We start from the raw sequence: 57253 nt of genomic DNA, 5'->3' as shown, positions 1-57253 counted from the left end.
CCATGAGAACGAAATCGCGCGCCAGCCTGTGGCGGCTCTCGAGGTGATCAACATCGGCAATATTGCCCGCCGAGAGAAAGGGCGGGTGTTGCGCCACGTCGACCGGGTCGCTCGGTGGCACAGATGCTGCGGGCAGCACCATCCGATCCGACACGCGCCTCGCAATGGTCGACTTGTCTCTCCGCTCCCGCGCCAGGCGCGAAAAAGGGCACGACAGAAGGTCGCGGACGATAACAAGCCTCTCGTGCAGGTCGGGTTTCGAAGCATCCAGAACAGACATGGTCGAGGCTCATCACAATACGAATCAGAGGTAAGATCACCTTTTCACATGCAAAACCGGCTAAATCCGTATCAAATCATGGCGAAATCGGGAATTAGCGGAAGCGCTCGCGATCATCCCTTGCCATGGCCCCCATAGCGCAGCTTGAGCACGACGATCGCCGATACCAGCACTAGCGTCACCGCATTGGCGGCGATCACCGGCACGCTGCCAATCAACAGGCCGTAGACGAGCCACAGCGCTATGCCTGCTGCAAAGGCTGCGTAGGCCGGCAGCGACACCCCCGCCGTCTCGCGCGTCCTGAGGATATGAACAGCCTGCGGCACCCAGCACAGCGTGGTGATACAGGCGGCCATCCCACCGATGAGTTCGGTTGAAAGGGTCATCCGCTCATCCTGACGAACATTGGCTAACAAAACCGTCAGGGCTCACACCGCCACCGTCACCTTGCGCTCGGCGCGGGTGAGGCCGGTATAGAGCCAGCGTTCGCGATATTCGGAGAAGGCGAAGCTCTCATCAAGCAGCACCACATCCTCCCATTGCGAGCCCTGCGCTTTATGGACGGTCAGCGCATAGCCGTAATCGAACGCCTCGCCTGAGCGCCCCGCAGCATAAGGTACCTCTCCTGCCTCGGGATCGAAACAATGGGGCGGCACGGTGACCGCGATGGCCTTCCCGTCAGGCTTTTCCTCCGGCGCCACCCTGAGCGCGAATTGCCCGCGCTTGGGCGCGCCGACTTCCTTCACCACCCACAAGCCACCATTGAGCAGGCCCTTCTTGCGGTTATTCCTGAGGCATACCAGCTTGTCGCCTGAGGCAGGCCGCCAGTCCCAGCGCCCGATCAATTGCCGCATGCGGATATTGTAGGCACGCCGCGACTTGTTGCGCCCGACCAGCACCTGATCGCTTGCCAATACGTCCTCGGCCTTGAGATCACGCCGGGAAATAACGCGGCTGTCGCCATATTGGCCGGGCGCCAGCACGCCGCCTTCACGCACGATCATCGACATCTCGATGATCGGATTGTCCCGCGCCTGACGGTGAACCTCGGTGAGCATCATGTCGGGTTCATGCTCGGTAAAAAAACCGCCGCCCTTGACCGGCGGCAACTGCGCCGGATCGCCCAGCACCAGCACCGGCACGCCGAAGCTCAGGAGATCGCGCCCCAGCTCCTCATCGACCATCGAGCACTCATCGATGATGATGAGTTTGGCGCCTGCGGCTGCGCTGTCGCGGTTGATGACGAAGGTGGGGGCTTCCTCTTCGCCTCCCCGTGGCCGGTAGATAAGCGAATGAATGGTGGTAGCGCTTGCTGCCCCGCGCCGGCGCAGCATCAGCGCCGCCTTGCCGGTGAAGGCGGCAAACGCCACCTCGCCATCGACATGTTCCGCCAGATGACGCGCGAGCAGCGTCTTGCCGGTGCCGGCATAGCCAAACAGACGGAACACCTGCTGATTGAGACGCCGCCTGCCGCCCCCCGCGCCGATATCCTTCAGCCAGGCGGCGCTCGCCTTTAACGCATCATCCTGCTGCGGCGACCAGATCGGCACGGAATATCCCTTGTCGTGCCCGCTTCACGCACGCGAGCCTGAGGCGAATGACGCGGATTCGATACAAATGCGAAGCATTTATTTCACCGAGTTTTAACATGTCTGACCATTATGTTAACGTCATCTGTGCCGTTGCGGGCATGACAGCGTTAGAGTTGCGTTAGGATTTGCGTGATGGTGATGATGCCTTGGCAGCGCACGCTGCGGGATATAATGGTGCTGTTCCTGTGTGGCCTGGCGATCGGCACCGTCCTCAGAATGGGCGGAATTCTGCCCGCTCTGCGCTGGCACTCCACCGCCAGCCCTGCCGCCCCGCGCGACCTGATCGCTCCGCGCCCGGCAGGCGACGTCACCAGCCTGTCACCCGCTCTTGCCCAGCCGGTGGACGTGCCCGTGAGCCTTGTTCCGCTGATTGGCGATGGCGACGCGGCCCGGGATTCGCTGCGCCGCTCGGTGATCGTCACCGCCCGGCAGGCCCTGTTTTCACCTTGCGATGCTGATACCCGCATCGCCTACCAGATCACATTGCGCGATTATGCCCGCGCCTTTGCTGCAGCCCCGGCGAGCTTTCGCACCACGCTCGACAGTGAAGTGAGCCGCGCCGTTGCGCTCTCCCAACATGCCGGGTTGATCGATCCGCTCCTGGTGGAACGTTGGCGCGGGGCGGAGCGCGCCGGTCTGGCCAGCCTGCTCGCCAGTCAGGGCCTTGCCCTGTCGACGGCTGCAACGCCGGTGTGTCGTCATGGCTGACGATTGCCAGTCAGCACGCGTTGCGCCACACTGGACGTGACAAAGAGGCGAGCATGGCGTCTTCAATCCGTCCGTTCCTGACATCTGTCGCGCTGGGCATCGCCAGCGCGCTTCCGTTCCATGCGCTGGCGCAGGATACCCCGCCCCATCTGATGCCGGTGAGCGTTGTGGCGCCGGCGCGGTTGCCCGTGGTGAGCCCCAGCGGCGCTGGCCAGTTTCCGCTCTTCCTGTCGGAGGACTGGAGCCGTCCGCGTCCGGATATCCGTCGCGCCGTGCTGGTTTTTCACGGCATTCTGCGCAATGCCGACGTTTATTTCCGCGATAGTCTGCAGGCGCTTGCCGAGGCTGGTGATGCCGGCGCCGGCACGCTGATGATCGCCCCGCAATTCCTCGCCGATTTCGACGTCATTGCCCACAAACTGCCCGCTGACACACTCGCCTGGGACCAGCAGGACTGGCCAGCCGGCAGCCCATCCCGGACGGTTGCCCAGGCAAGTTCCTACGACGCCATTGACGCCATTCTGGCAAAACTCGCCGATCGGACCCTGTTCCCCCGTCTCGCCGATGTCGTCATCGCCGGCCATTCCGGCGGCGGGCAGGTGGTGCAGCGCTATGCGGTCGTTGGCAAAGGCGACAGCAAATTGACTGATGTTGGCATTAAGGTGCGCTATGTCATCGCCAACCCGTCATCTTATGTCTATTTCGTACCAGAGCGCCCGAACAGTGACGGGGTGATGGTTCCCTTCGCTGGCGCCGGCTCTTGCCCGCAATTCAATCAATGGCGCTACGGATTCGCTGGCAATCTGCCGCCTTATGTCCAGCAGACCCCGACGCAGCTTGAACAAGCCTATCTCGCGCGCGATGTCGTGCATCTTCTGGGAGCCGAGGACACCGACCCCAATCACCGCGTGCTCGACAACAGCTGTTCGGGCAAGGCAGAGGGACCTCATCGCTATTTCCGTGGCCACGCCTATGTGTCCTCGATGCGGACGCGACACGGCGCGGCCTATCGCCATCGCATCTTTGATGTTCCAGGCGTAGGCCATCACGGTGGTCGCATGTTTGGTTCGCCCTGCGGTCTGTTTGCTCTTTTCGACAAATCCGGCTGCGGCGCCGGTTAGGCGGAACCGCACCCCTTCCCTAGACGGCTGACTCCCGCCATATTGCGCCCATGGCTCGCACCCCCCGCTCGAAAGCCTCCAAGGAGGCCATGGCTCCCATGGCGCCGGGCTTGGCTGATGTCCTCAATCCCGGCCTGCGCTCGGGCAATGCCTACGCCTCCGGCGCGGGCTTTGGCGAAGCACGCCAGGCCCCCTTTGAAGCAGGCGCCGCGCTGCAGACGCGCGAATCGCTGGAACGCCTGCTCGTCGAAGGGCGCCCGGAATTTGCCGACAAGCCATGGGCGCCCCATCGCCCGCCCCGGCCCGACAAGCTCGAAGGGGGTATTCCGCTCGTCATCAAATCGCCCTTTGAACCTGCCGGCGACCAGCCGCAGGCCATCCGCGAGTTGACCGCCGGCCTGCGCCGCGATGAGCGCGATCAGGTGCTGCTCGGCGTCACCGGCTCGGGCAAAACCTTCACCATGGCCAAGATCATCGAGGAAACGCAGCGCCCGGCACTGATCCTGGCGCCGAACAAGACATTGGCAGCCCAGCTCTACGGCGAGTTCAGGAGCTTTTTCCCCGACAATGCCGTGGAGTATTTCGTCTCCTATTACGATTACTACCAGCCCGAAGCCTATGTGCCGCGCACCGACACCTATATCGAGAAGGAATCCTCGATCAACGAGCAGATCGACCGCATGCGCCATTCGGCGACCCGCGCGCTCCTTGAGCGCGACGATGTGGTGATCGTCGCTTCCGTTTCCTGCATCTATGGCATCGGCTCGGTCGAAACCTATACCGCCATGACGTTTGCTCTGAAAATTGGCGAGAAGATCGACCAGCGGCAATTGCTCGCCGATCTTGTCGCCTTGCAATACAAGCGCCAGGATCTGAACTTCGTGCGCGGTTCGTTTCGTGTGCGCGGCGATACGGTGGAGATCTTCCCGGCGCATTACGAGGACCGGGCCTGGCGCATCTCGCTTTTTGGCGACGAGATTGAATCAATCAGTGAATTCGATCCGCTGACGGGGCATAAATCCAGCGACCTCTCCTTCGTCAAGATGTACGCCAACTCGCATTACGTGACGCCCAAGCCGACGCTTAATCAGGCGATCGCCTCGATCAGGGCGGAGCTGCGCCAGCGCCTTGATGAGCTGAACGGACAGGCCCGCCTGCTCGAAGCCCAGCGTCTTGAGCAGCGCACCATGTTCGATCTCGAAATGCTGCAGGCAACCGGCTCGTGCGCTGGCATCGAGAATTATTCGCGCTACCTCACCGGGCGCCGCCCGGGCGAACCGCCGCCGACACTGTTTGAGTACCTGCCTGACAACGCCATCGTTTTTGTTGATGAAAGCCACGTCACCGTGCCGCAGATCGGCGGCATGTTCCGTGGCGACTTCCGGCGCAAGGCGACCCTGGCTGAGTATGGCTTCCGCCTGCCCTCCTGCATGGATAATCGGCCGCTGCGCTTTGAGGAATGGGACGCCATGCGCCCGCAAACGGTGAGTGTTTCCGCCACCCCCAGCCATTGGGAAATGACCCAGACGGGCGGCGTGTTTGTGGAGCAGGTCATCCGCCCGACCGGTCTGATCGACCCGCCCGTCGAGATCCGGCCGGCCAGCACGCAGGTCGATGATCTTCTGGGCGAAATCAAGAAGGTGACCGCCCAGGGCTATCGCACGCTGGTCACCACACTCACCAAGCGCATGGCCGAGGACCTCACCGAATATCTCCACGAGCATGGCGTGAGGGTGCGCTACATGCATTCGGATATTGATACGATCGAGCGCATCGAGATCGTTCGCGACCTGCGGCTGGGTGCCTTTGACGTGCTGATTGGCATCAACCTGCTGCGCGAAGGGCTTGATATTCCTGAATGCGCGCTGGTCGCCATTCTGGACGCTGACAAGGAAGGTTTTCTGCGCTCGGAAACCTCGCTTGTGCAGACCATCGGCCGCGCCGCGCGCAATGTTGATGGCCGCGTCGTGCTTTATGCTGATCGCATGACCGGATCGATGGAGCGCGCCATCGCCGAGACCGGCAGGCGTCGCGAGAAGCAGATAGCGTGGAACACGGCGAACGGCATCACGCCCGAGAGCATCAAGAAATCAATCGGTGACATCCTGCAATCGGTCTATGAGCGCGACCATGTCCGCGCCGATACCGGCCTTGCCGAGGAAGGGGTCCTCGTTGGCCACAACCTCGAAACGGTGTTGGCCGACATGGAAAAGCGCATGCGCGATGCCGCCGCCAATCTCGAATTCGAGGACGCAGCAAGGTTGCGTGACGAAGTGAAGCGGCTGCGTGCCGCCGAACTGGCGGTTCTCGATGATCCGCTGACGCGCGGGGACGAAGACGGGGCGCGGCGACGGCGCAGCGGCCCGGAGCGCCCGCGCAAACCGACGCTCGACGAGATGGGGCCGCACAATCGCGAATTGCCGGTGACCCCCGATGGCTTTGCGGCGCCGGCAAGACCCGAGGCCATCGGGCGCTCGACGCAGGGGCGGGCGGGAGCACGTAAACCCTATCGAGGGCGCTGAATGAGCCGGATCGTGTCGACCATCGCCGAGCTGGAAGCCCTGTACGCCATCCCCAATCTGGCCTCGACCGCCAAGGTGGCAGGCCACATCACGCCCCAATACCGGCGCTATATCGAAGCCTCTCCCTTCGCAGTTCTGGCTACGACCGGGCCGGAGGGGCTCGACTGTTCGCCGCGCGGTGACCAGCCGGGCTTCCTGCGCATCATCGACGACAAGACACTCGCCCTGCCCGACCGACATGGCAATAACCGCATCGATTCACTGCGCAATGTGGTGCGCGACCCGCGCGTGGCGCTCCTCCTTATGATGCCGGGGTCGGGCACGACCATCCGCCTCAACGGCACGGCAATGGTCAATGTTGACCCTGAGCTGCTCGCCTCTTTTGCCGTCGACGGCAAGGCGCCGCGCAGTGTGCTCGTCATCACAGTTGGCGAGATCTATTTTCAGTGCGCGCGCGCCATCGTCCGCTCCCATCTCTGGGACCCTGCCCACCATGTTGACGCCAAATCACTTCCAACGCCGGGCGATATTCTGGCGGAAATGAGCGCCGGCGAGGTCGGTGGCGCCGACTATGATGCCGCCTGGCCAGCCCGCGCTAAGGCGAGCCTGTGGTAATCCTCACACGCTCCCGACCGTCTTGAGACGCGCCCGCGGGTGAATTTCCGCTTGGCTCAATACCACGGTTTGCGCCCGGAAGCGCTCGACAATCTGGCGCACGAAAACGCGGATGCCAGGTGAAACGAGCAGGATCGCCACTTCGCCCTCGCGCGCCGCCTGTTCGAAGGCTTCGCGCACCGCAGTGATGAATTCATGCAGCCGCGAGGGTGGCATGGCGAGATGGCGGTTATCACCCTCGCCAATGATGGATTCTGCAAAATTCTGTTCCCAGCGCGGCGTCAGCGCGACAATCGGCAACACACCATTGCCGTTCTGATTGGCCGCACAAAGCTGGCGGGCAAGCCGCGCCCGCACCATTTCAACAATCGCCTGCGGCTGCCGCGAGCTGCCGATGGCATCAGCAATGCCTTCGAGAATGGTGCTGAGGTCACGGATCGACACCCGCTCCGTGAGCAGCATCTGCAACACACGCTGGATGCCGGAGATGGAAATCTGGCTTGGCACCAGATCCTCCACCAGTTTCTGCTGATCGGTGGGAATATCCTTCAAGAGCTTGCTGACGTCAGCATAGGACAGGAGTTCCGACATATTGGCTTTCAGCACCTCGGTGAGGTGGGTGGACAGCACGGTTGCCGCATCGACCACTGTCAGCCCGCGGAACTGCGCCTCATCGCGCAGCGCGTCATCAATCCACGTGCACGGCAACCCGAACGTCGGCTCGATCGTATGCGTTCCGGGCAGATCAACCTGCCCGCCGGACGGGTTCATCACCATGAACTGATTGGGATAAAGACGCCCTGTTCCGGCGTTCACTTCCTTCACCTTGATGACATAGCTGTTGGCATCGAGCTGGACGTTGTCGACGATGCGCACCGCCGGCATCACGAAGCCCATATCGCCGGCAATCTGGCGGCGCAGCGCTTTGATTTGTTCGGTCAACCGGTCATCGCCGATGCTCGCATCAATCAGCGGTAACAAGCCGTATCCGATCTCGACCCTCAGCTCATCCATCTTGAGGGCGGTGGCAATCGGCTCCTCCGAAGGCGGCGCATTGGCTGCCGCTTCCTCCGTTTTCTCGGTCATCGCCTTGGTGTCGGCCTTGTTCCTGTTCGAACGCGCGACACGGAAGGCAAGCGTGCCTGACGCCGCCGCCAATCCGACGAAAGGAATAGCCGGAATGCCGGGCAGGAGCGCCATCAGCAGCATGACCGCCGCTGCCATGCCAAGCGCGCTTGGATAGTTGGTGAACTGGGTAACGAGCGCAGCGTCGGCCGACCCGGTGACACCGGCCTTCGACACCAGCAGGCCGGCGGCGATCGAGACGATGAGGGCTGGCACCTGCGACACCAGACCGTCACCAACGGTAAGCAGCGTGTAGGCCTGCGCAGCCGCCTGGAAACCGATACCCTGCTGTGCAACGCCGATGATCAGGCCACCGATCACGTTGATGAAGGTGATCAGCAGGGCAGCGATGGCATCGCCCTTGACGAATTTCGAGGCGCCGTCCATGGCGCCGAAGAAAGAGGCTTCATCCTCAAGGTGTTTGCGCCGCGCCTTGGCAGCCTTCTCATCGATCAATCCTGCTGACAATTCAGCATCGATCGCCAGCTGCTTGCCCGGCAAGGCGTCGAGGGTGAAGCGCGCCGCAACTTCCGCGATACGGCCCGAACCATTGGTGATGACGACGAAATTGACGATCACCAGAATGGCAAAGACGATGACGCCGATGACGAAATTGCCGCCGATGATGAATTTGCCGAAGGCTTCGATCACGGCGCCTGCCGAATTCGTGCCCTCATGTCCGTGACCGAGAATGAGACGGGTTGAGGCAAGGTTCAGCGCCAGCCGCAACAAGGTGGAGATTAGCAGCACCGTTGGAAAGGACGAAAATTCCAGCGGCTCGCGGATGAAGAGCGCCGTCATCAGGATCAGCACCGAGGTGATGATCGAGAAGGCAAGCAGCAGGTCGAGCAGCCAGGCCGGCATCGGGAAGACGAGCACGACGATGATCATCATCACGCCGACACCAAGCGCGATATCGCCGCGTTTCAGCGTGTCGACGACATCCGCCCAGCTGAACGGCAGGCGTGATCCCGATGATCGTCCGCTGCTGGTGACACTGACATCGGTCATGCGACATGCCTCGCTCGCCGCAGCATGATGCCACGGTCAGGTTACCCGGCAATTTTTGCCGGGTGCATGGTTAAGGAAGCGTTAGGATTGCGCGGTTGCGGATCGTTGGGTCAGGTTTATTCTCGTTATGATCTGACAAACGTCCGGCCCTGCCAGGAGTAACATCGCAATGAACCTTCATGCCCTGCTCGCCCGTCGTCATGGCGCTGGCAACCCCGTGCGCGTCGGCCTCATCGGCGCCGGTAAATTCGGCTCCATGTTTCTGGCGCAGGTGCCGACGATGGCGGGCCTCGAGATTGTCGCCATCGCCGATCTCGACCCCGAGCGCGCCAGGACCGCTTGCCATACAGTGGGCTGGGACGAAACGCGCTTGCGTCAGACGAGGTTCTACGACAGCGGCAGCCGGTTGATCAGCGAGATGACGCCCGAGGTCGTCATCGAGGCAACCGGCCATCCAGCCGCCGGCATCACCCATGCTCTTGGCGCCATAGCTGCCGGTTGTCATGTGGTGATGGTGAATGTCGAGGCGGACGTGCTGGCTGGCGCTGCTTTGGCGCAAAAGGCGCGCGAGGCCGGGGTGGTTTATTCGATGGCGTATGGCGACCAGCCTGCCCTTGTCTGCGAGATGGTTGATTGGGCACGCGCTGCCGGTTTTACCGTCACGGCCGCCGGCAAGGGCACAAAATATCTGCCGGCGTTTCACGCGTCGACCCCTGAGACGGTGTGGCAACATTACGGGCTGACGCCGGACGAGGCGCAGGCTGCCGGCATGAACCCGCAAATGTTCAATTCGTTTCTCGATGGCACCAAATCGGCAATCGAGATGGCGGCGATCGCCAATGGCACCGGATTGACAGCGCCGGATGATGGCTTGCTCTTTCCGCCCTGCGGCGTTGATGATCTGCCCCATATCTTGCGCGCCAGCAACAATGGCGGCTGCCTGCCCGCCGACGGCATGGTCGAGGTCGTATCATCACTTGAGCGCGACGGGCGGTCAGTCTTTCGCGATTTGCGCTGGGGTGTCTATGTCGTCATCAAGGCGTCAAACCCCTATACCTCTGCCTGCTTTCGCCAGTACGGGCTGAAGACGGACGCGAGTGGCCTCTATGCGGCCATGTACAAGCCCTATCACCTGATCGGCCTTGAACTGGGCATTTCGGTCCTGTCAGCCGCGTTGCGCCATGAGCCGACCGGCGCGACACGTTTCTATGCCGGTGACTGCGTGGCCGTTGCCAAACGCCCGCTGGCTGTCGGCGAAGCGCTCGATGGCGAAGGCGGCTTCACCGTCTGGGGCAAATGCATCACCGCCCGGCGCTCGACCGCCTTGCAGGCATTGCCCATCGGACTTGCCCACGGCATCCACTTGAAACGACCGGTGCCCGCCGGTGCAATCATCAGCGAAACCGATGTTGAACTCGATGAATCCCGTCTTGATGTGCGCACAAGGCGTCTTCATACAGCGCTCATTGCCTGAGCGTTTCAGCCACCGGTTCGCGCCAGCAGCCACCACACGGGAAGAAGCATGCACACGCTTTATTCGATGCAGAATTCAGGGAATTGCTACAAGGTTCGCCTCGTCTGCGCCCATCTCGGCCTGCCCCTGACGCTGGTGGATATCGATACGCTGAAAGGCGAAACACGCACGGCTGATTTTCTGGCCATCAATCCTAACGGCAAAGTACCTGTGCTGGCGCTGCCCGACGGGCGCTATCTGGCTGAATCAAGCGCCATGCTCTTTTATCTTGCCGAAGGCACCAGGCTCCTGCCCGAGGATCGTTTCGAGCGGGCCCAGACACTGCAATGGATGTTCTTCGAACAATACAGCCATGAGCCCTACATCGCCGTGGCCCGCTTCTGGCTCCACCTCGTCAAGGGTGGTCGCGAACTGAAGAAAAACCAGATCGATGAATGGCTGGACCGCGGCTATCAGGCATTGGGCGTCATGGAGCGCCATCTGGCGAGCGAGCCCTTTTTCGGCGGGCAGCACATGACCATCGCCGACATCGCCCTCTACGGCTATACCCATGTCGCGGGCGACGGCGATTTCGATCTCTCGCACTATCCGCTGATCGGAAAATGGCTGGCGCGGGTTGCAGATGAACCCGGACATGTCGATATCACCTGGCGTCCGCCTGCATGACCGTAAGCTCACGCTCCAGCTTGTGAAGCCAGCGTTCGAGGCGGCGGCGATTGGCGCCGAAATCGATGAGGCCAAATTGCGAGCGCGAATAAAGCGCCAGCGTCGCGCGACCCTCGGGAAGCGCGTAAAAACGGACTGCAATCGTGTCGGGAAATCGCATCAGCTCTGAACGCTGCACGTAGCGCTCGGCTGGAACGAGATCATCAGTGTCAACGAGGTTGACATGACGTTCGCGCCCGATCACCCGCCCGAAGGCCGTACGCAATGCCAGTACCGGGACCGGGTAGATGGGCGCCACCTTGTCGCTATCGCTCGCGCAACGGTTAGCAGGACAGACGAGCGCATCGTTCCACCGCCAGCGCTGCTGCACAGTGTCGAAGGAGATCGGCCCGAGATCGGCTTCGCCACCAATCAGACGCAGCGTCTCTTCACGCCCGTAAACAAGCACGACGGCTGCCGCTGCGGCGAGTGCGACGCCAACGATCAGCACGCCGGCGACAAAAATATCAGCGATCCGCTTCACGATATCTCCCGGCGCTCATGCCAGGCGACATCCACACGCACAAAGCGGCAAAAATAGGCAGCGGCCCCGGTGATCAGCGGTTCGCAGCGCGCAAGCCGGCGATATGATCCATCTCCGCCTGATCGCGTGTTGCCTGGAGGGCACGATCCGCCTCGCGGTCACGCTCATCAAGCAGCTCGATCTTTTTCATCTCCTCGAACGCTTCCGCGAGTGCGGCGCGCGCAGCGCCAAGCTGGTCCTTGAGGTCATTGGCGGAATTCAGCAGATTTTCGCGCCGCGTCAGTGCCGCCTTGGCAAATGTCGGGTAGGCGAAATGGGTGATATCATGAATGCCCGCACGGTTCTGCTCCGCCTGGACCTGAACATCGAGTTCAGCAGCCATGCGCTCGAATTCGGAAATCATGGTTTCGAGCTGCGTCACCTGGCGACGCTTTTCATCGACCTGGAAACGTTTCAGCCGCAGCAGTGTCTCGCGCGATTTCATCACTCTTTACTCCCTCGAAATTATTTCGAGACCTGGCCATCAAGTATCGCCGCGAGTTGGGCATAGCCCTCATCGCGATGGGTGACCTCGTCCTTCCCTTGCTGCAGGAAAGCTTCGAGGGTGGGCTGAAAGTGAACCGCCTCGTCGACTTGCGGGTTGGATCCAGCCCGGTAGGCGCCAAGACGTATCAACTCTTCCATATCCGCGTAGGTTGCCAGCAGCCGCCTTGCCCTTTGCACATAGGACAGGTAGTCGGGATCCACGCTTCTTGGCATTGTGCGCGAAACTGATTTCAAAATGTTTATCGCCGGATAGCGACCGCGTTCCGCAATGGCACGCTCCATGACGATATGACCGTCAAGAATGCCGCGCACCGCATCTGCCACCGGTTCATTGTGATCATCGCCATCAACCAGAACCGTGAAGAGCCCGGTGATCGACCCCTGCCCCTCTTCGCCTGGGCCTGCCCGCTCCAGCAGGCGCGGCAATTCGGAGAAAACCGTCGGCGTATAGCCTTTGGTGGTCGGCGGCTCGCCGGTCGACAGCCCCACTTCACGCTGCGCCATGGCAAACCGCGTTACCGAATCCATCAGGCACAGCACATTCTTGCCCTGATCGCGAAAATACTCGGCAATCGTCAGCGTCATATAGGCTGCCTGCCGGCGCATCAGCGCCGGTTCGTCGGACGTGGCAACCACCACCACCGATTTGGCGATGCCCTCGGGGCCAAGATCATCTTCGAGGAATTCCTGCACCTCGCGGCCACGCTCGCCAACCAGGCCGATGACCGCCACATCACACGCCGTGTAGCGCGCCAACATCGACAGCAGCACCGATTTGCCGACGCCCGAACCGGCAAAGATGCCCATACGCTGCCCACCGCAGCAGGTAAGGAATGTGTTGAGCGCGCGCACCCCAAGATCGATTGGTTCCCCCACCCGCATGCGTCGATGCGCCGGCGGCGGCGAGGCCTTGAGGTGCATGGCGCGCAGGCCGGGCGCCAGCGCCCCCTTGCCATCGACCGCTTCCCCCATCGCGTTGACAACCCGGCCGAGCCAGTTGTCACCGGGGTACACCGTGCCATCCTCGGAGATGATAATGGCGCGGCAACCCATACGAACGCCTTCCAGCGCGCCATAAGGCATGCACAGCGCCCGCTCATCGCGAAAACCAACAACTTCGACGGGAATCTGGCGGCCCTGCGTGCCTTCAATCAGCAGTCTTGCACCAACCGACATGGCCGCCACCGGGCCAGCCACTTCAAGGAGGAGGCCCTGCACCGTCGCAACGCGTCCGAAAACCTCGCTGTCGCGAATGGTCCTGATTTCATCGCTGAGCGCCCTCATGCCGTGCCTGTCCTGCCGTGCCAGATGATTCGCTCCCAAACATAGCCGAATCCGGAAAGGCTGCTTGCGTTCTTAGCTGTCACTCGAAAAACCGCCAGACAACGAAAAATTGCAGTCGCCATATTCCACCATCAACGTTTGGTTGACCCTTCTCCTTAAGATGTTGAATTCAGACTCATTTAAGGTTTTTGTTCAACCCTATGAAATCATTGAATGACTCGATTTTATTTTTATCTTGTCAGAAACCGATTTTAACCCTTGCGGCAGCGAATCATCTTTTGTTAACCATTGCAGGGTAGCGTTGCACATCGAATTTTCGAAGCCGTTTCGGCGGCCCGATCCCGGGTCGGCACGGATGAAGCGGCACTGCTGAGGGAAACGGCATGCGAGTCCTTCTCATTGAGGATGATGGGGCGACGGCACAGAGCATCGAACTGATGCTTAAATCCGAAGGCTTTAACTTCTACACCACAGATACCGGTGAAGACGGCATCGATCTGGGGAAGCTTTACGATTACGACATCATTATCCTCGATCTCACTCTGCCCGACATGTCCGGCTATGAGGTCCTGCGCACGCTTCGTGTGGCAAAAATCAAAACCCCGATCCTCATCCTCTCCGGCATGGCCGGCATCGAGGACAAGGTCCGGGGACTTGGCTACGGCGCGGATGATTATATGACGAAGCCGTTCCATAAGGACGAACTCGTCGCCCGCATCCATTCAATCGTCAGGCGCTCAAAAGGCCACGCCCAATCAGTCATCAACACCGGCGATCTTACCGTCAATCTCGATAACAAGACGGTTGAAGTGGCAAGCCAGCGCGTCCATCTGACGACCAAGGAATACCAGATGCTTGAGCTTCTGGCGCTGCGCAAGGGCACGACCCTTACCAAGGAAATGTTCCTCAACCACCTGTATGGTGGCATGGACGAGCCTGAATTGAAGATCATTGACGTCTTTATCTGCAAGCTGCGCAAGAAGCTCGCTGCCTCGACCGGGGCGAACTACATCGAAACAGTGTGGGGGCGCGGTTATGTTCTGCGCGAGCCAAGTACCGCCTGAGCACACCAAGCACCGCCTGAGCACCCAACGTCATCAATAATGAAAAACCCCGCTTCGAGCGGGGTTTTTATATTGCTCGTCCTGCGGGCTAGAAGCATCCAGACCGCAAGATCAGGCGCGCCTGCCGGTATGATCAGCGCACCGCCGCCAGCGAAAGCGGCCTGACCGGCGCCGCACTGTTAGCGGCGGGCGCGTTGTGGATATAGAGCCCGCGCTTGTCCGGCATCGGCTTGAAGGCGTTCGACAGACCAACCACCGTCTCGGCCGCCCCGAGGACAAAGAACCCGTCAGGCGCTAATTGCTTGGCCATACGGTTCATGATGTCGATCTTTGCATCATTGTCGAAATAGATGAGCACATTGCGGCAGAAGATGATGTCGAACTGGCCCATCGACGAAAAGCTGTCGAGCAGATTGAACGTCTGATACTTCACCATGGAGCGGATATTCTGCGACAGGCGCCAGGTGTCGCCGTTCTGCTCGAAATATTTGAGCATCAGCTGGACCGGCAATCCACGCTGCACCTCGAACTGGGTGTAGACCCCGGCCTTCGCCTTTTCCAGCACTTCGCGCGACAGGTCGGTGCCGGTGATCTCGATCCGCCAGCCTGCATAGCGGGCAGCAAGCTCGTTCAGGATCATGGCAAGCGAGTACGGTTCCTGGCCTGTCGAGGCGGCAGCGCACCAGATGCGCAAACGCTTCTGTGACTGGCGTGCAGGCGTCAGAGCCGGCAGCATCACCTGCTGGAAATGATCGAACGGCACCTTGTCGCGGAAGAAGAACGATTCATTCGTGGTCATCGCTTCCGTGACTTCAACCGCCAGCGCATCATTGCCCGGTTTGCCCAGAAGCAAAACGATCTCCGAAAGGCCTTTCAAATTATGGCGGCGGGCCACCGGCATCAGCCGGCTTTCAATCAGATACTGCTTGTCAGGCGTCAACACCAGGCCTGAGCGGTCTTTGAGAAAGCGCCGCAGGAACTCGAACTCATGACTCATGGACTAGCGAGCTCCAGCACACAGTTGGGAAATCTTCGGCGCGATGTCGGCAAGCGCCAGCATGGCTGATGCCGCTCCCGCGCTGTAGGTCGCACCGGGCATACCCCAGACAACGCTTGACGCTTCGTCCTGGACAAGAACCGTACCACCGGCATCAGCAATCTTGACCCCGCCGCGCGCGCCATCAGCGCCCATGCCCGTCAATACCAGGGCCAGAGTCGAGGCTCCGTAGACTTTCGACACGCTGTCAAACAGCGGATCAACCGCCGGCTTGCAGAAATTGATCGGCGGCTCGTCATTGAGCGAAATCGTCACCTGCTCGCCATGGCGCTGAATAACCATGTGGCGCCCGCCGGGAGCAACATAGATGGTGCCTGGCATGACCTGTTCGTTGTGAACGGCCTCGCGCGCCGGCACGCCGCTGGCTTTTGCCAGATGCTCGGCAAGAATGGCCTTGAACGTCGGCGGCATGTGCTGGGTGATCAATACCGGCATGCGCATGCACACCGGCTTCAACTCACGCAGCACTTCCATCAGTGCTTGCGGCCCGCCGGTCGATGATCCGATCGTCAGCACCTTGGGCGCCATCCGCGAGAAGGGGCGGAATTTTCCAGGAGCCGCAGCCACGGCCCGTATCGGTGCGGGGGCGGGACGTGCTCCGGCTCCAGCCGGTGCACCGCTGCGCGCCATCCGGCGATCGCGCGCCCGCGCACCCAGAACCGTAACTTTCTCGACGATCTCCCGTTTGAAATCATCCGCGCCCGACAGGCCGGCATTTGATTCCGGCTTCGGCACATAATCCCGCGCGCCAAGCTGCAACGCCTTCAGTGAGATTTCAGCGTTACGCAATGTCAGCGTCGAGGCCATGATGACGACCAGGCCGAGCTTTGCCTTCAGCAACAAGGGTAATGCGGAAAGCCCATCCATTTCCGGCATTTCGACGTCGAGAATAACGACATCGGGATCGACCTTGGCGAGTTCATCGACTGCATGACGACCATTGCGCGCGGCAAACGCCACGTGAATACGGGCATCCTCGTCGAGCCACCTGGTCATCATGCCGCGAACAACCGCGGAATCGTCAACGACCATTACACGGATGCGATTATCAGCAGCGCCGGCGGAAGCACCAGTCGACGATGGTTTGGTGATGAGCGTCATGGAGTTTGTCCTGAAAGGATCACAGCAGTCCGACTTCGGTGAATTTTGACTCGACGATATCCCGGTCGAACGGCTTCATGATATATTCGTTGGCGCCCGCCCGCATGGCGCGGGCGATGTGGGCGACGTCATTTTCAGTGGTGCAGAAAACGACGATCGGCTGGTCGCCACCCGGCTCCCGGCGCAGGCGCGACAGGAATTCAAGCCCGTCCATCACCGGCATGTTCCAGTCCAGCAGAATGGCGCTTGGCATCGCTTTCTGGCATTGACGCAACGCTTCCTCGCCATCTGCCGCTTCGCTGATTGTGAAGGACAGATCTTCAAGAATACGGCGCGCTACCTTCCGGATGACGCTTGAATCATCGACCACCAAACATGTCTTCATGACGTTCCTCAAATTGATGAGGCACAGGCCGTGCCCCCGTGACCAGTTCAGGCTGCAGCCGCTTCCTCGCCAAAAGCGAGTACGCGGTCGATATCGAGAATGACGAGAAGTTGCCCATCAAGGCGATAGACGCCAGCCGATACGCTCGCCCAACGACGATCCAGGTTGACTGGATTTGGCTCGAGACGATCGACTGCCAGATTGAGCACTTCGCCAACCGAATCGATGATGAGGCCATAAGCCTCCCCGGCCTGCTCAACCCCAACCGCGTGGCGATGGGCTTTACCTTCAACCTGCGGCAGGCTGAGACGACGGCGCATATCAACGGCGGTAACGATACGCCCGCGCAGATTGAGGACGCCGGCGATCTCCTGCGATGCCAGAGGCACGCGCGTGATCGTATCGGGCATGAACACATCCTGCACGCGGCTGATCGGCAGGCCGAAGAGCTGCGGCCCGATCATGACGGTCACGTATTCCTGATGGCTGTCGCCATGATGGATCATATCGTCCGACATTATGCGGCCTCCAGATGCGACGCGGTTTCCTTGAGTGCGGCAATAAGCCCCTGACGGTCGAACTTGGCGACGTAGTCATGGAAGCCGGCGATACGTCCGCGTTCAATCGCTGCCGGCGAGGATCCCGAGGCGAGAGCGATGATCGGCACACGGCGCAATTGCTCTTCACCACGGCAGGCTTCAGCGAATTCGAAGCCGTTCATATCCGGCATCTCGACATCCGACACGATCACGTCAAAGCCGTGGTGGCCGGTCTTGACGACAGCGAGAGCCTCGCGGGCGCTCGAATAGGCCTCGACCTCGTAGCCCGCCGCCTTCAGCACCGGTGTCAGCATGTTGCGGAAGAACGGGCTGTCATCGACGAACAGGAGCCGCTTGGCCGCCGGCGTCGCCTGATCCTGGGAGAGGAACCAGTCATCGAAGACCAGCGGCAAATAATGACCGACATCAAGAATTTCGGTTGCCTTGCCCTTGATGACCGATGTGCCGACAATGCCCCGTGTCTGCGAGCTGATTTCAATCGCCATGCGATCTTCGACGATATCGACGATTTCATCGACCACCAGACCCATCGACCTTGTACCATCGGAGAAGACGAGGATTGGCTGGGCGCCACTGCTGCGACGCTCGACCTCATCGTTGACATAGACGAGCGGCATCAACGTTCCGCGATACTGCACGAGGCTCGAATTATTGGCATGCTCGATGGATGCGACATCGATATCCTCAAGGCGCGTGACCAGCGACAAGGGGACAGCTTTTGGATGGTTGCCGCCGGCATGGAACACCAGGAAGGCGACGCTGTCGTTCTCAACCGCGCGGGCGCGATCAGCCACATCCTCATCCTCATCCGATTCACCTGCTGCGCCGAAGGCACTGGCTATGCCATTGGGGTCAACAATCATGATGACCGAGCCGTCACCAAGAATGGTATTTCCGGAGAACATGCCGATATTGCGCAGCTTCTTGCTCATCGGCTTGACAACGATTTCTTCCGTGTGGAAGACGCCATCGACAACGATCCCGAAATTGCGATTGCCGACCTGGGTGACCACGACGAAGCCTTCGCCATCCGCCGTCGGTTTTTCGGCCTCGATTCCCAGTAGCGATTGCAGGCTGATGAGCGGCAGCAATTTGTTGCGCAACCGCAGCACCGGCGTATCCTTGATCCGCTCGATGCGGTGCTCGCCATTGGTGGAGGCGCGCACCAGCTCGATCACCGCCAATTGCGGAATGGCGAAACGATCTCCCGCCGACTCGACGATCAGGGCCGAGACGATCGCCAGCGTCAGCGGTATCTTGATGGTGAAGACCGCACCCTTGCCCGGCGTCGAGCGCAGGTCAATCGTGCCACCGATCTGATCGATATTGGTTTTCACCACGTCCATGCCAACGCCACGGCCCGACACATTGGTGATCTGCGCCGCCGTGGAGAAACCCGGCGCAAAGATGAAGCGATGAATCTGCGCCTCGGACAGCTTTTCTGCTTCCGATTCCGTGACCAGGCCGTTACTCACCGCCTTGCGCTTGATCGCAGCGACATTGAGGCCGCGTCCGTCATCGGCGATTTCAATCATGATATGTCCGCCTTGATGATAGGCGGAAAGCTTGATGGTGCCGACCTCGCTTTTGCCAGCGGCGCGGCGCTCCTGAACCGTCTCAAGCCCATGATCGGCGGAATTGCGCACCATATGGGTCAGCGGATCCTTGATCAGCTCCAGCACCTGACGGTCGAGTTCCGTGTCGGCACCGCTCATATCAAGCTCGATCTTCTTGTCGAGATCGCGCGACAGGTCGCGGATGATTCGCGGAAGCTTCTGCCATGCATTGCCGATGGGCTGCATGCGCGTCTTCATGACGCCTTCCTGCAACTCGCCCGTCACATTCGACAGGCGTTGCAAGGGCACCTTGAAGTCATTGTTTTCATTGCGTCTTGAAATTTCGAGCAACTGGTTGCGCGTCAGCACCAGCTCCGAGACCATGGTCATCAGATGCTCAAGCGTATCGACGTTGACGCGGATTGACTGGTTCTTGATGGAGACGTCTTCGGCGTCACCGCCCCCGACATCGCCGGCGGGCTTCGCCTTTGCGGCGGCAGGCGGCGCTGCGGCTGCCGGGGCAGGAGCCGGTTTTGCCTCCGCCTCGACCTTGGCGGCAGCTGCGGGTACCGGTTTTGCTTCCGGCGGTTGCGGCTTTGCAACGACAACACTCTCCACACTCGTCTCCCGGAAGGCGCGCTCCAGCTCATCAAGCGAGACTTCACCAGGGCGCAGCGTGCGCTCAGTCGATTGCTCAGGAGCAGCGCTCACCACCGCTTCGCTCGGCGTCTCGCGGAAGGCGCGCTCCAACTCGTCAAGCGAGACCTCGCCCGGCCGCAGCGGACGCTCGACCGCCTGTTCGGCAGGTTCCGCCACCGGTGCATTACGATCAACCTTGGGCAACGCATCGGCAATCGCCGACATGCGTTCAAGTTCAGCAATAATCCCGCGATCTTCGCCTTCCGGCTCATGCTCAAGCTGTTCGAGCTGGCCCAGGATTTCCTTGATGCGATCAATCGAGGTCAGCACGACCGAGACCGCTTCCGACGTCACGGGCTTGCCATCGCGGAATTTGCCCATGAGCGTTTCCGCCGCGTGCGCAATCGATTCCAGGCGCGGCAGGCCAAGAAAGCCGCACGTCCCCTTGATCGTATGGACCAGGCGGAAAATATTATCCAAAATCTTTGCGTTATTGGGATCCTGTTCGAATTTGACCAGCTCGATATCAATGACATCGAGGCTCTCAGCCGTTTCGGTCAGAAATTCTCGTAACAAATCATCCATGATAAAGCACCGCAAGCAGCCCACACGGTCGGCATGACCCGTGGTTAACTTGAGCGATTGTCAACGATAAGGGTAAAGAGAGGGAAAACGAGAAGGCCGTCCCGGCATTTAATTTTGCGGTGTGGGCACTTTTGTCTCAATAATAATCCGCTCGCCGTCCTGACGAACAAGGATATCAACGCCAATGGCTTTGGCGAGCAGGCCGGTAAAATAGGGCTGAACCGCACGCGCATCCATCACCGCGTCCTTTTCGATCAGCCCTCGCAGGAACGTCTCGCTGCCTTTGGGAATGCGCGCATTAAGACCCTCGGCCGACAGATGAACCTCAGGCCGCTCGGCCTGATCACCAATCGTCACGTGCACCGTACCCCCGCGTGGCACAGCCTCCAGACTGAGAAGGAGCAGATTAAGCATCAGTTTTATCTGATTTTTCGGCAAAATCAGCCGCGGTCCTGACCACGTGACGGTCACTTTTTCCAACGCGCCATAGGCAATCGCCAGCCGTTCCGCCTCGCCACTGTCAACACCAGCGCTGAGCGAGCCCGACGCGCCGAACGCGATGCGGGAGAACTGCAGTTTGGTGGACGTTTTGGCCGCCGATTTCTTGGCATGCCCGAACGCTTCAACGCCGGTTGGCTCGCCAAGCTCATCTTCGAGGATTTCCAGGGCGTTATAGACCGCACCCGCTGGCGAAATGATGTCGTGACAAATCCAGCTCGACAACAGCGCCGACAACTCAATGGCATCCAGAGAAATAGGGACGAGATCGCTCATGTTCCGCCACGGCCTGTGAAATGAATCTCGTCCGCATACACGGCCCTTCGAGTCGTGGCAAACACCTTATCGGTGTTTATGCCGCCACACTCTTGGTCGCGCTCGCGGCAGGGCGCAGGTCAATTTTTGGAACAAAAATGAAGAAGTCAGATCCGCTTCCGCTTTGGCTGTCGACATCAATCGTCCAACCATGCTTTTCAACGATGGCCTTGACCAGCGACAGGCCGATGCCGGTACCTTCCACCGCCTTGCCGTCGACCAGGCGCCTGAATGACTGAAACACCAGGGCCTTGTCGGCATTATCGAAGCCGACGCCAATATCACTGACGTGGATCACATAGCCATCACTCCGCTCTTCTCCGAACAGGCGAACGGCAATACCCCTCTCAGGGTCGTGATACTTGACCGCATTATCCAGCAGATTCTGGAAGGCCTGATAGACAAGGGAAGCGTTGCAATTGACCGTCAGGACGGGCAGCATGTTATCGAAGCGGGCATTCCTGGTCGCTTCCCCGCCGCGCATGTCGTCAATCAATGCGTCCAGCATGGTATCGAGGCGTACGCCATCGCGCTTCAAATCACCATCAGCGAGCTTGCTGAAGCGCAGCAGGTCGGCAACCATCGTCCGTCCACGCTCGGCAGCTGCACTGATCACATCAAGATAATGGCCGCTTTCGCGATGGTCATCCATCAGGATCGACTGGCGCAGCATTTCCGTGTGGCTGGCGATCTTGCGCAAGGGCCGCTGCAGATCGTGTGAGGCAAGATGGGCAAACCGCTCGAGGTCGGCTATCTGCGTGCGGATGGTGATTTCGTCTTTGCGCCGCCGGGTAATGTCGGTGAAGCTGCGCAGAAATCCGCCGCGCGGCAGCGGAACGGTATGGATTTCAAGTATGACACCGTTCGCCCGCGTGCGCTCAGAGATCGTTTCCGCCATAACCGCCTTCTGGTTGAATACAACGTCATAAAGGGCGCTGTCGACCAGTTCGGCCTTGTTGCCGAACTCCCCGCTATCAAGCTGATACGAGAAGATTTCGCTGTAACTTGGTGGATTTTTGAGGAATTCCTGCGGAAGTTCCAGTAAATCTATCGCCTGCTGGTTGATCAGACTGAGTTTTCCGTCGGCCTCAACGATCATGATCCCCTGATTCATGTGGCGCAACGTCGTGCGGAAGCGAATGCTCTTTTCGTTCAGCCGCACCTTGTACCCAAGCGCAAATCCGCTGAGGACAATAACTACCAGCGTGATGGACATCGCGACAATGCGGTCTTGCCTGCTCGCAGCGGTTTGCGAAGCGAAAATCTCGCTTTCGTCTTTCGACACCATGACGATGAGCGGCAGGCCGGGAACATGGCGATAAGCAACCAGCCGAGGGCCGGATTTGCTGTCGATCGTTCTGTAGAAACCAACACGCGCAGATGTCAAAACGCTGGAAAATTCGCTGGCAGGAACCGGCTTGCCGAGGAAATCGACAAGGCCCGGTGCCCGCGCCCGGACAATCATATCCTCGCCAACCAATGTGATCGCACCGCTCGTGCCCAGATCAAAGCTCTCATAGACGTTGGATAGCTTGAGCGGATCAAGTGAGGCAACCAGCGTTCCGCGGAACTGTCCCGCCCGATCAACGATGCGGCGCGACAGATGGACCGACCACATATTTGTTGATCGTCCAAGCAGCGGGGGGCCGATAAAAAGCGCGTCGCCGGTTGCGTCGCGCTGCGCCGTGAAATGCAACCGATCGCGCACGTCAAGCGGCTGCAATAAATTGCCATTCCAGGTCCGGCGCAGAAAGCCATCGCTGTCAACAAGGCCAATCAGGTTGACGAACTGGCTGGAAAGGCCGGGCTCTCGCGCCAACGCATGAAAATCGAATTCACCATCGAGCGCCGCAGTGAGACGCCAGCGCAGCGCCAGAACCGAATTATCGATCTCTTCGATAACGCGCTGCACATGATATTCAAACGCGCGCGCCAGGTTTTCGGTTTGCGCACGGGCGGCTTCAAGATCGCGCCGCCTCTCGGTCTGTCCATTTGATTCAACCGCCACCCAGAACAGGCCAAGGAGCGCGATCATAATATATAAAATAGGCTCGCGCACAGCAACGCGCGCTGCAGCCCAGCTAAATGCGCCTATTGTCTTCAGCCCGGTCCTGGTCATCGTGAAACGTTAGCGCTACTTGCTTAACAAGCAGCAAATCCCCACGCCGCGACGATGACAAAATCAGCCGCAATGCAGGTCGAGCGTCTTCACCCACAAGGCTTGATCGGCAACATCACGCAACGTCACCGTCATCTGCTCGCTCCTGCCGTCAACCTTGACGTGGCCGAAGAACTGCATGCCGGCCGCTGGCGACACGTTCTGCCCCTGCTCCTTGCTCGGCGGCGCAGGGGCGAGACTTTTGATCGACATCACGTTCTGCGCGTTAAAACAGGCCCATCAGAACCCGTCATGGTCTAGCGGCGGGACTGCTCGACGATACGTGGCCACAAATGGTCAGCGCGTGCGATGAGCCGCCGCGTATCGGCCCGGAAGGCAGCCAGATTTTCAGTTGATTGGAAGAGGTAGAGCCGGTTGTCGACAAGCAGAAAAAGCAAAGGATCACCGGCGGCGATAAAGCCCTTGGTCACCGCCACCGGATCATGGCCACCAAAGCGTGGAAAATATATATCGCGCTGGGTTTCGAAGATTTGCCGGTTACCGGCATTGACAAATCGCCAGACAGCGCCGGCGATTTTGGCTTCATAGCGTGGTGATCCTTCACGCGCCGCCTGTGACAGCTGGTAAGCAACCGGGTCAAAGCCACCAAGGGCAAGCCCGGTCAGGACATCAGTGACGATCGGGCTCCGATCATCGCTTGCCTGTGCAAGGCCCCCGCCAATCATGGCACCGAAAAGCCATGAAACGAGCACAAGCCAGAAAGAATGTCGCCAGGGGGAAACCATGATGACCTTGGAAGGCATGATGACCTTGGAAGGAGAGTGCATTTCCGTTCGCCGCACGATGAGAGAGAATATCAAGAGCCCGGGCGATACTGGCAAGCCTCGCTGCAGGACGTTTGGAGTTGTGCCATCTAACCGGTAGATTTGGAACATGTATGAGGATTCGAAATTGTTGACAGGGTACTGGTTCGCTGCGCCGCTTTCATTCGGGAGAATTCGATGAGGCTTCATCTCCACCTGACCGTTGCCTTTATTCTCGCCCTGACCCTCCTGCCGCTCCAGCCGGCGACAGCCCAGCAACGACCGGCGCAAGGCCCGGGCCCTGGCCAGTTCAGCGTCGAAGAGCTGGTATCGGCTGGCCACAGTTTTTTCGGCGGCGTCTCGGCGGCGATTGCCTCCGGCGTTGAATCGGCAGTCGGGCGCTGGGGTTATCCCAATGCCTATGTCTTGGGTCAGGAAGGATCAGGCTCCTTTGTTGCGGGGCTGCGTTATGGTGATGGTCGACTGCGGACGAAAGTCGGAGCTGATCTGCCGATCTTCTGGCAGGGCCCCTCGCTTGGATGGGATTTTGGCGGCGATGGGTCGCGCGTCATGATCCTTGTCTACAACGTGCGCCAGCCGCAGGATTTGCTGCGCCGCTTTGTCGGCCTCTCGGGTTCGGCCTATTTCGTGGGCGGCGTTGCTGTGACCGCGCTGACCGCCGAAGGCTTCGTCATCGTGCCGATCCGCTCCGGACTTGGGCTGCGTCTGGGGGCTAACATCGGCTATATGAAATTCACTGATCGCCCGGAATGGAACCCGTTCTAGCCTCGCCGGCCGGGGGGCCACGCCGGCGCAGCGGCGGAATTGGCGTGCGTCGCGTCGCGCGCTCGGTTAGAAAGCGCTTCTTGCCCCTGTGGTCAACGGTCGTTTTGGTATCGCAATGATTGAGCAAATCCTGTTTTTCGCGCTGGGGTTTTTCAGCGCCGGTCTTCTGACCCTGTTCATTTCGCACGCCGTATGGCGTCGCGCCGTACGCCTGACCACGAAGCGCGTCCAGGCAGCGCTGCCGGTGTCGCTTGCCGAAATCAAGGCTGACCGGGACCAGCTTCGTGCCGAATTCGCCATGGCCGCCCGCAAGCTCGAAGTCTCGGTCGAACAGTTGAAGACGCGCGGGCACCTCCAGCTCGTCGACATCACGCGCAAGAACGACCAGCTGCGTCTTGTCCTCGACGAGGTCAAGAAGCGCAGCGACACCATCCTCGCCATGGAAGAGCGCGAGCGTCGGTTGCGCGATGAATGCCTTGCTGCCGAGACCGCTTATGGTGAGACATCAAGGACACTGAAGAGCGCCGAGGAAAAGCTCGCCATTGCGCAGGGCAAGCTGAACGAGCGCGAGCGCGAAGCCAATGAAGCCCAGTCACTTGCCCACAGCCGGCAAGTGGAGATCGCCGCCCTTCAGGCCAATCTGGCCCATTTCGAGGCGGTGGTGAGCGATACACAGCGCTCGCTGTCCGACAGCACCGCAGCTTTCGTTTCCAAGCAGGAATTGCTCGACCGCGCGAAGGCCGATCTTGATGCCGCACTAGCCTACCGCGCTGATATGGAAGCAAAAATTGGCGCGTCAATCACCGAAGTTCAGGATCAGAGCGCTCGACTGGGTCTGGCCCAGCTCAATCTGAGCGAAGATTCAGATGGGCTGCGCACCCTCGTTGAAGAAGCAAAACGCCTGGCAGGCCGCGTCCATGAATTGATGAGCGAACGCGACACGCTTGATCGCGAATTATCGCAGCGGCTTGGCGAGGCGGAAACACGCTATGCCTCGCTTGCCCGAGATTTCGAGACGTTTCGTGGCGAAAAAGCAGCGCTCGAAGTCCGCCTTGGCGCGGTCCAGGCCGAACGCGAGGAACTGGCTGACCATCTGCGCCTGCTGGAAAGCGGTGCCCAGAGCAATTGGGAGCGCGAGCGGATGGAAAACGCCATGTTGCGCGAACGCATGAACGATCTGGCTGCTGAAATTGCGGCATTGAGCGTGACGCTTGAAGGCGACGCCTCGCCGATCCGCAAGATCATCGCTGCGGCTCACGCCGATCTTCAATCGGAAGCGATCAACCGTTCGCCAGAGGCTGGCGAGCCGGACGGCCATCCCTCAGCCTCCCTTGCCGAACGCATTCGTATTCTGCAGGCAAGGGCAGCGACCAGTCAGTAGAACATGTCCCCCTTCAGGCGTCGATTTCCGCGCGCCGGAGTTCAGCGGACAGCCACACATCTTCAGCCTTGGCCAGCTGCGCCTCGGTTTCAGCCAGAAGCGACGTCGTACGCTCAAAACTGGCGCGATCGCGGGCAAACAGCGTGGGGTCTTCAATGAGCGCTCGCAGCCGCGCCGCCGTCGCGTTGAGCTGATCAATCCGGGCCGGAAGCAAACGCAGCGCCTCGCGCTCCTGGTTGGTCAGCCTGTGACGCGGCATCGGCTGCCGGTTGCCATCATCGCCTGGCGCAACACTGGCCGATGGCCGTTTACTGCCGGCATCAGGGGTTGCTTTCACCGCCTGGATCGGCGCCCTTCGCTGGGCGATCATATCCGAATAGCCGCCGGCATATTCGACGAATTTTCCGTTGCCCTCGGCAACCAGCACGGATGTCGCGACACGGTCGATGAAGTCACGGTCATGGCTGACCAGCAGGACCGTTGCCGGGTGATCGGCGAGCCGCTCCTGCAGCAAGTCGAGCGTTTCAAGATCAAGATCATTGGTCGGCTCATCAAGGACAAGAAGGTTGACCGGCAGCGACAGGGCGCGTGCCAGCGCCAGTCGCGCCCGCTCTCCACCGGAGAGAACAGATACCGGCGTATTGGCGGCCTCGGGTGGAAACAGGAAATCCTTCATGTAGGAGACCACATGGCGCGCTTGGCCATTGACCATCACCTGGTCGCTGCCACCCCCCGTCAACGCCTCTGCCAGCCGCAATCCCGGCGCCAAGGCCTCGCGTTTCTGGTCCACGAGAACGGTTGTCAGATTGCTGCCAAGCCTGACCATGCCGCTGTCCGGCGCGAGTTCCCCAAGCAGCAGACGCAGCAACGTCGTCTTGCCCGCGCCATTGGCACCGACCACGGCAAGGCGGCTGCCACGGGCAAGACGCAATGAGAAATTCGCCACAACAGGCTGGTTGCCGAATGATTTGCTGATGTCGCGGGCTTCGAGCACCAGCGCCCCTGATGCCTTGCCTTCGCTGGCGCTGAACGTCACGCTGCCTGGCCGCTGTCGGCGCTCGCGCAATTCCTCGCGCAGTTGCGAGAGAAGACCGACGCGCCGCTCATTGCGCTTGCGGCGCGCTGTGACGCCATATCGCAGCCAATGCTCTTCATCGGCAATCTTGCGGGCAAGCTTATGGGCCGCCATCTCTTCTTCCGCCAGGACCGTATCACGCCATTCCTCGAATCCGCCGAACCCCTGCGACAGACGGCGGCACTTCCCGCGATCAAGCCAGATGGTTGCTTGCGACAGGCCTTCCAGAAAGCGCCGGTCATGGCTCACCAGAACCATGGCCGAGCGGATCGACCGCAGCCTCGTTTCAAGCCACTCGATCGTCGGCAGATCGAGATGGTTGGTCGGCTCATCCAGCAGCAGGATGTCCGGCTCGGGTGCAAGGGTGCGCGCGAGCGCCGCGCGGCGCTGCTCGCCGCCCGAGAGCAGGGAGGGCGCGGCGTTGCCATCAAGGCCGAGCGCCTCGATCAGCTGGCGGGCGCGGTGATGCCCCTCCTCCTGCTCGAGGCCGCCCTCGACATAGGCTTCAACCGTCTCATAGCCGGAAAAATCCGGCTCCTGCGGCAGGTAGCGTAAGGTTGTACCAGCGCGTGTGATGCGCTCGCCACCATCCGCCTCGACAAGGCCGGCCATGATCTTGAGGAAGGATGATTTGCCAGAACCATTGCGCCCGACAAGACAAAGACGCTCACCCTCGCTGATCGTCACCGTCGAACCGGCGAGAAGCGGTTTGCCGCCAAGCGTTAGCGTGATGTCATTCAAAGTTAACAGGGGCGCTGCCATAGGTCTCATCTGCTTGTGGCGATATCAGCATCGATCATCTATTTGATAAGGGATATTTGCACCAGCCTGCAGCACAACGACGCCATTTAAGGCACTTTAATGCGTCATACCTTAGGTCGAAATTAACTGTATGGCCCTAATTTGCCATTTAACCCTGTTGTACAATACAAATTTGGCCTGTTTCCAATGCTTCATTTGTTTCGCCGAGTAAAAGATATAACCCTCCACCGATCGCTCGCGGGAGAACTGGCGCTGGTGTTTGGCGCCATCGTCGCTCTTATGATCGGCGCTGGCCTGAGTGTCCAGCAAGGCGGTCGCGAACTCGTCGAAAGCGCCCGTAACGCTGTCTGGGAAGCGTCCATACCACCGGCTGAAGTCTTTGCCTTTTCCAACACGCAATGGTCGATTCGTGACCGCATCGTCGACCTTGTTCGTCACGACAACCAGGTCGAACCCGCAGCAACCGAGATTGAAGAGCTGAAAGCATCCGGCGACAAAAGCTGGAAAGGCATGCTCGACCTGAAGCCTTACCTGCCAGCCGACGTGCTCGCCGAGGTCGAAAAGACCGATGCCTTGCTGATTGCCTTTCAAGCGACCTTCACGTCCGCCATCGCCGCCGCGCGCAGCGGTGACATGACGGCTGCCCGCGCTATAAATGACGAACAGGTAGGGCCAGCCATTCGTCCGCTTGGCGTGCAGATCCTTACGCTGCTGGAAGTGATGCGCAACCGCATCCAGAGCGTCAACGAGACGATGGAAGCCACCTCAAACGGCATGCTGATGCGCGTCACCATCACCTCCGGCATCCTGTTTGCGGTGCTGGCCCTTGGCGGCCTCCTCATGCATTTTCGTGTGGTGCGCCCCATCAGCCTCATCAATCGCGCTCTGCAGCGCCTGTCTGAAAACCAGTTCGGGCAGGTCCTTCCGCGCAAGGGGGCGGTCAACGAAATCTGGCGCATGACAACCTCGTTCATCGTTCTCGAGGAACGCGCCAAGGCAACCCTGCAGCGCCATGAGGACGAAACCCGCAAGGCAGCCGGAGAGACGGCGGCCTTTTTGTCGGAAGTCGAGGCATTCGCGAAGCGTTTGGCGGAAGGTGACCTTTCCACCAAAATGCCGGATCATTTCGCACCCAATTTCCGCATTGTTGCCGATAACATGAATTCCGCCATCGAAAGCCTGGCCATGTCGCTTGGCATGATGCTCGAAGCCTCACGCCAGACGGCAAAGACAGCCGGCGAAATCGGCGACAGAGCCTCGGCAAATACCAAACGTGCCCATGTGCAGCTTGGGACATTGAAGGAATTGCGGGTCTCCTTCGATGAATTTTCCACTGGCATTCATCGCACAGCCGGTATTGCTGATGAACTGGCGCAATCGGCGATCAGCGCCTCGCAGCGTGCCGAGATGGGGGCAGAAATGGCCGGCGGCGCGCTCAATGCGATGAGCGGCATTTCGGCTGCCGCAAACAAGATCGCCGACGTGACCTTGCTCATCAACAAGATCGCGGCGCAAACCAATCTGCTCGCCCTTAATGCCGCTATCGAGGCGGCACGCGCCGGTGAACATGGCAAGGGCTTCGCGGTGGTGGCCAATGAGGTGCGGCGCCTGGCAAGTCAGGTAGCGCAGGCGTCTGCAACGGTGCGCCAGATCACCGATGAGACCATCACCCGGGTCGATCAGGGCAGTTCAACCGTCGACCAGACAGCAGCGGCGCTGCGCGAGATCAATCTGACGGTACGCTCGGTGGCTGCCGCGGTTACAGAAATCGCCAGTGCAGCCAACCAGCAGGCAAGCGCCATCACTGTCATCACCGAAGCATTCAACGACCTCGACGGCATCGCTCAGGCAAATGTCATCGGTGCCGGGACCAATGCCGAAGCCTCGGTCGGACTGAAGGATACGGCGCAGGCGATTGCCGAGACAGTCAGTTCGTTCCGCCTTGAGGCCTGACGGCGATTGTGAGCCGCTCTTCTGATCGTTTCGCAGGCGCTGACATGCCTAGAGCTTAGGCGTCGCAAAAAGCCAGCCGATTTGCCCAGCGCCCGGGTGATGCGCAAAGACGCGTTGGCCCCTGATTTTTCACAGCTACCGCGCAAAGGCGCTTCGTTTAATTGCCTATTTGACGATTTTCGTTCAATTCATTGATTGCCCGCTGCGCCGCGCGGCAGGCAAGCCCCGGCAGGGCTTGAATGCAGACGCTTGCAAAAGTCGCTGCCTGACGGCACACCACATGGTTTAAAATACGGGCGAATGAAGTCGCAGGCCTGTCACTGATCTTGGGTGTCAGGTCTTTGGCCTCGCTGTCAGCACGCCGTAAAACAGGGTAGATTACCATGATGAGCAGATTTCGTATCGACCGCCGCCGCGCTCTTGGCCTTGCTGGAAGTGCCGTTGCCTCGGCAATCGTGCCGCTCACTGGCCGCAGCGCCAATGCCCAGACGCTTGACAAGGTCAGCTATCAGACCAATTGGCGCGCCCAGGCTGAACATGGCGGCTTTTACTACGCGGTCGCCAACGGCATTTACAAGAAATACGGCATCGAGGCTGATATCCGCCCCGGCGGGCCGCAGCAGAACCCATCGCAATTGCTGCTTGCGGGCCGCGTTGACATGATCATGTCAAATTCCTTCGAAGCCATCCGCTATGTTCAGGAAAGTGCGCCGTTTCTGTGCATTTCGGCGATCTTCCAGAAGGACCCGCAGGTCCTTATCTGCCATCCCGGCGTAGGCAATGACACGCTGGCGGCGCTGAAAGGCAAACCGATCCTCGTGGGTGCGGCCGGGCGCTCCAGCTACTGGCCGTTTCTCAAAGCAAAGTTCGGCTATGGCGACGAACAGATCAGGCCTTACACCTTCAACATGGCGCCCTTCCTCGCCGACAAGAGCCTGTGCCAGCAGGGGTTTGTCTCATCCGAACCGTTCGCCATCGAACAGGCGGGCGTGAAGCCGATCGTCCACCTCATCGCCGATGCCGGTTTTGACAATTACAACACCACCATCAACATCTCGCGCAAGATGACGGAAGAAAAGCGCGATCTCGTGCAGCGTTTCGTCAACGCCTCCGCCGAAGGCTGGGCTGCTTACATGAAGGGTGGCGAGGGTAACAAGGCCGCCGACGCACTGATCCTCAAGGACAATCCGGATATGGATCAGGTGAAGATCAATTTCGCCCTGAATGTGATGCGTACCAACGGCATCGTCCAGTCCGGAGATGCGCTGAAGGGCGGCATAGGCGCCATGAGCGCGGCGCGCTGGCTGAAATTCTACACCGACATGTCGGATGCCGGCGTCTTCCCCAAGGGTATCGACGTGACGAAGGCCTACAGTCTCGACTTCATCAACAAGGGCGTCGGTTTGTGAGAGAGGCCTCGGCCCCATCTCTCGCACCAGTTGACCCGCTGATCAGGCTAAGCGGCGTTTCCAAGACGTTCTCCACCGGCACGCGCGCCGTGGAGGCGGTTGATCTTGACCTGATGCCCGGCGAGTTCCTGTCGATCCTGGGGCCGTCAGGCTGCGGAAAATCGACCTTGCTGCGCATGATCGCCGGCCTCGGCGCGCCGACCGGCGGCGAGATTCAATGGGCCAGCGGGCATGGCGGAGGAAGCCGCTACGGAACCCGTGACTTGGGCTTTGTCTTTCAGGACCCCACCCTGATGCCATGGGCAAACGCCCTCGACAACGTCGCCCTGCCGCTCATCCTGGAAGGGGCAGCAAAGCGCGAGGCGCAGGCGGCAGCCCGCGACAAGCTGGCGCTGGTCGGGCTTGCAGGCTTTGAAAGCGCCTATCCGCGGGAATTGTCCGGCGGCATGAAGATGCGGGTATCGATCGCCCGCGGCCTGGTCACCGAGCCAAGCCTGCTGCTGATGGATGAGCCCTTCGCCGCGCTTGACGAGATCACCCGCCACCGCCTCAACCATGATCTGCTCAATGTGTGGCGCGATGTCGGCTTCACCGCAGTCTTCGTCACGCATTCGGTGTTTGAAAGCGTCTTCCTGTCGCAGCGTATCGTCGTCATGGCAGCGCGGCCCGGGCGCATCGTCAGCACGCTTGATGTTGGCGCGCCCTACCCGCGCGACGAGATGTTCCGCACCTCCTCTTCCTATGCCAGCCTCTGCCGTCAGGCCTCCGACCAGTTAAAAACGGCGATGGGGGGCTGAACACGATGAGCAGTCCTCGAACGGCGAAAACCACCACAAGCGACCTTGGCCCGTTGCCGACCGCCTCAGCCAGGTCAAATGATCGCTGGCTGAAGCTTGCCGCGCCATTCCTGGTTGGCATCATTTTTCTTGGCGGCTGGGAGGCGGCGGTGCGGATCATGGCTATCCCGCCCTATATCCTGCCTACGCCAAGCCGTATCATCGAGACACTTGTCAGCGATTGGCCAACCCTCGCCGCATCGCTGCGCATCACGCTGGCGATTACGTTCTCCGCGCTTGCGGCAGCCGTCGTGGTTGGCGGGGCGCTTGCTATTCTCTTCACGCAGTTCAAATGGGTGGAACTGGCGCTCTTTCCCTATGCGGTCATTCTCCAGGTGACGCCCATCGTCGCCATTGCGCCGCTCATCATCATCTGGGTCAACGATACCAATCTGTCGCTGCTGATCTGCGCCTGGATCGTCGCCTTCTTTCCGATCCTGTCGAATACAATCCTTGGCCTCAATTCAGCCGACCATAATCTGCGCAACCTGTTCGAACTCTATGGCGCCACGCGCTGGCAGACCCTGCGCTATCTGCGCCTGCCAGCCGCCCTGCCCTATTTTCTGGCCGGGCTGAAGATATCAGGTGGTCTGGCACTGATCGGCGCCGTGGTCGCCGAGTTTGTCGCCGGCACCGGCGGCACCGCCTCCGGCCTCGCCTACCGCATACTGGAAGCACAATACCAGCTGAAGATCCCGCGTATGTTTGCTGCCCTGACACTCATCTCGCTCGCCGGCGTCGCCATCTTCCTGGCGACAAGCATCATCGCTCATCGCCTTCTCCATCGCTGGCACGAAAGTGCCATCAAGCGCGAGAATTAGGGTCAGGACCCGTTAATTTGGGCGAAACGGTGGGAGGGACTGGCGCGAGGTTGAGGAGCAAGCCTGCAGGAAGTCGTCTGACTTTCAAAGGCTTGCGACATAAAGATCGCGTCATTTCACCCCATCCGAAGGACAAGGCATGAATGGCAAACTGGTTCGTCGACGCCCTCAACCATACCAAAGGGTATGCTTTTCGGGCTTCTCCTGCCATTTTATCCATTCGTGCCATGCCGTTTTGCCTAAATTAATGGGTCCTGACCCCAGGGCATGACGATATTGAAAACCCGGTTTTACTGTTTCCCGGCCTGCTCTCAGGGCACGCACTCCTCACGCCGCGCGAACGCGTGTCAGAAACTCGTCGACTGCCAAGCGCAACGTGCCCGCCTCGCGAGACAATTCGTCGGACACGCTGCGCACTGAACGCGCCGCGCCTTCAGCGTCGCGAACGGTCGAGGCGACATCGTCAACATCCTCCGTCAATGCTGACGTTCCGTCGGCGGCACTTTGGGCATTGCGCGAAATCTCCGCCGTCGCCACGCCCTGCTCCTCGACCGATAGGCTGATCGACTGCGACACGTCGCGGATTTCACCCAACGTCGTCGTGATGCCTTCGATGGCGGTGACCACTTCGCTGGTCGATTCCTGGATACGCCCGATATGGCCCGAGATGTCTTCGGTCGCTTTGGCGGTTTGCGAAGCCAGCGTTTTCACCTCGGAGGCAACGACCGCGAAGCCCTTGCCCGCCTCGCCGGCGCGCGCCGCCTCAATCGTGGCGTTAAGCGCCAGAAGATTGGTCTGCGCGGCAATCGCCTGGATGAGTGTCACCACTTCACCGATCTTGCTCGCTGCCGTGGTCAGCTGCGCGATCTTGTCAGCTGTCATGGCAGCGGCAACACTGGCGCGCTCGACCACCTCACGTGATCGGCTGACGCGCTCGTTGATCTGATCAACCGACGCCGACAATTCTTCCGCGGCGGCAGCGACAGTTGCAACATTGGACGATGCCTCATTCATCGACGATGACATATGGCCTGACCGGGTTGTGGCGCGCTCGGACGAAACAGCAAGACTTTTCGATGTCTCAATCATCGTATCAACGACATGGGCCAGCGCGGCGAACCCGGCACTTGAAGCGTCACGAAAGCGTTCGATTTCCAGTTCGATGGCTTTCTGGCGCGCCTCACGGTCCTGGCGCGCTGTCTGTTCCCGAGAAGCAAAGCGGCTGCGCTCGGCCATTGTCGACCTGAAGATTTCGAGAGCCCGCGCGATGGCGCCGATTTCGTCCTTGCGCTCCACGTGCTCGATCGCCACGTCGACTTCACCCTTGGCCACATCGCCCATCGTCTGGGTGATGTAGCGCAGCGGCCGGACGACCTTGCGGCGCACCATCCACATGCCAAAGACAATGGTCAGAAACGACATCACGGTGACGCCGACACCAAGAATATTGAGCCAGCGAAAGGTCATCTCGGACATGTCGGCTGCTTCTTGTGTCAGCACATCGTACTTTTTGGCAAGCGTTTCCATTTCCTTGTTGAGCGCCTGGCGTGCACTGCGGTTCTGGTCATTGTCGCCAACGACACGCGCCGCCTCATTGCCCTGCTCCACACCGACGCGTGCCAGCTCGATACGAAAATCGATGAACACTTTGGTCGCAGCGACCACACGGTCAAAATCACGGCGAACGCTATCCGTGACGCTTCCGCGCCATTGATCGATCACCCCTTCGAGCTGCTTCAGCGTGGCGTTCTGCGCCTTGGCGAAATTCGTCAGCTTGGCACGATCTGCCGACATATAAACGCCGCGCGAATCCATCACGGTCTTGTAAACAAGCCCGTCAATCCTCTGCAGCGCCGAGCGTCCCCTCTCCGCGCTATCCTCCAGCGCCTTGTACGAGAGCACGGCGTTGATCGAGCCGGTGATGGCGATCGCCAACACCACGGTCACCACGCCCAGCAGGATAAAGATGAAATTGAGGCGCTGCCCAATCGACAGGCGAGACAGGATGGACATCAGTACTTCCCCAGGCGCGCGCATTCTGCACATGCTTCACGGGTTCAGCATTAATCCATTAAGTTTAATGAGCCGTTATTTTCAGATCGTTTCGCATGCGCCTTCCTGTGGAAGGACATAGTTGTCCCGCTCATGACGACCGTTTTGCTGGCCGCTTTATCATCGATTGGCTCAAACAGGACTGCCTCAGGCAGCGGCAACGCCATTGAGGAAGCCATCAATCGCCGATTTCAGCCGCTGCGCCTGTCCGGCAAGGGCTTCCGAGGCAACCCGCACCGAGCGCGCGGCACTTTCCGTCTCGCCCACAGTCGTCGTGACCTCATCAACATCGCTTGCCAGCGACACCGTGCCCGCAGCCGCGCTCTGCGCATTGCGTGAAATTTCCGACGTCGCTGCGCCCTGCTCCTCAACCGAAGCACCGATTTCGCGCGATACCTGATCAATCTCGCTCAGCGTCGCGACAATGCTGTCGATGGCGCTGACCACATCATTGGTCGACGATTGAATGCCCGAAATCTGCGCCGCGATTTCCTCCGTCGCCTTGGCGGTCTGCGAGGCAAGGCTCTTCACTTCCGAGGCCACAACCGCAAAGCCCTTGCCCGCTTCGCCCGCCCGCGCTGCTTCAATCGTGGCGTTAAGCGCCAGAAGATTGGTCTGCGCGGCAATCGCCTGAATGAGATTGACGACATTGCCGATCTTGTCGGCGGCGGCCGCCAGTTCACCGATCTTGCCGGTCGTGTCGCCTGCCACCACGCTCGCGCGCGATACAACCGAATTTGAATGTTTGACACGCTCGGAAATGGTCTGAACCGATACCGATAATTCCTCAGCCGCTGCCGCGACCGTCGACACATTCGACGACGTGTCACGTGTCGAACCAGCCATGGAACTCGCATGGCTGGAGGCGCGCAGTGACACCTGGTTGAGTTGCCCTGCCGTGGTCACCATGCCGTCGATGGCAAGCGACATCTGGCTGAAATCGCCCTCCACAGCCTCACGAAAACGGGCGATCTGCTCATCTATTGACGCCTGACGCGCCTCACGCTCCTGACGCTGGCGATTATCCTTGTCGGCAAAGGCCGCGCGCTCGGCCATGGCACTGCGGAACACATCCAGCGAGCGCGCCATGCGACCGACCTCATCGCCGCGATCAGTGTAGGCAACCTCAACGGCGGTCTCGCCATCGACCACCCGCCCCATGACCCCCGACAGCCGCTCGAGCGGGCGCACGACGGTGCGCGCCACAATCAGCATGCCAACCGCAATGGTTGCCAGGGTCGAGACGACACCGAAGACAATGAAAAACAACATCCGCGCATAGACGGCTTCGACCGCTTCTCCAAGATCGCCGCGCAGCTGGTCATAGCGCTTGGCAAGCGCGTCCATTTCCTTGTTCAGTGCCTGGCGAGCGATGCGCGTGGGCTCGGCATCGCCGACGACACGCGCCGCCTCATTGCCCTTCTCCCGCCCGATACGCGATAATTCATAGCGAAAATCATTGAAAACCTTCACGCCCTTGGCGACGCGCTCGAAATCCTCGCGCACATCATCCGTGACGGTTTTGCGCCAGCGTTCGACAACGCCGTCAATGTCCTTCAATGCCGCATCCTGGCCCTTGGCAAAACGCTCCAGCACGTCCGGCTTGGACGACATGTAGATACCGCGCGACTCCATCACCGTCCGGTAGATGAGCCCATCGATGGCTTTGAGGGCAAAGCGCCCGTTTTCGGCCGATTCAACCCGCAAGCTCAGCTGGCCGAGCGTGTAGATGCTCCATCCCGCGACCGCCGACAGCAGGATCGTCACTGCTCCCAGCACCACAAAGATGGAATTCAAACGTTGGCCAATCGACAGACGGGAAAAAAAGCGCATAGGAGATCACCGGTAACAGCGCAAATGGCGCGAGAAATGAACCCCGCTACCTTGACCACATCACGTTAACATGGAGTAAGTAGAAAAAATGATTCTATATATAAACGTCGCACATATAATGATTTTTCAGTACACGTTAGTTGGCGTTACATAGCAACTCGATGTAAAACGATTATTCAATCCTTGGCCCGCTCGACATAGGTGTTGTCCGCCGTCGACACGACAATGCGGGTGCCTGCCGAAATATGCGGCGGCACCATGACGCGCACACCATTCGACATGATCGCCGGCTTGTAGCTCGACGACGCCGTCTGCCCCTTCATCGTCGGTTCCGTTTCCGAAATTTCAAGTGTCACCCGGGCGGGAATTTCGATGGCAACCGCATTGCCCTCGAAGATCGACAGCTTGCACACCATGCCTTCCTGGAGATAAACCGCCTGATCGCCCAGCACGTCCGATGATACCGGCAATTGCTCATAGTTTTCAGGGTTCATGAAGACGTAATTGTCACCGTCCAGATAAAGATAGCTGTAGTCAAAATCCTCGACAAAAGCGCGCTCGACCTGTTCGGTCGTCTTGTAGCGCTCCGAGACCTTTACCCCGTCACTGATGCGGCGCATATCAATCTGCGTCGTAGGCGTGCCTTTGCCGGGAAAAAAGCTTTCAGCCGACATGACGACACAGAGCCGACCGTCGAGATCGAGAATATTGCCCTTGCGGACCGAGCTGGCGATGACTTTGACCACGTCTTTATTCCTTAGCCTTGCAATGTGGCGTTTCTACTGACAGGTTCGCGGCCCAAAGGGAAGTCCCCCATGCTTTCAGGCAGCCCATGGTGGCGCCGCGACATTCACGCCGACCGCCGCCCGCGCCTCCTCGCCCGACAGGCAATGGCGATGCGGTTGCGCGCCTATTTCAGCGCTCAGGATTTTATCGAGGTTGATACCAGCGCCCTGCAAATCTCGCCAGGAAACGAAACGCACCTTCATGCCTTCGCAACGCAGTGGGATGGCATCGCGGGTGCAAGGCAGCCACTGTTCCTTCATACCTCGCCGGAATTTGCCTGCAAGAAAATCCTGGCAGCCGGCGAGCGACGGATATTTTCCTTTGCCCATGTCATGCGCAATCGCGAACTGGGCGCCCTCCACCAGCCCGAATTCACCATGCTTGAATGGTACCGGGTGGAGGAGGATATCTCGGCGATCATCGCTGATTGCGCGGCGCTGTTGCGGGAATGCGCCGCCTGTACCGGGGTCCGGCTCGTCAATTACCGCGAGCACATCTGCGACCCGCGCGCCGAACCAGAACGCCTCACAGTGGCGGACGCCTTCTCGCGCTTTGCCGGCATCGATCTTCTGGCAACCCTCGGCCCGGATGGCGCCACCGACCGCGACAGGCTTGCGACCGCCACCGCCAGACTTGGCCTGCGCGTGGCGGATGACGATAGCTGGTCGGACCTCTTCAGCCGCATCCTCGCCGACCGTATCGAGCCGAAGCTTGGTATCGGCCGGCCAACATGTCTGACCGAATACCCTTTGCCCGAGGCAGCCCTTGCCCGCCCTCTGCCGCGCGATTCGCGCCTTGCCGAGCGCTTCGAGCTATATATGTGCGGCGTTGAACTCGCCAATGCCTTCGGCGAGCTGACCGATCCGGGTGAGCAGCGCCGACGTTTTGTTGCCGACATGACGGAGAAGCAGCGCATCTATGGCCACTCCTATCCGCTGGACGAGGATTTTCTGAACTCCCTTGCGCATATGCCTGCCGCCTGCGGAGCCGCACTGGGCTTTGACCGATTGGTGATGCTGATGACGGGTGCAAGCCGCCTTGACGAGGTGATGTGGACACCCTTCAGCGATCCGGGCAGGGATGAGCGATGAAGAACCCGCGCACCTTGCGAACGGTCACCGATCTGATCACGCACAACCTGGTCAAGCAGAGCCAGCAGGCGGGACTTGAAGAGGTGAGCGAGCGCTATCCGGTAGCCATCACCAGCCATCTCGCCAGTCTCCTCACCATCGCCAACAATCAGGCGCTGGCCCGCCAGTTCATTCCCGACAGGGCCGAACTGAAAAGCGATGTGCTTGAACGCGCCGACCCGATTGCTGACCACAGATTTTCGCCTCTGCCTGGCCTCGTCCATCGCTATCCGGACCGTGTGCTGATCAAGCTCGTTCATGTCTGCCCGGTCTATTGTCGCTTTTGTTTTCGCCGCGAGATGGTGGGGCCGGACGGCGACGGGACGCTGAGCGACAGCGCCTTCGCCGCCATTCTCACCTACGTCAAAGCGCATCCTGCCATCTGGGAGGTGATCCTCACCGGTGGTGATCCGCTGATGCTGTCCGCACGCCGCATCGGCGAGGTGACGAAGGCGCTGGCGGCACTTCCACACGTCAAGGTCCTGCGCTGGCACACCCGCATGCCAATCGCCGATCCCGAGCGCATCACACCTGCGATTGTTCGCGCCCTGAAATCACCCGGTATCGCCACCTGCATCGGCGTTCACGCCAACCACGCGAGTGAATTGACAGCCTCTGCGCGCGCTTCGCTCGCCCGTCTCGCCGAGGCCGGCATCGCGCTCGTGAGCCAGAGCGTGCTCCTCAAGGGCGTCAACGACAATGTCGAGACGCTTGAGGCGCTGATGCGTGCCTTCGTTGAATCAGGCGTCAAACCCTATTACCTGCATCACCCGGATCTGGCGCCGGGTACCAGCCATTTCCGCCTGTCGATTGCCCGCGGGCAGCGCTTGATGAGCGAGCTTCGCCGGCGCCTGTCGGGCCTTGCGATGCCGAGCTACGTCATTGATGTTCCAGACGGGGCGGGAAAAATACCCATCGGACCAAGTTACATCAAAGCCGCCGGCGGTTCATTTCACCTCACCACGCTTGGCGGCAAAAAGCGTGCCTACCCGCCGCGCCGCAACGCTTCAAGGACCTCAACATGAGCGACATCGACACCCGCTTCGCCCGCATGCTGCATGCCCGCTCCAAACCGGCGCAGGGTGAAGCCCTGCAACCGGCCATCGTGCCGGCCTCCGTCTATCATCAGGCGGGCGACCCTTCAGGGCCCTATCAGTATGGCCGCTGGTCAAACCCGACGTGGACGGCACTGGAGGAAGCACTTGGCCATCTTGAGGACGCCGAGACGATCATTTTTCCCGCCGGGCTCGCTGCCGTCGCTTCTGTTTTCTATCCCCTGCTGCAGCCGGGCGATAAGGTACTTCTGCACGCTGACGGCTACGGCGCGACGCGCGGTCTGGCCGAAACCTATCTGAAGCCGCTTGGCATCACGTTTGACCTGACCGCGACCGGCATGGTGGGCGATCATGACCTTGCCGGCTACCGCATGATTTTCATCGAAACACCTTCCAATCCCGGTCTCGACATCTGCGATATAGCGGCGATTGCCGCCAAGGCCAGAGGCGCCGGCGCCCTGCTGGTGGCCGACAATACGACGATGACACCCCTTGGCCAGCGCCCGCTCGATCTGGGCGCTGACATCACTCTGGCATCCGACACCAAGGCGCTCAACGGCCATTCCGACGTGCTGTTTGGCCACGTCGCAACACGGGACGCCGCGCTCGCCGCCCGCATGCGCGACTGGCGCAAGATGGTGGGGATCATTCCCTCGCCCTTCGACACGTTTCTTGTCCATCGTGGCCTTGAAACACTGGAACTGCGCTTCACCCGCATGTGTGACAATGCCGAAAAACTGGCGCCCCGTCTGGCTGCCCATCCACGGTTGAAGAACGTTGTCTATCCTGGTCTGCCAAGCCACCCGGCCCATAATCTGGCCGCCCGCCAGATGACGCGCTTTGGTTCGCTCATCGCCCTGACCTTTGCCGGTCGGGCCGAGGCTGAACGTTTCATGGAGGACTGCCCGCTCCTCCGTCAGGCAACCAGCTTTGGCGGCCTGCACACCTCGGCCGAGCGCCGCAGCCGCTGGGGCGACAAGGTCGCGGACGGTTTTGTCAGACTGTCGGTGGGGTGTGAACCGGTCGAGCCCCTGTGGCAGGCGATATCAGCCACCCTTGATACCATCTAGCGCTCACCCGGCCGACACGTTAGCCTTTGTTCCTGAACGGTTGGCACCTGCCGGCCTCCCTGTCCGCCCGCAAAAATCGAAGAGTTCCCATGCCCATCGTCAATCGTGTTTCCGCCTTCGCCGATGACATCGCCGCCTGGCGCCATGACTTTCATGAAAACCCGGAAATCCTCTACGAGGTTCATCGCACTGCTGCCATCGTCGCCGACAAACTGAAGGCTTTCGGTGTCGACGAGGTGGTGACGGGCATCGGCAAGACCGGCGTTGTAGGCGTCATCAAGGGCCGGCAGTCTGGGTCGGGAAAGGTCATCGGCCTGCGCGCGGACATGGATGCTCTGCCGATCCAGGAAATTGTCGAGCGCCCCTACAAATCAAAAACACCCGGCAAGATGCATGCCTGCGGCCATGACGGCCACACCGCGATGCTGCTGGGCGCGGCGCGCTATCTGTCGGAAACCCGCAATTTCGACGGGACTGCCATCGTCATCTTCCAGCCGGCCGAAGAAGGCGGCGGCGGCGGCAAGGCGATGATCGAGGACGGTTTGATGACGCGCTGGAAGATCGACGAGGTCTACGGCATGCATAACATGCCAGGCGTGCCGGTCGGCACCTTCGCCATGCGCACCGGCCCGACAATGGCGGCAGCGGACCGCTTTGTGATCGATATCGAGGGGCGTGGCGGCCATGCGGCGATGCCAAACCAGACCATCGACACCATCATCGTTGCCATGACCATCGGTCAGGCCTTGCAGTCGATCGTTGCACGTAATGTCGATCCCGTGGAAAGCGCCGTCCTGTCGATCACCACCTTCCATGCCGGCGATGCCTTCAACGTCATTCCGCAGACCGCCCGCATCACCGGCACCGTGCGCACGTTCAAGAAAGACGTGCAGGACCTGGTTGAAAAACGCATGGGCGAAATCATCACCGGCATCGCCAGTTCCATGGGCGCCACGGCATCGCTTGACTATGAGCGCGGCTATCCGCCAACCGTGAATCACGCCGACCAGACAACCTTCGCTGCCAAGGTCGCCATGGACGTTGTAGGCGCGGACAAGGTGACGACCGATCATCCGCCGCTGATGGGCGCGGAGGACTTCTCCTACATGCTGGAAGAGCGCCCCGGCGCCTATATCTTCGTGGGCAATGGCGATACGCCGGTCTGCCATCACCCGGCCTATGATTTCGACGACAACGCGGCGCTCTATGGCGCCAGCTTCTGGGCCCGGCTTGTCGAGATGGCACTGCCCGCCAGATAGCTGGCGTCAGGCTGAACGGACCGCTTTGTCAGCCACCATGGCAGCAAGCGCAAGCGATGAGGTCAGGCCCGGGCTTTCAATGCCAAACAGCGACAGGATGCCCGGACAGCCATGGTCGTCCGGGCCGTCGATGATAAAATCCTGTGTCTGGTCGCGCGGGCCGATCTTGGCCCGGATGCCGGCATAGGCAGGCGCCAGCGCACCATCCTTGAGACCTGGCCAATAGCGACGTATTGCGGCATAGAAACGCTCGCCACGCCGCGCATCAACCGCATAATCCATCGCCTCGATCCATTCGACATCGGGGCCAAAACGCGCCTGCCCGCCCAGATCAAGCGTCAGATGGACCCCAAGCCCGCCAGGTTCCGGGATGGGATAGATTAGCCTTGAGAAGGGCGAGCGACCGGCGAGCGTGAAGTAGTTTCCCTTGGCCAGACTTTCCTGCGGAATGCGTGCTGACGGATATCCGTCGATACGTCGCGCCAAGGCGGGCGCGGCCAACCCCGCGCAGTTGATGAGGAGCCGACAGGTCATCTCGAACGGCTCGACGCCGCCGGTCCACAGGCGCACCCGCCCGCTTCCAGCAACGGCGCGCTCAAAAGAGGCTTTGAACACGACGCTCGCCCCATGTGCTTCCGCTTCGCCCTGGAGCACCAGCATGTAGGCGTGACTGTCGATAATGCCTGTCGACGGCGATATGAGCGCCGCATGAGCGGTGAGCGCCGGCTCGCAGCGGCGCGCTTCCGGCCCATCGATCATCACCAGATCATCAACGCCACAGGCCCGCGCATTGGCGCAGATGGCTTCAAGACGCGCCACTTGTTCAGCATTTGCTGCGACAATGAATTTGCCGATGCGCCGATGGGCAATACCGTGTTGTGCGCAATAGGCGTAAAGCCGCTCTTTGCCCTCGACACAGGCGTGTGCCTTCAGGCTGCCCGGGGCGTAATAAAGCCCGGCATGGATCACCTCGCTGTTGCGTGAGGACTGATGCTCGCCGATGTGATCTTCGGCTTCCAGCACGATCACGTCGCGGCCAGCCAGGGCAAGCTCGCGTGCAACCGCGAGCCCGACGACCCCTGCCCCGATAATGACGACGTCCGTATCCGTCCCAGCTAACATGGACGGATGAGTAGAACGATCTAGCGCACCGAGGCAAGGAAGCGGGTGAAACCTTCCCACACCTCGGCCTGGCCACCGCCATTCGCATCCTGACGCAGGGAGGACGCGCCGTGCGGAGCCCGCTTGGCCGCTAGCTGCGTCTTGGCACTTCCCGGTACGGCTTCAAGGATGGAGCGCGCTTCCGCAATCTCGCCGGAATCACTGGCTGAGGACACAAAGACCTGGACGCCCTGCAGCTTTTGGGCCGCACCCTTGACGCTTGCGCCCGCGCCGAAATATTCGCCCGGCGAAAAGGCAGCCAGCCCGGCAACCTTGCCCGGGTTCTGCGCAGCCAGCAAAAACACCAGCGAGGCCGAATAGCTGGAGCCGACGATGATCACCTTGCCGCCATGACCGCTGCTGGCAACCCAGGCGAGCGCTGCCTCAAGATCAGGCAAGGCCTGCAGGAAGCCGGCACTGCGCCCGAGTTCCTTCACCGTCTGATTGCCGGTACCAAAGGCAAATCCGCCTGAGCGCTGATCAATCGCCAGCGCGTTATATCCAAGTGCCACCAGACGCGGAGCGGTTGGCGCGTACTCGGCCGCGTTGGAGCCGGCCATATGAAACAACAGAACAACCGGTTTCGACTTGTCGCCTGTGCCGTAATAGGTGCCGAATACCTTCACCCCGTCCTTGGCTGTAAGCGTGACCGGCTGGGCGACAGCCGGCGAGGCAAAGCCGGTCATGAATAGCATGAGGCAGAACACGAGAGATGACGATAACAGGTGACGACCGGAAATCATGAGGTTCTCCGCTTGCAGACATCTAACCTACCATCGTGCAGGCAGCTGCCGATTCACTTCCACGTGACGGAACCAGCCTCAGCGCGCTGAGAGCAGACCCCTGTCGGACAGAGCAGCGCTACCGGGTGAAATGGATGAATTTCCACGGCGAGGTCTCGCTGTCACGCCTGAGCGCGACTTCGATGAGGGCCGGGCGATCAGCGCCAAGCGCTGCCTCAAGAACACCTTTCAACTCTGCCGGCGTTGTGACCCGCCGCGCCATGACGCCAAACGCTTCGCCAAGCTTGACGAAATCGGGATTGGTGAGATCAGATCCCAGCACCCGCCCGCCATAACGCTCCTGCTGGTCACGCCGCACATTGCCGTAGCTTGCGTTGTTGAAGACGATGGTGACGAGCCCGATGCCGTGATGCACGGCGGTCGCAAGCTCCTGGACGCCAAACATGAAGCCGCCATCGCCCGTGATCGACACCACGGCCTTGCGGGGATTGCCGATCTTGACGCCGAGCGCCGTCTGGAAGCCGTAACCGAGCGTTCCGGAAAAACCTGAGGAGATATAGGAGCGCGGTGCCAGAACGGGATATCCGAAATAGGACGTAAATCCCGTTTGGCACAACTCCTCCACCAGAATTCCGTCGCGCGGCATGACCTCCCGGATGACCTTGAGACAGGACATCTGCGGTTCGATCGCGGCGATATCCCTGGCAGCCTGCGCACGCGCCTGCGCCACGCGTTCTGTCGCATCACCTGCCTTCGACAATGGCAGCCGCGTCACCGCCTCATAGAGCGCCCGCGCGCCGTGCGCAGCATCAGCAACAATGCCGACATCCGCCTTCACCCGCACCATCTCGACCGGATCGATATCAATGCGGATCATCAAGCGGTCAAAGCGGTCAACAAGGCCGCTCATCCCCTGCCAGCGCATCAGCGGCATTTCGAGCCGCGTTCCGATGCCGATCACCAGATCGCTTTTCTCCCACAGGAGCTTTGCCTGATAGCTTGACACACCAAGCGGATGGTCTTCGGCAACGATACCGCGCCCGCTGCGGAATGCCGCAACCGGCGCGTCGATAGCTTCAGCGAGCGCCGTGATCGCCTCGCTCGCATGCTGGGCGCCGCTGCCAAGAAAAATGATCGGCCGTTTGGCGCCTGCAATCAATCTGGCGGCGCTGGCGATTAGATCGGGGTCGGGAGCCAAGGCGGCTTCGATCCCGGCAGCGCCAAGCCCTTGCACACTTTCCGTGCGCGCCATCACATCCCACGCCATCTCCAGCGATACCGGCCCCGGACGCCTCTCGCGGAGCTGGCGAAACGCCCAGTTGACCTGGCGTGGCGCTTCGGCGCCGCGCTCGATCCGCGCTGCTGCCTTGGTGAAGGACCGAATGGTCGCCAGCTGATCCGGCAATTCATGGAGATGGCCGCGCCCGCGTCCGATGAAATCGGACGGTATCTGCCCTGTCAGACACAGAACGGGCGCGCTGGCGCCAAGGGCCGTCGCGATCGCTGCCGAAGCATTGAGGACGCCCGGTCCCGGCACAACAGAAAAGACACCGGGCCGCCCCGTCGAGCGCGCATACCCGAACGCCATGTAGGCACAGGCCTGCTCATGACGCGCACCAATGGTCTGAATGGTGTTGGACGCCTGATGCAGTGCGTCAAACAGCGGATACATCTGGACGCCGGGAAGGCCGAATACCGTGTCAACCCCGTTGGCCTTGAGGCTATCAACAATCGCTTCACCACCGCTCATCAGGCGCGGCGTGTTGACTTTTTTGTTCATCGCCATCTCAACTCCCACTTGCCGTGTTTGTGGTCGCGCGCAACAACTGCGAAGTCAATGCGGGGTTTTGCAGCCGTGCCATCCTGCCCCAACCGAGGACATGCCGATGCCGCTGGTGCTCATTCTCGATCCGCCGCCGATGCCTCTGCCCGACCTTGAGGCGGCCGAACTTGGCGCCGGTTTCGATATCGAACTGGTGCCGCTCAATGCGTCCCATCAGGTATCGACCGCGACCCTGGCGCGCGCTGATGCGATCATCAATTTCCGCGGCCGCCACAAGATCGGCGAGCGTGAGGTGAACGCCATGACGAAAGCGCAACTCCTCGTGCAGGCAGGCGTTGGTTACAATCATATCGACATCGACGCCTGCGCCCGGCGCGGCCTTGCAGTCTGCAACACACCTGACTACGGCACTATGGAAGTTGCCGACCATGCGCTGGCCCTGACGCTCAATCTGGTCCGTGGCATCAGCACCTATAATGCGCGGCTTTTGACCCGCGATGATGCGTGGTCGACCGATCAGCTGGCGATACGACCTGTTCGCCGCCTGCGCGACCTCACCTTTGGGGTTGTCGGGCTTGGCCGTATCGGCATTGCTGCGGCACAGCGCGCGCGCGCCTTTTCGCTTGATGTTGCCTTTTACGACCCTCATCTGCCGCCGGGTGTTGAATTGTCGCTCGGGTTGCATCGCCACGACACACTCCGCGGCCTGCTGGCGGCGAGCGATATCGTCTCGCTCCACTGTCCGCTCACCACCGCAACGACGAAGCTGATTGATCACGCGGCGGTTGCCGCCATGAAACCGGACGCCGTGCTCATCAACACGGCGCGCGGACCAATCATCGATCTTGACGCGCTGGAAGCGGGCTTGCGCACGGACCGTATCGCTGCTGCCGGTCTTGACGTGCTGCCGGTCGAACCCATGGAGCGCAGCCATCCGCTCATCAAGGCGTGGACGGCGCGCGAGCCATGGCTCGAGGGACGCCTGACAATCACCCCGCATGCCGCTTTCTATACGCCTCAGAGCCTTGACGACATGCGCCGGCTGTCAGCTCGCGCGGTAGCCGACCGTCTGTCACGGGGAAAACTGCGCAGCCTCGTCAATGGCGAGGAGTTGAGGCGCTACGGCTTTGGCGCCCCTTAAACAGCACGACGGCAGACAACATTATTCCGCCGCCTGCAGCAGGCTTTCACCTGGTCTCACATGGGTGAAGTCAACCGCCTGCGCGGCCACACGCAGCTCATCGTTTTCCATTCTCACCTGGGTATAGGTCGAGGTCATGAGATCGCTGGCGGTTGGATGATCGGCGCGGTAATGGGCGCCGCGCGAATCCTCCCTCGCCAGCGCCGCAACGGCAATCGACTGGCTCACCAGAATGAGGTTCTTGAGATTGAGCCAGTCATGCCAGGTGAGATTGAAGGCCCGGTCGCCGCCAACGCCCATGGCATCGATATGCGCGGAAAGTTCGTGCAGGGAGCCCTGCGCCGCCATCAGGCGCGAGCGATCACGGATGATGCCGACCTCATCCCACATCACCTGATAAAGTCGCTCGCGCACCTCTTCTACCTGACCGGCCGGCCGGCCGAAAGGCTGTTCGGCGTTCGCAATCGCCGCCGCGACGGCGTGCGCATCTTCATCGCAAAGCCGCCCGGCGCGGCGCACGAAGGCCGCCATCGCCCTGCCGGCGATACCACCGAAAACCGTGGAATTGGCAACCCCGTTACCACCCAGCCGGTTGGCGCCGTGAACCCCGCCCGTATCTTCGCCAGCGACGAAAAGGCCCGGCAGCGCGGTCGAGCAATCTCCGGCAAACTCCACGCCGCCCATCATGTAATGCGCGGTCGGCACCACTTCGACACGCCCTGCAGCCAGATCAAAGCCGCAATCGGCGCAGCGCTCCACCATGCCCTTGAACTGGCGGCGCACATTTTCCGACCCCAGATGTTTCATCTCGATGAAAACCCCGCCAAGCGGGGAAGCGCGGCCCGCACGGATCACGTCGTCAACCGCGCGTGACACCACATCGCGCGTTGCCCGCTCGCCCCGCTCGTCATAATCGAACATGAAGCGCTTGCCATCGCCGTCGAGAAGATAGCCGCCCGCCCCGCGAAGTCCTTCTTCCAATACCGTGCCCGTCATGCGCGTACCCGGGCCGGCGAGAAGCCCGGTCGGGTGGAACTGCACCATCTCCATATCGCGCAGGCTCAGCCCGGCCCGCAGCGCCATCGCCATGCCGTCGCAGGATTTATCACCCGATGGCGTGTGGTAGCGATACATGGTGGGCCCGCCGCCGGTGGCAAGCAGCGTCGCCTTCGCCCGCACCAGAACGTAGGCGCCATCGCGCATATTGACCATCAGCACGCCGGCAAGCCCCGCGCCATCACGAGCCGGTATCAGGGCAAGCGCCCGGTGCTCCTCAAGCCGCACGGCGCTTTTCGCCCACACCTGTTCAGCCAGCCGGCTGACAATCTCGATCCCCGTCAGATCGCCCTTGTGGACGGTGCGGTCGAAAGTCTGGCCGGCGAAGGCCTTCTGATGCACGCTGCCATCGGGATTGCGGTCAAAGAAACAGCCATATTTGTTTTCGAGTTCGCGGATGCGTATCGGCGCTTCCGACACCAGCTTCCACGCCAGCTCCTGGACGTTAAGCCATTTGCCGCCCTCAATCGTATCCATGAAATGGCGCTCGATGGAATCACCCGGCGACAGAACGACATTGTAGCCGCCCTGGACCATGCGCGTGCAGCCACTTTTACCCAGCAATCCCTTGACCGCAATCGTCACATGGAGATCAGGATCAGCCTCAAGCGCATGCAGCACGCCGAAGAGCCCGGCGCCGCCCGATCCCAGAACCAGAATATCGGTGTCAAGCGTTCTCAACTCTTGACGCCGAGGTGTTTGAGCGCTGCCGACCGTCTGGCATCAGCCCGCGCCCTGACTGCATCAAAGGACGAGGCACCATGCGAATCCATCGTCACCAGCAAGGGTCCGAAATTCCTGACGCTGAAGCGCCAGATCGATTCAGGGTTGAGATCGTCCATATCGACATCATCAATGCTCTCGACCCACGTCGTCTGCAGCGCAGCCGCCCCACCGACAATCGCCAGATAAACGCCGCCAAGCTCGCTGAAAGCCTTTAGCGTCTCATCGCCCATACCGCCCTTGCCGATGATGATGCGAACCCCCTCGCGCTCCATCAGCGGGCGGGTGAAACGCTCCATGCGCTGGCTTGTCGTCGTGCCGACATTGATCGCCGCGTAGCCGGCGGGGTGCTCATTTGACACCGGCACTTTACGCACATTGGGTGCGGTATGGACGACAGCCGCTCCTTCGAGATCAAACTTGGTCTCCCGTCCCTTGTCGAACATGGCGATCAGATTGGCATCACGTACGCCGTAAAGCGCGCCGCTGAGCGTCACCCGGTCGCCAAGGCGAAGCTGGCGGACGTCCGCCGCACTGACCGGCGTGATGAATTGATAATCCGCCATCTATTCCCCGATCGCCACGCCGGCGCGGGTGAATACCGCGCTCGCCCGTCTCGCCGAATGGCACTGGATGTTCACCGCCACCGGATTCATGGTGATGTGAGTGGCGGCCGCCTCGACATGGACAGCGAAGGCGGTGCCAAAACCGCCCAGACCCTGCGGCCCGATATCGAGCATGTTGACAGCTTGTGACAGCAAACTTTCGAGCCTGGCCCCCTCGGGGTCCTTGCACATGGTGCCGAGCGGACGGGTCGCCGCCACCTTTGCCAGATGCATGCACACATCCGACGTGCCACCGATACCAACCCCGACGATGGTCGGCGGGCAAACGCGACCGCCGACTTCCATCACCCGGTCGATGACGAAGGTCTTGATGCCGTCAATGCCGTCAGCCGGGATCAGCATCTTGAGAAACGAGCCATTCTCCGAGCCGGAACCCTTGGGGATCATCTCCATTCTCAGCGTTTCCGCTTCATCGATAAAATCGATGTTGATCACCGGCACATGCGCCCCGCACGATGTCTGCTCGTTGATCCGCGTCAGCGGATGGACGACGGAAGAGCGCAGCGGATGTTCTCTGGTTGCCCGCTCGACGCCGCGCCGGATCGCCTGTTTCAACAGATAGCCATCGAGTGTAACGCCGCGCCCGATGCCGACATTGTAGATCGGGATACCGGTATCCTGGCACAGGATATTGTCGGTCTTTTCAGCAACGGCGATATTCTCGATCATCGTTGCCAGGATCGATTGAGCCGTCTCGTCCGTCTCCGCCGCACTCAACCGCACGAAACCCTGCTTGATGTCGCTTGGCAGGATTTTCAGCGCCCGGATGTAGAGAAGCTTGGCAACGTCCTCAATAGCCTCCGGGGTGACCGCGAAACTCATCTCTGCATGCCCCATCTGGCGACCGTATAACGCTCTATCAGGCGGAAGATACCGCTCTCCACCGCAAGCCCGATCAGGATCACCGTGAGCAGTCCGGCAAAGACATGGGCGGTCTGCAACTGATTGCGATTTTCAAAAATGAACCAGCCAAGCCCGCCCGAGCGCGAGGAAACACCAAACACCAGCTCGGCCGCAATCAAGGTTCGCCAGGCGAAGGCCCAGCCGATCTTGAGGCCGGCAAGGATCGCCGGGAAGGCGGCGGGGATGAGAATGTAGACAACATAGGGCAGACCCTTCAGCCCGACATTGCGCCCGCTCATGCGCAGTGTTTCCGCAACCGAGAGAAAGCCGGTATGCATATTGAGCGCCACCGCCCACAGCACCGAATGAATGACGACAAAGACAATCGACGTGATGCCGATGCCAAACCACAGCAACGCCAGCGGCAGAAGCGCGATCGCCGGCAGCGGATTGAACATCGAGGTCAGCGTCGACAGCAGATCAGTGCCAAGGCGCGATGACACCGCAACAATGGTCAACCCCGTCGCCAGCACGACACCGATGACATAGGCGATACCGAGCACACGCAGCGATGTCAGCGTGCGGTTGATCAGCGTGCCCGAAACGGCCGCATCCACCCACGCTACAAGCGTCTGGCCAAGAGTTGGAAAAATAAGATCATTGCCGAGAAGGCGCCCGTAGATTTCCCAGGCAAGCCCCAGCATGGCAACGATGAACAGTTTGCGCAGACCTTCTGACGCGGCGATGCGCTCAAAAAAGCCGAGCGGAGTTTCAACCAGCTTCTGATCGCCGGCGGCGATTTCTGCATGGACGATCTCAGGTCGCTGCGGCGGCGTTGGCCGTTCAGTATCAATGACCGCCATGGACGCTTCCTGCCTGAGATTGCCCCGTCGAGGCGCCGGCTGCTTCGCCAAACAACATGGCGTTGATGCGGGTGTCGAGCGCCTGGATCGCCATGCCGGCCTCGGCGCCTTCGCCGAAATCACCCGAATTGAGTTCCGCCTTCACCCGTCCCGGATGGGGCGAGAGAACAAGGATGCGATTGCCAACCACAATCGCCTCATGGATCGAGTGGGTGACAAACACCACCGTAAAGCGCGCCTCATCCCATAATTGCAGCAATTCCTGTTGCATCTCGCGCCGCGTCAATGCGTCGAGCGCTGCGAAGGGCTCGTCCATCAGCAGCACGCGCGGCTCAAGGGCGAGCGCGCGCGCAATCGCCACGCGCTGCTTCATGCCGCCTGAAAGCTGATGGGGGTAGACATGGGCAAATTTGCTGAGCTTCACCTTGTCAAGGAAGCGGCGGGCCCGCTCGCGCGCATCCTTGCCGCTATATTTGCCGGTGCGTTCCATGGGAAAAAGCACGTTCTGCTCAACCGTCTTCCACGGCAGGAGCTGATCGAATTCCTGGAACACCATCATGCGGTCGGGGCCAGGCTCGGTGACCTTCTGGCCATCAAGCCTGATCTCGCCTTCAACCGGGGACAGAAACCCGGCAATCGCTTTCAGCAGGCTCGACTTTCCGCATCCCGACGGCCCGAGCAGAACAAACCGATCGGCGCCATGCACATCAAAGGACACACGCTGGGTCGCCCGCACCGCGTAGTCGCGCGTGCGATATTGCAAGGTGACGCCATCAACCTCAAGGCGCGGGCGCGGCAGGGCGCTATCGTCGAGCCGACCGTGCACAATCAGCTTCCCTGTTTCGTATGTAGCTCAGGGAAGAAGAGATCGCTCCATTGCGTCGGCGCATCCTTGATGGCGCCCGTCTTTTTCATGAAATTGGCAAATACCATCGAGCGCTGCGGTGTCGTTGTCATGACGTTTTCAGGGTCCTTCAGAATGCCGGTGACGAAGCCTGGATCAAGTTTCGAATTTTCCGCAGCAATCCAGATCTTGCCAGCTTCAACCGGATCGGCGTTGATCATGGCAATCGCCTTCTCAAGCGCTGTCAGGAAACTCTTGTAGACGACCGGGCTGCCCTCCCGCACTTTCTTCGTCGTCCAGACCGCGTTGAAGATGGTCGGGCCACCGAGCACGTCGAAGGAATTCAGGACGCGATGAACGCGCGGATCCTTCAACTGCACATATTGGAAGGGCGCCGAGCCGAAATGCGCTGTGATCTCGCTCTTGCCTGAGAGCATTGCCGCTGTGGCATCCGGGTGGCTCATCGATACCGTCAGATGGTCAAGCGCATCGAATTTGCCCAGCTCACGCTCAGCCGCCATTTGTAACACGAGCGCTTGAATGGCGATTTTGACCGCCGGCAGGCCGATCCGGTCCTTGTCGGTGAAATCCTTCACCGTCTTCACTGCCGGGTTGATGGTGTTGAGATAAAGCGGCATCGAGTTGAGCGCCGCCACGCCACGCACATCGATATTGCTGCGGGTGCGCGACCAGATGGTGATCATCGGTCCGATCCCACCGGAGGCGAATTCAAGACTGCCGGCAATCAGCGCATCATTGATCGGCGCCCCGCCGGTGAACTGCACCCACTGGACGTCGGACGTCGGCACGCCATTGGCCTTCAACTCCGCCTCGATAAGGCCTAGCTTCTCCATCACCGCCATCGGTATGTAGGAAATGCCGAATTGCTTGGCGATGCGCACCTGCGTTGGCGCCTGCGCGCGCGCAACGCCTGGCAGCATCAGAGCGCTTGCGGCTATGCCGGCAAGAGCCTGCCGGCGCGAATGATGATTGGTCATGCGTCTCTCCCCTTTTCCTTAGATGTTTGCTTTACCCGTGTCGTGCCGCCAGCAGAAAAAGCAGACCCGCCGCGATAGCGAAGGCGATACAAAGCATGATGTACGTCTTTTGTCGCTCACTCCACGGCAGAAACTCAATAGCCAGCACCCTGATCCCGCCGGCCATATGCAGCGCCAACGCACTTACAAGCAGCCATTCGCCCAGCTTGACCCATGGATTGGCAGCCCATAGCAGAAAATCGTCAAGACCAGCAGCGCCATTGAGCGCATTGCCCAGCACAAAAAAGTGAAATGGCAGAAAGACAGCGAGTGCCAGTCCGGAAAGGCGGTGAACAAGATAAGCAACATAACCCGCATGCGATCGGCTGCGCACACGCCCGGCTGCCTGCTGCAAACTCATGACACGGCTCTCCTCACCAGATCACCCCTGCAACGGCGCGCAAACCGGCGATCAGAAGAAGGACGCCGAAGGCCGCCCACACCCCGTCAACGCGATTACCGCGCCAGCCGGCCCATTCAGCACTGATCGCCCGGCACCCAAGGGCTGCATGAACACTGACTGCCACGACGAACAGGCCATAGAACCCTGCCCAAAGCGCCGAGCCGCGCGTGCGTGCAAAAATCGCTTCCGCGCTCAAGCCGGAGCGCACCGCGTAGATGATGACGGCGAGGTGGATCAGTACCAGCGGCGCCATCACCACCGCGCTTGCCCGCTGCGCCAGAAAGAGCCACATCTCCCCGCGCCCGCTCACAACCGTCCCTCGATGAGCGCCATGAGGCTCATGCGCTTCAACCCGGCAATCGAGCGTGTCGGATTGAGCCCCTTGGGGCAGGCGTCCCGGCACCCCTGCTGGGTATGACAATTCTGGCAACCACCTGCGCCACTCACCGCTTTCAGGCGCTCGTCCTGCGCCCCGTCGCGCCCATCATTCATCAGCGTCCACGCGCGGTTGAGCGCAGCCGGCCCAAGATAATCCGGCTGCCCCGCAACCACATCGCAGGAAGCGTAGCAGACAGCGCAGCCAATGCATTCGATCGCCTCATCAGCCTGGCGGCGCGCGGCGCCCGACGGCGGCACAATCGCAAAATCATCGCCAAGTTCGGCTTGCGGCTTGAACTGGCCGCCGGCCGCCTGCCATTTGTCGAAGAAGGGCGCAAGATCAGCCACGAGATCACGGATGCGCGGCAGATTGGCAAGGGGTTCAAGGGTGAGCCGGCCATCAGCCGCCACCTTCTTCACATGCGTGCGGCACGTCCAGCGCGCCTTGCCATTGACCATCATGGCGCAGGATCCGCACATACCGACCCGACAGGCAAAGCGATAGGCAAGGCTCGGCTCCAGCACCTTTTGTACATGGGTGACGACATCGAGAACCGTCTGATTGTCGCTGCGCGGCACGTCGAAGCGCTGGAGCTGACCCTCCGCGCCGCCTCGCCAGATATCGACTGTCAGAAACTCAGCCATGCCGCCGCTTGTCCCTTTGAATAATCTGAATGACGAGCATCCCTAACCCGGATGCGATGTCAACATCGCCGAGATTTCGCTGATCGTCAGTACAACCCCAAGAACCAGCAGCAGCCACAATACCAGCCAGCGAAAGCGCGCGCCGTTGATTTTGGAAAAAAGCCACAGGCCGATCACGACCCCGGCAACCATCACCGGACCGGTAATCGCCAGATCAATCAGGCTGTGCTGGCTGATTCCAACCACCAGCGCCAGCGACATCAGCGAATAGGCTTGCATGACGAGAATGAAACTCTGAAAAACAGCTCTTTGCCGCGCCGGCTCCCAGCCCCGCATCAAGCACCACGCCGTCATGAGCGCCCCGGACAGACCGGCAATGCCGCCGAGCACACCGCTGAGAAAGCCCACAATCGCGTCAGACAGGCGTCCTGCCAGAGGCGAGACGTAGGTGACCGGCAGGCGCATCGCATAAAGGGCGTAGAACGACAGGAACAGACCAATTCCCAGGCGCACCGTGCCGGGATAAAGATGGCCAAGCGCCAGACTTCCAACCGGCGCGCCGATCACGCCGGCGGCGAGAAACGGCCACAGATCGGCCCATGCGACCCTTTGGCGCAGCCGCAAAAGCGACATGACCTGAGCGAGAAAGCTTCCCATGAGGATAAGCGCCGTGGCATCAGCCGGCGAGCGCAGATGAAAGACGATACCCGCCGCCACCAGCGCGAACGCAAAGCCGGTGAGGCCGGACACGGTCGCGGCTGTAAAGATGGCTGCCTGCAGCAGAAGAGCGTCTGTCACGATCCAGCCATTCGGGCCATCATCGTCGGCCAAGACAGTACCAGAAACGGGTTGGTCATGGCGGAGAAATGCGCTTGCGTCTAAGGCGTCGGGCGCAAGGCGAGCGTGCGCCCCTCATCGCCGACCGGAGGACGGGAGACGACCGCGGCAGGCGATGGCCATTGCGCATGATCCGCGCGTCCGACATGCGTTGGTGCAAGATCGCCACGCTGGAGAACACGTGAGGCGAAATCATCGCGGTTGACCGGGGAGGTCGCCAGTTCAGCGCCAGGCTTGAAGGGCAACGGCGTGAGTTGCACGACCGCGCCCACATAATTGGGCGCAAGCGCGGCAATGGGCGCTGCCGGCACGCTTGGCGCCACACTGCCAGGCAGCCGGTTCGTTCCTTGTTCATCACGTCGCGATGGCAGCTCAAGGCCGGCAATGAGAGGCGCAGCACTCACCGCGCCGTCGCGCTTCAATGTGTTGTCGACAAAAAACGCCAGCTTGCGATTGCCGGCAGGGGTGAAATTTATGCCATCCGACTTGCGCAGCCGGCGCTTGTTGCCGTTGATGTCCGGCCCGATCGCCACATACTTCCCCTCATCATCGGCAAAGCCTTCCCAGACATCGACAAAACGGGCACTGGCGGTGAACATCCGGCTCTTGAAAATTTCGTCGAAAAAACTGGAATCCTCGCTGTCGCGAGCCGCCCGCATGATAGGCAGACCTGTCCAGTAAAGGCGCGTGCGAAGGGCCCCGAAATATCCCAGAAACTGATCGATGCGGGCCTGGTAGATATCCCGCCAGCGCGGATCGCGGAATTCGACGATGCGCTCCCCGTCGATCAGCGCCTGGCGGTCATTGAAGCCGAACATGACGATGATGGCGGCCGGCGCTTTCTCCGCCATCGCCTCCCGGACAAGCGCTCCCCAATCGGTTGACGCGCCGCTGATAATGCCAACGCCTTGGCGCGTGACGGGCGTAATCTTCACGCTACGGTCTTCGGCATAGGTCTGGCGCAACCCTTCGGCGATGCCTCCAGCCATCTCATCGCCAACCACCAGGATCGTCGCCGCATCCGCGTTTTTCGGCTGTTCAGGCGCTGCATAGGTCACGTCCGAAATGTCAGCCGCCGGTCGCGCCGGTCGCGCCACGGGCGGGTGCGCCGGGCGGGCAAGTTTTTCCTGTTGTCGTTTACGTCTGGCATCTTCCTGGCGAAACACTTCCTCCAGAAATTCAACCGCCGGCCCAGCCGCCAGCGCTGCATGCCGCCCAAGGCCCACGCCGATGACAACAACCAGAAACAGCGTGTAGGCGGTCCTGCGCATTATGCCTCCATTGGCGGGCTTATACCGGTTCACCAGCCAATGGCCAAGTAGCCAGCGCCACGTCTTTCACCAGCGCCACGTCTTTCACCAGCACCAAGTCCTGGCCCTAAAGCTGCGCCGCCCGCAACTGCTTCAGCAGCGCCTCGTTGGGGTAGCCGTCGGCAGGCGTCAATTTCATCCGCAATTGATAAGCCTGAACGGCCTTGCGCGTCATGTCGCCAACCCGCCCGTCCGTCCCGCCTGTGTCAAACCCCAGAGCGCTCAGCCGCCGCTGGATTTCCTGCAACTCGTCGGTCGTTAACTGTCGTTCAGCGCCGGGCCATGGTGTCACCAGCCCCGCCCCGCCCGCCAGCACGTCAGCCAGAAGGCCAACCGCCATTCCGTAGGAAAATGCGCTATTATAGGCAAGAATCGCTTTGAAATTCTGCGTCAGAAGAAATCCAGGGCCGTTTGAGCCTGCGGGAAAGGTCAGTCTGGCTGGAGCTTCAGGGGCGGGATGGGGTTTGCCATCAGCCCGGCTGATGCCAAGCCGCGCCCATTGG

At 60.6% G+C, this 57253-nt stretch carries 53 protein-coding genes (2 of these 53 only partly in view); 18 read left to right on the top strand and 35 right to left on the bottom strand.

All coding sequences use genetic code 11. From position 1 onward, the window contains the following. The 3 genes from ACINK1_RS09740 to ACINK1_RS09730 all read right to left on the bottom strand — a co-directional run. Positions 1 to 280: the 5' portion of a hypothetical protein gene (locus ACINK1_RS09740; RefSeq protein WP_376801846.1), read on the bottom strand. Its footprint begins 71 nt before the window's first position; 280 of the gene's 351 nt are visible here — the first part of the coding sequence; the start codon lies at positions 278 to 280; the stop codon falls past the left edge of the window. Between the two features lie 113 nt (positions 281 to 393). Then, positions 394 to 666: a SemiSWEET family sugar transporter gene (locus ACINK1_RS09735; RefSeq protein WP_376801845.1), complete on the bottom strand. Its 273-nt coding sequence runs from the start codon at positions 664 to 666 to the stop codon at positions 394 to 396. A gap of 42 nt (positions 667 to 708) precedes the next feature. Beyond that, a complete protein-coding gene (locus ACINK1_RS09730) occupies positions 709 to 1830 on the bottom strand; it encodes an ATP-dependent RecD-like DNA helicase (RefSeq protein ID WP_376801843.1) in 1122 nt (373 codons plus the stop codon). Between the two features lie 174 nt (positions 1831 to 2004). Between ACINK1_RS09730 and ACINK1_RS09725 the strand changes: the two genes are divergently transcribed. From ACINK1_RS09725 to ACINK1_RS09710, 4 genes are read left to right on the top strand one after another with little or no spacing between them, the layout of a single operon-like run. After that, positions 2005 to 2580, top strand: a complete 576-nt coding sequence (locus tag ACINK1_RS09725; RefSeq protein ID WP_376801842.1) for a hypothetical protein — start codon at positions 2005 to 2007, stop codon at positions 2578 to 2580. Between the two features lie 53 nt (positions 2581 to 2633). Further along, positions 2634 to 3701, top strand: a complete 1068-nt coding sequence (locus ACINK1_RS09720) for an alpha/beta hydrolase (protein WP_376801841.1) — start codon at positions 2634 to 2636, stop codon at positions 3699 to 3701. A 50-nt stretch (positions 3702 to 3751) separates the two neighbouring features. After that, positions 3752 to 6223 (top strand): excinuclease ABC subunit UvrB, encoded by a 2472-nt coding sequence (gene uvrB, locus ACINK1_RS09715; protein WP_376801840.1) that lies wholly within the window; start codon positions 3752 to 3754, stop codon positions 6221 to 6223. Continuing rightward, the gene (locus ACINK1_RS09710) at positions 6224 to 6838 is read left to right on the top strand and encodes a pyridoxamine 5'-phosphate oxidase family protein (RefSeq protein ID WP_376801839.1); all 615 of its coding nucleotides are present in this window, start codon (positions 6224 to 6226) and stop codon (positions 6836 to 6838) included. It begins immediately after the preceding gene. Positions 6839 to 6841: 3 nt separating this feature from the next. On the opposite strand, the gene flhA is transcribed toward ACINK1_RS09710, so the two are convergent. Continuing rightward, a complete protein-coding gene (gene flhA, locus ACINK1_RS09705) occupies positions 6842 to 8974 on the bottom strand; it encodes a flagellar biosynthesis protein FlhA (protein ID WP_395760087.1) in 2133 nt (710 codons plus the stop codon). 169 nt (positions 8975 to 9143) lie between these two features. Here flhA and ACINK1_RS09700 point away from each other — a divergent pair, with 169 nt between their 5' ends. Beyond that, positions 9144 to 10448: an NAD(P)H-dependent oxidoreductase gene (locus tag ACINK1_RS09700; protein WP_376801837.1), complete on the top strand. Its 1305-nt coding sequence runs from the start codon at positions 9144 to 9146 to the stop codon at positions 10446 to 10448. A gap of 48 nt (positions 10449 to 10496) precedes the next feature. After that, complete coding sequence (locus ACINK1_RS09695; protein WP_376801836.1) at positions 10497 to 11114, top strand: glutathione S-transferase family protein; 618 nt, start codon at positions 10497 to 10499, stop codon at positions 11112 to 11114. Here the strand turns inward: ACINK1_RS09695 and ACINK1_RS09690 are convergent. The 3 genes from ACINK1_RS09690 to fliI all read right to left on the bottom strand — a co-directional run bounded on the left by ACINK1_RS09690 (position 11092) and on the right by fliI (position 13467). Beyond that, positions 11092 to 11637: a DUF1499 domain-containing protein gene (locus ACINK1_RS09690; protein ID WP_376801835.1), complete on the bottom strand. Its 546-nt coding sequence runs from the start codon at positions 11635 to 11637 to the stop codon at positions 11092 to 11094. The two genes, ACINK1_RS09695 and ACINK1_RS09690, sit on opposite strands and share 23 nt — an antisense overlap. Before the next feature lie 73 nt (positions 11638 to 11710). Beyond that, on the bottom strand, positions 11711 to 12121 hold the full coding sequence (gene fliJ, locus ACINK1_RS09685) for a flagellar export protein FliJ (RefSeq protein WP_376801851.1): 411 nt from the start codon (positions 12119 to 12121) through the stop codon (positions 11711 to 11713). Between the two features lie 20 nt (positions 12122 to 12141). Beyond that, a complete protein-coding gene (gene fliI / locus ACINK1_RS09680) occupies positions 12142 to 13467 on the bottom strand; it encodes a flagellar protein export ATPase FliI (RefSeq protein ID WP_376801834.1) in 1326 nt (441 codons plus the stop codon). Positions 13468 to 13850: 383 nt separating this feature from the next. Here fliI and ctrA point away from each other — a divergent pair, with 383 nt between their 5' ends. Next, entirely contained in the window at positions 13851 to 14531 is a 681-nt protein-coding gene (gene ctrA / locus ACINK1_RS09675) for a response regulator transcription factor CtrA (protein ID WP_376801833.1), read from the top strand. Between the two features lie 133 nt (positions 14532 to 14664). Here the strand turns inward: ctrA and ACINK1_RS09670 are convergent, their stop codons facing one another. From ACINK1_RS09670 to ACINK1_RS09630, 9 genes are all read right to left on the bottom strand, one after another. Further along, positions 14665 to 15528 carry a CheR family methyltransferase gene (locus ACINK1_RS09670; protein ID WP_376801832.1) on the bottom strand — a complete coding sequence of 288 codons (864 nt, stop codon included), beginning with the start codon at positions 15526 to 15528 and terminating at the stop codon, positions 14665 to 14667. A 3-nt stretch (positions 15529 to 15531) separates the two neighbouring features. Beyond that, on the bottom strand, positions 15532 to 16689 hold the full coding sequence (locus ACINK1_RS09665) for a chemotaxis response regulator protein-glutamate methylesterase (protein ID WP_376801831.1): 1158 nt from the start codon (positions 16687 to 16689) through the stop codon (positions 15532 to 15534). Between the two features lie 19 nt (positions 16690 to 16708). Further along, positions 16709 to 17074 carry a PleD family two-component system response regulator gene (locus ACINK1_RS09660; RefSeq protein ID WP_376801830.1) on the bottom strand — a complete coding sequence of 122 codons (366 nt, stop codon included), beginning with the start codon at positions 17072 to 17074 and terminating at the stop codon, positions 16709 to 16711. A gap of 47 nt (positions 17075 to 17121) precedes the next feature. Further along, positions 17122 to 17592, bottom strand: a complete 471-nt coding sequence (locus tag ACINK1_RS09655; protein ID WP_376801829.1) for a chemotaxis protein CheW — start codon at positions 17590 to 17592, stop codon at positions 17122 to 17124. Then, positions 17592 to 20414, bottom strand: a complete 2823-nt coding sequence (locus ACINK1_RS09650) for a chemotaxis protein CheW (protein WP_376801828.1) — start codon at positions 20412 to 20414, stop codon at positions 17592 to 17594. Before ACINK1_RS09650 ends, ACINK1_RS09655 begins: the two co-directional genes overlap by 1 nt. Positions 20415 to 20522: 108 nt before the next feature. Next, the gene (locus ACINK1_RS09645; protein WP_376801827.1) at positions 20523 to 21188 is read right to left on the bottom strand and encodes a histidine phosphotransferase family protein; all 666 of its coding nucleotides are present in this window, start codon (positions 21186 to 21188) and stop codon (positions 20523 to 20525) included. Positions 21189 to 21264: 76 nt separating this feature from the next. Beyond that, positions 21265 to 23262: a PAS-domain containing protein gene (locus ACINK1_RS09640; protein ID WP_395760086.1), complete on the bottom strand. Its 1998-nt coding sequence runs from the start codon at positions 23260 to 23262 to the stop codon at positions 21265 to 21267. Between the two features lie 147 nt (positions 23263 to 23409). After that, a complete protein-coding gene (locus tag ACINK1_RS09635; RefSeq protein ID WP_376801852.1) occupies positions 23410 to 23598 on the bottom strand; it encodes a hypothetical protein in 189 nt (62 codons plus the stop codon). A 44-nt stretch (positions 23599 to 23642) separates the two neighbouring features. Then, positions 23643 to 24071, bottom strand: a complete 429-nt coding sequence (locus ACINK1_RS09630) for a YHS domain-containing (seleno)protein (protein ID WP_376801825.1) — start codon at positions 24069 to 24071, stop codon at positions 23643 to 23645. 276 nt (positions 24072 to 24347) lie between these two features. Here ACINK1_RS09630 and ACINK1_RS09625 point away from each other — a divergent pair, with 276 nt between their 5' ends. Together ACINK1_RS09625 and ACINK1_RS09620 are read left to right on the top strand one after the other, a co-directional pair. After that, positions 24348 to 24935 (top strand): DUF1134 domain-containing protein, encoded by a 588-nt coding sequence (locus ACINK1_RS09625; protein WP_376801824.1) that lies wholly within the window; start codon positions 24348 to 24350, stop codon positions 24933 to 24935. 115 nt (positions 24936 to 25050) lie between these two features. Continuing rightward, complete coding sequence (locus tag ACINK1_RS09620) at positions 25051 to 26316, top strand: hypothetical protein (protein WP_395760085.1); 1266 nt, start codon at positions 25051 to 25053, stop codon at positions 26314 to 26316. A gap of 13 nt (positions 26317 to 26329) precedes the next feature. Here ACINK1_RS09620 and ACINK1_RS09615 read toward each other — a convergent pair whose 3' ends face one another. Continuing rightward, entirely contained in the window at positions 26330 to 28153 is a 1824-nt protein-coding gene (locus tag ACINK1_RS09615; RefSeq protein WP_376801822.1) for an ABC-F family ATP-binding cassette domain-containing protein, read from the bottom strand. A 255-nt stretch (positions 28154 to 28408) separates the two neighbouring features. On the opposite strand from ACINK1_RS09615, the gene ACINK1_RS09610 reads away from it, so the two are divergent. The 4 genes from ACINK1_RS09610 (at position 28409) to ACINK1_RS09595 (ending at position 33172) form a co-directional block, all read left to right on the top strand. Then, positions 28409 to 30106, top strand: coding sequence for a methyl-accepting chemotaxis protein (locus tag ACINK1_RS09610; RefSeq protein WP_376801821.1), 1698 nt, complete (start codon positions 28409 to 28411; stop codon positions 30104 to 30106). 383 nt (positions 30107 to 30489) lie between these two features. Continuing rightward, on the top strand, positions 30490 to 31515 hold the full coding sequence (locus tag ACINK1_RS09605) for an ABC transporter substrate-binding protein (protein ID WP_376804043.1): 1026 nt from the start codon (positions 30490 to 30492) through the stop codon (positions 31513 to 31515). Beyond that, complete coding sequence (locus ACINK1_RS09600) at positions 31512 to 32312, top strand: ABC transporter ATP-binding protein (protein ID WP_376801819.1); 801 nt, start codon at positions 31512 to 31514, stop codon at positions 32310 to 32312. Before ACINK1_RS09605 ends, ACINK1_RS09600 begins: the two co-directional genes overlap by 4 nt. A 5-nt stretch (positions 32313 to 32317) precedes the next feature. Beyond that, positions 32318 to 33172 carry an ABC transporter permease gene (locus ACINK1_RS09595; protein WP_376801818.1) on the top strand — a complete coding sequence of 285 codons (855 nt, stop codon included), beginning with the start codon at positions 32318 to 32320 and terminating at the stop codon, positions 33170 to 33172. Between the two features lie 327 nt (positions 33173 to 33499). Here ACINK1_RS09595 and ACINK1_RS09590 read toward each other — a convergent pair whose 3' ends face one another. The 3 genes from ACINK1_RS09590 to efp form a co-directional block, all read right to left on the bottom strand. Beyond that, entirely contained in the window at positions 33500 to 35185 is a 1686-nt protein-coding gene (locus ACINK1_RS09590; RefSeq protein ID WP_376801613.1) for a methyl-accepting chemotaxis protein, read from the bottom strand. 186 nt (positions 35186 to 35371) lie between these two features. Further along, positions 35372 to 37057 (bottom strand): methyl-accepting chemotaxis protein, encoded by a 1686-nt coding sequence (locus ACINK1_RS09585; RefSeq protein WP_376801612.1) that lies wholly within the window; start codon positions 37055 to 37057, stop codon positions 35372 to 35374. Positions 37058 to 37233: 176 nt separating this feature from the next. Beyond that, the gene (gene efp / locus ACINK1_RS09580) at positions 37234 to 37803 is read right to left on the bottom strand and encodes an elongation factor P (RefSeq protein ID WP_376801611.1); all 570 of its coding nucleotides are present in this window, start codon (positions 37801 to 37803) and stop codon (positions 37234 to 37236) included. Between the two features lie 69 nt (positions 37804 to 37872). Between efp and epmA the strand changes: the two genes are divergently transcribed. From epmA to ACINK1_RS09560, 4 genes are all read left to right on the top strand, one after another. Next, positions 37873 to 38934, top strand: coding sequence for an EF-P lysine aminoacylase EpmA (gene epmA / locus ACINK1_RS09575; RefSeq protein WP_376801610.1), 1062 nt, complete (start codon positions 37873 to 37875; stop codon positions 38932 to 38934). Continuing rightward, positions 38931 to 39998: a lysine-2,3-aminomutase-like protein gene (locus tag ACINK1_RS09570; protein ID WP_376801609.1), complete on the top strand. Its 1068-nt coding sequence runs from the start codon at positions 38931 to 38933 to the stop codon at positions 39996 to 39998. Before epmA ends, ACINK1_RS09570 begins: the two co-directional genes overlap by 4 nt. Then, positions 39995 to 41098, top strand: a complete 1104-nt coding sequence (locus ACINK1_RS09565; protein ID WP_376801608.1) for a cystathionine gamma-lyase — start codon at positions 39995 to 39997, stop codon at positions 41096 to 41098. The genes ACINK1_RS09570 and ACINK1_RS09565 overlap by 4 nt, the downstream gene beginning before the upstream one ends. 89 nt (positions 41099 to 41187) lie before the next feature. Further along, a complete protein-coding gene (locus ACINK1_RS09560) occupies positions 41188 to 42357 on the top strand; it encodes a M20 aminoacylase family protein (RefSeq protein ID WP_376801607.1) in 1170 nt (389 codons plus the stop codon). 6 nt (positions 42358 to 42363) lie between these two features. On the opposite strand, the gene ACINK1_RS09555 is transcribed toward ACINK1_RS09560, so the two are convergent. The 3 genes from ACINK1_RS09555 to ACINK1_RS09545 all read right to left on the bottom strand — a co-directional run bounded on the left by ACINK1_RS09555 (position 42364) and on the right by ACINK1_RS09545 (position 46041). Further along, complete coding sequence (locus ACINK1_RS09555) at positions 42364 to 43479, bottom strand: NAD(P)/FAD-dependent oxidoreductase (protein ID WP_376801606.1); 1116 nt, start codon at positions 43477 to 43479, stop codon at positions 42364 to 42366. 20 nt (positions 43480 to 43499) lie between these two features. Continuing rightward, positions 43500 to 44213: an alpha/beta hydrolase gene (locus tag ACINK1_RS09550; protein WP_376801605.1), complete on the bottom strand. Its 714-nt coding sequence runs from the start codon at positions 44211 to 44213 to the stop codon at positions 43500 to 43502. A gap of 166 nt (positions 44214 to 44379) precedes the next feature. Then, the gene (locus tag ACINK1_RS09545; protein ID WP_376801604.1) at positions 44380 to 46041 is read right to left on the bottom strand and encodes a thiamine pyrophosphate-dependent enzyme; all 1662 of its coding nucleotides are present in this window, start codon (positions 46039 to 46041) and stop codon (positions 44380 to 44382) included. Between the two features lie 100 nt (positions 46042 to 46141). Between ACINK1_RS09545 and ACINK1_RS09540 the strand changes: the two genes are divergently transcribed. Next, positions 46142 to 47185, top strand: a complete 1044-nt coding sequence (locus tag ACINK1_RS09540; RefSeq protein ID WP_376801603.1) for a C-terminal binding protein — start codon at positions 46142 to 46144, stop codon at positions 47183 to 47185. A 21-nt stretch (positions 47186 to 47206) separates the two neighbouring features. Here ACINK1_RS09540 and ACINK1_RS09535 read toward each other — a convergent pair whose 3' ends face one another. The 12 genes from ACINK1_RS09535 to ACINK1_RS09480 all read right to left on the bottom strand — a co-directional run. Beyond that, complete coding sequence (locus ACINK1_RS09535) at positions 47207 to 48922, bottom strand: L-aspartate oxidase (protein WP_376801602.1); 1716 nt, start codon at positions 48920 to 48922, stop codon at positions 47207 to 47209. Then, positions 48919 to 49530 (bottom strand): fumarate hydratase C-terminal domain-containing protein, encoded by a 612-nt coding sequence (locus ACINK1_RS09530; RefSeq protein WP_376801601.1) that lies wholly within the window; start codon positions 49528 to 49530, stop codon positions 48919 to 48921. Before ACINK1_RS09530 ends, ACINK1_RS09535 begins: the two co-directional genes overlap by 4 nt. Then, positions 49531 to 50412, bottom strand: a complete 882-nt coding sequence (locus tag ACINK1_RS09525) for a fumarate hydratase (protein ID WP_376801600.1) — start codon at positions 50410 to 50412, stop codon at positions 49531 to 49533. After that, positions 50409 to 51296, bottom strand: coding sequence for an ABC transporter permease (locus tag ACINK1_RS09520; protein WP_376801599.1), 888 nt, complete (start codon positions 51294 to 51296; stop codon positions 50409 to 50411). Before ACINK1_RS09520 ends, ACINK1_RS09525 begins: the two co-directional genes overlap by 4 nt. Next, complete coding sequence (locus ACINK1_RS09515; RefSeq protein WP_376801598.1) at positions 51283 to 52122, bottom strand: ABC transporter ATP-binding protein; 840 nt, start codon at positions 52120 to 52122, stop codon at positions 51283 to 51285. The genes ACINK1_RS09520 and ACINK1_RS09515 overlap by 14 nt, the downstream gene beginning before the upstream one ends. A gap of 2 nt (positions 52123 to 52124) precedes the next feature. Then, positions 52125 to 53138 carry an ABC transporter substrate-binding protein gene (locus tag ACINK1_RS09510; protein ID WP_376801597.1) on the bottom strand — a complete coding sequence of 338 codons (1014 nt, stop codon included), beginning with the start codon at positions 53136 to 53138 and terminating at the stop codon, positions 52125 to 52127. Positions 53139 to 53169: 31 nt separating this feature from the next. Further along, positions 53170 to 53538, bottom strand: coding sequence for a succinate dehydrogenase, cytochrome b556 subunit (gene sdhC / locus ACINK1_RS09505; RefSeq protein ID WP_376801596.1), 369 nt, complete (start codon positions 53536 to 53538; stop codon positions 53170 to 53172). 13 nt (positions 53539 to 53551) lie between these two features. Further along, on the bottom strand, positions 53552 to 53890 hold the full coding sequence (locus tag ACINK1_RS09500) for a succinate dehydrogenase (RefSeq protein WP_376801595.1): 339 nt from the start codon (positions 53888 to 53890) through the stop codon (positions 53552 to 53554). Then, complete coding sequence (locus tag ACINK1_RS09495) at positions 53887 to 54603, bottom strand: succinate dehydrogenase/fumarate reductase iron-sulfur subunit (protein ID WP_376801594.1); 717 nt, start codon at positions 54601 to 54603, stop codon at positions 53887 to 53889. The genes ACINK1_RS09500 and ACINK1_RS09495 overlap by 4 nt, the downstream gene beginning before the upstream one ends. 42 nt (positions 54604 to 54645) lie before the next feature. Continuing rightward, positions 54646 to 55434 carry a sulfite exporter TauE/SafE family protein gene (locus ACINK1_RS09490; RefSeq protein ID WP_376801593.1) on the bottom strand — a complete coding sequence of 263 codons (789 nt, stop codon included), beginning with the start codon at positions 55432 to 55434 and terminating at the stop codon, positions 54646 to 54648. A 47-nt stretch (positions 55435 to 55481) separates the two neighbouring features. Beyond that, complete coding sequence (locus ACINK1_RS09485) at positions 55482 to 56711, bottom strand: DUF459 domain-containing protein (RefSeq protein ID WP_376801592.1); 1230 nt, start codon at positions 56709 to 56711, stop codon at positions 55482 to 55484. A 106-nt stretch (positions 56712 to 56817) separates the two neighbouring features. Beyond that, a protein-coding gene (locus ACINK1_RS09480) for a lytic murein transglycosylase (RefSeq protein WP_376801591.1) crosses the window boundary here: on the bottom strand, positions 56818 to 57253 show its 3' portion. It continues 827 nt past the right edge of the window; only the last 436 of its 1263 coding nucleotides appear in the window; its start codon lies off the right edge, out of view; the stop codon is at positions 56818 to 56820.

The organism is Raskinella chloraquaticus (SeqCode) (genome assembly GCF_021731865.1).
GTDB classification, from domain to species: domain Bacteria; phylum Pseudomonadota; class Alphaproteobacteria; order Rhizobiales; family UBA4765; genus Raskinella; species Raskinella chloraquaticus.
The sequence above is the reverse complement of the archived record's forward strand: the minus strand, read 5'-3'. Positions and strand labels throughout refer to the sequence as shown.

Coding starts and splice junctions, on each gene's coding strand:
- ACINK1_RS09665 (WP_376801831.1), bottom strand. CDS start 16,689: ATGACGCTCATCACCAAACCATCGTCGACTGGTGCTTCCGCCGGCGCT.
- ACINK1_RS09645 (WP_376801827.1), bottom strand. CDS start 21,188: ATGAGCGATCTCGTCCCTATTTCTCTGGATGCCATTGAGTTGTCGGCG.
- ACINK1_RS09625 (WP_376801824.1), top strand. CDS start 24,348: ATGAGGCTTCATCTCCACCTGACCGTTGCCTTTATTCTCGCCCTGACC.
- ACINK1_RS09540 (WP_376801603.1), top strand. CDS start 46,142: ATGCCGATGCCGCTGGTGCTCATTCTCGATCCGCCGCCGATGCCTCTG.
- ACINK1_RS09640 (WP_395760086.1), bottom strand. CDS start 23,262: ATGATCGCGCTCCTTGGCCTGTTCTGGGTGGCGGTTGAATCAAATGGA.
- ACINK1_RS09590 (WP_376801613.1), bottom strand. CDS start 35,185: ATGTCCATCCTGTCTCGCCTGTCGATTGGGCAGCGCCTCAATTTCATC.
- ACINK1_RS09595 (WP_376801818.1), top strand. CDS start 32,318: ATGAGCAGTCCTCGAACGGCGAAAACCACCACAAGCGACCTTGGCCCG.
- ACINK1_RS09585 (WP_376801612.1), bottom strand. CDS start 37,057: ATGCGCTTTTTTTCCCGTCTGTCGATTGGCCAACGTTTGAATTCCATC.
- ACINK1_RS09605 (WP_376804043.1), top strand. CDS start 30,490: ATGATGAGCAGATTTCGTATCGACCGCCGCCGCGCTCTTGGCCTTGCT.
- ACINK1_RS09485 (WP_376801592.1), bottom strand. CDS start 56,711: ATGCGCAGGACCGCCTACACGCTGTTTCTGGTTGTTGTCATCGGCGTG.
- ACINK1_RS09695 (WP_376801836.1), top strand. CDS start 10,497: ATGCACACGCTTTATTCGATGCAGAATTCAGGGAATTGCTACAAGGTT.
- flhA (WP_395760087.1), bottom strand. CDS start 8,974: ATGACCGATGTCAGTGTCACCAGCAGCGGACGATCATCGGGATCACGC.
- ACINK1_RS09725 (WP_376801842.1), top strand. CDS start 2,005: ATGGTGATGATGCCTTGGCAGCGCACGCTGCGGGATATAATGGTGCTG.
- uvrB (WP_376801840.1), top strand. CDS start 3,752: ATGGCTCGCACCCCCCGCTCGAAAGCCTCCAAGGAGGCCATGGCTCCC.
- ACINK1_RS09735 (WP_376801845.1), bottom strand. CDS start 666: ATGACCCTTTCAACCGAACTCATCGGTGGGATGGCCGCCTGTATCACC.
- ACINK1_RS09630 (WP_376801825.1), bottom strand. CDS start 24,071: ATGATTGGCGGGGGCCTTGCACAGGCAAGCGATGATCGGAGCCCGATC.
- sdhC (WP_376801596.1), bottom strand. CDS start 53,538: ATGAGTTTGCAGCAGGCAGCCGGGCGTGTGCGCAGCCGATCGCATGCG.
- ACINK1_RS09620 (WP_395760085.1), top strand. CDS start 25,051: ATGATTGAGCAAATCCTGTTTTTCGCGCTGGGGTTTTTCAGCGCCGGT.
- ACINK1_RS09495 (WP_376801594.1), bottom strand. CDS start 54,603: ATGGCTGAGTTTCTGACAGTCGATATCTGGCGAGGCGGCGCGGAGGGT.
- ctrA (WP_376801833.1), top strand. CDS start 13,851: ATGCGAGTCCTTCTCATTGAGGATGATGGGGCGACGGCACAGAGCATC.
- ACINK1_RS09530 (WP_376801601.1), bottom strand. CDS start 49,530: ATGGCGGATTATCAATTCATCACGCCGGTCAGTGCGGCGGACGTCCGC.
- fliJ (WP_376801851.1), bottom strand. CDS start 12,121: ATGAAATCGCGCGAGACACTGCTGCGGCTGAAACGTTTCCAGGTCGAT.
- ACINK1_RS09510 (WP_376801597.1), bottom strand. CDS start 53,138: ATGACCAATCATCATTCGCGCCGGCAGGCTCTTGCCGGCATAGCCGCA.
- ACINK1_RS09565 (WP_376801608.1), top strand. CDS start 39,995: ATGAGCGACATCGACACCCGCTTCGCCCGCATGCTGCATGCCCGCTCC.
- ACINK1_RS09520 (WP_376801599.1), bottom strand. CDS start 51,296: ATGGCGGTCATTGATACTGAACGGCCAACGCCGCCGCAGCGACCTGAG.
- ACINK1_RS09570 (WP_376801609.1), top strand. CDS start 38,931: ATGAAGAACCCGCGCACCTTGCGAACGGTCACCGATCTGATCACGCAC.
- fliI (WP_376801834.1), bottom strand. CDS start 13,467: ATGAGGGCGCTCAGCGATGAAATCAGGACCATTCGCGACAGCGAGGTT.
- ACINK1_RS09660 (WP_376801830.1), bottom strand. CDS start 17,074: ATGAAGACATGTTTGGTGGTCGATGATTCAAGCGTCATCCGGAAGGTA.
- ACINK1_RS09670 (WP_376801832.1), bottom strand. CDS start 15,528: ATGAGTCATGAGTTCGAGTTCCTGCGGCGCTTTCTCAAAGACCGCTCA.
- ACINK1_RS09560 (WP_376801607.1), top strand. CDS start 41,188: ATGCCCATCGTCAATCGTGTTTCCGCCTTCGCCGATGACATCGCCGCC.
- ACINK1_RS09555 (WP_376801606.1), bottom strand. CDS start 43,479: ATGTTAGCTGGGACGGATACGGACGTCGTCATTATCGGGGCAGGGGTC.
- ACINK1_RS09720 (WP_376801841.1), top strand. CDS start 2,634: ATGGCGTCTTCAATCCGTCCGTTCCTGACATCTGTCGCGCTGGGCATC.
- ACINK1_RS09615 (WP_376801822.1), bottom strand. CDS start 28,153: ATGGCAGCGCCCCTGTTAACTTTGAATGACATCACGCTAACGCTTGGC.
- ACINK1_RS09525 (WP_376801600.1), bottom strand. CDS start 50,412: ATGAGTTTCGCGGTCACCCCGGAGGCTATTGAGGACGTTGCCAAGCTT.
- ACINK1_RS09655 (WP_376801829.1), bottom strand. CDS start 17,592: ATGTCGGACGATATGATCCATCATGGCGACAGCCATCAGGAATACGTG.
- ACINK1_RS09650 (WP_376801828.1), bottom strand. CDS start 20,414: ATGGATGATTTGTTACGAGAATTTCTGACCGAAACGGCTGAGAGCCTC.
- ACINK1_RS09635 (WP_376801852.1), bottom strand. CDS start 23,598: ATGTCGATCAAAAGTCTCGCCCCTGCGCCGCCGAGCAAGGAGCAGGGG.
- ACINK1_RS09710 (WP_376801839.1), top strand. CDS start 6,224: ATGAGCCGGATCGTGTCGACCATCGCCGAGCTGGAAGCCCTGTACGCC.
- epmA (WP_376801610.1), top strand. CDS start 37,873: ATGCTTTCAGGCAGCCCATGGTGGCGCCGCGACATTCACGCCGACCGC.
- ACINK1_RS09545 (WP_376801604.1), bottom strand. CDS start 46,041: ATGAACAAAAAAGTCAACACGCCGCGCCTGATGAGCGGTGGTGAAGCG.
- ACINK1_RS09700 (WP_376801837.1), top strand. CDS start 9,144: ATGAACCTTCATGCCCTGCTCGCCCGTCGTCATGGCGCTGGCAACCCC.
- ACINK1_RS09550 (WP_376801605.1), bottom strand. CDS start 44,213: ATGCTATTCATGACCGGCTTTGCCTCGCCGGCTGTCGCCCAGCCGGTC.